Consider the following 57671-nt stretch of genomic DNA (forward strand, 5'->3'; position numbering starts at 1 on the left):
CGCTTGCTAAATCCACCATTTTATTTAATCTTGTATTTTTATTCTGATCAAAAATTTTTTAAATTACATTCTTATTTTGATTATTTTTTTTAAGTGTTTTGTATTAAAGCTAAAAGTACATAATTTCAAATTTCTTATATGTTTAATTAAAGTATTAAAAATACCCAAGAGACTAATGAAAATCATTAAAAGCAAGATTAACAAGTTTTTATTTAACTCTATAATTAATTTAAATTCTTTGAAAAATTTTATTAGGAAATTGGTTGCGAAGGGGAGATTTGAACTCCCGACCTTCGGGTTATGAGCCCGACGAGCTAACCACTGCTCTACTTCGCGGCATCATATGAAGTGGATGGGGTAAAGGGATTCGAACCCCTGAATGACAGGACCAAAACCTGTTGCCTTACCGCTTGGCGATACCCCAATAAATGAAGTAATTTTTAAATTAAAAGTGGTATTATATATTATTTTTTACATAATGTCAAGAAAAATATTATATAATTTCTTAAAAAATAGAAAAAAGGAGATTGATAGTGGGATATGTTAGTGTAGAACAAGCTATAAAAGAACTTCAAGATGGCAAAATGCTAGTTATGGTAGATGCAGAAGATAGAGAAAATGAAGGGGATTTGATTTTCCCTGCGCAATTTAGCTCACAAGAAAAAGTAAATTTTACCATCACTCACGCAAGAGGTGTGGTGTGTGTAGCATTGAGTGAGAATTTGGCTAAAAAATTTGAACTACCTTTAATGGTACCTAAAAATACATCAAATCACGAAACAGCTTTTACCATCACTGTCGATGCAAAAAATGCAACAACAGGAGTAAGTGCTTATGAAAGGGATATGACTATACAAATTTTTGCTGATGATAATGCAAAGGCAAGTGATTTTGCGCGTCCTGGACATATTAATCCTTTGATAGCAAAAAAAGGTGGGGTTTTAGAAAGAACAGGTCACACCGAGGGAACAGTAGATTTATGTCGTTTGGCAGGATTAAAAGAAGCATGCGTGATATGTGAGATTGTTAAAGATAATGGAGATATGGCTAGAAGAAGCGATTTGCTTGAGTTTTGCAAAAAACACGATATTAATATGATTACTATTTCAGATTTAATCGAGTATCGTTTAAAAAATGAAAGTTTGATTTCTTTAATCAAAGAAGAAGACAGTATTTTAGCGGGTTTTAAAGCTAAAAAAATGACTTTTAAAGATCATAATGAAAACGAACATATAGCTTTTAGTTTTGGTGCTTTGAAAGAATGTGAGAATGTTAAATTTTATCTTAGTGGAAGCGACTTTGAACTTCTAACTTCTAATAAATTTAATGAATTATTAAAACAAATTGAGTTTTTAAGCCAAAAAAGTGGTGTAATCATTTTCATGAAAAATGAAAAACAAGAAAACACACAATATAAAAATTACGGTATAGGAGCACAAATTTTAAGGTATTTGAAAATTTCAAAAATCAAACTTCTAAGTCAAAATACCGATAAAGAATTTATAGGCTTAAAAGGTTTTGGGCTTGATATTACAAGCAGTGATTTTAAAGCTTAAATTCTAAAAATTTAAACTTATCACCAAAGTTAAACATCAAATTTTTACTTTGGTTGATAAAGTTTTTATAAATTTGAGGGTTAGTATTTTTAGCGTGTTCGATAATTTCTTCCAAACCAAAGTCAATTAAGGCTTGATTTTGATTTTTATATTCTAACACCTCAAAGCCCTCTTCTTTTAAAACTTGTAAAAAATGATCAAAATTTACATTATATGTAATATCACTTTTAGCAAAAAAATCTTTTAAATTCTCTTCAAAAAGATTATACACTTGGTGATTTTTATACATTCTAATACTAATTTTTTCTTCTTTTTTTGCATAATCAAAACATGCAAAAGTTAATTTTTCACAAGTTTGTTTTAATTTGGATAAAAAAGGTTTATAAGAGATACAAAGCTCACTATTAGTGATAGCATATTTTTCACATTCTTTTAAAAGATCTTCATTTATAGGCTTAAAAACAATGTTTAAATCATCATCAACATATGCCATTGTTCTATCTTTTATAAGTTCACATGCAAAACAATCAAATAATTCATTAGCATAAAAAAAGGCATTTTTAAAACGACATTCTTCTAAAGAATTATAAATTTTCACGTCTAAATCATACTCATCAAAAAGTTTTTTTTGAACACTTCTTAACTTTTCATGCGGCTCTATAACAAAACATTCAATCTGCTCTAAAACATCAGCTCTAAGAGTGTATAAAGCTTGTATGAAATCAAGCATTAAATGCCCTTCATTTACCCCTATTTCCACAACTTCAACCGGTAAAGTTAATTTTTTATCATCTATAAGTTTTAAAAAATGATTAGCTAAGAGCACTCCAAAAAGATTTCCCACACTAACTGCGGTATAAAAATCTCCGTTTTTGCCAACACTCACAGCTTGGGAGTAATATTTATCAATCCAATTTTGAAAAAACTCACTAAAAACTATCATTATAAAGCATTAAATTTAGCTATAAAATCAAGTGGGTCAACTTGCACACCATTAACTAAAATTCCAAAATGCAAATGTGGCCCTGTAACCCTACCGCTAGCTCCACTCAAACCTATAAGCTCGCCTTTTTTTACCTTTTGTCCTACTTTTACATTTAGTTTTGATAGATGATAATACTGAGAATAAATCCCATATCCATGGTCAATCACCACTGAATTTCCCGCATAGTAACGATTTGAAGCAATCCTTACAATACCATCATTACTTGCATAAATTTTTGTCCCACTTGCTGCTCTAAAATCAGTTCCGCTATGATAACTTTTAAGAGTATCATTAAACAATCTTGCTTTTCCAAAAGCACTTGTAATTTTACTTTCTAAAGGGTATGTAAAATTGCCTTCAAATAAAGCCATATTAGTATAAGTATTATAAACCTTAATAGCTTCTTGATATTCTTTGCTAATGCGATCAAGTGTTTCTTTAGGTGGATTGACCTTAGAAGCACTAACTTTTAAAAATTCTTTTTTATAATTTCCTTCGCTAAATTTTATATTAATTTCCTCTTTGGAATTATCTTTAAATTCAGCTATTAATTTTCTATCTTTGGGGTTTTTATAAGGCATAGCTACACTAACAATAACTTTATTTTTATACTCAAAAAAAGGAAGTTTTTTAGAATTTGAACTAACTTGTAAAAAATTACTTTTATCAAATTCTAAAAAAACTACTTGCCCTTTTACAAGCTCAATCTCTCTAGCTTCTAATGCAAACACCAAAAAACAAAGCAAAAAAAGAATTTTTCTCATATACTAAGCTCTTTAATATCAGCTATTTTTAAAAACTCACGATAAATTGCACATACTAAAGCTTGACGATTGTTTTTAATATTTTCATCTTTGTCATTAATCATTACTTTATCAAAAAAAGCATCAATTTGCAGTTTGAGCGCAAAAAGGCTTTCTAAAAGCTCTTGGGTATTATTTTCTTTTGTTTTACACTGCATAAAAGCTTGATATAAATCTTTTTCTTCTTGAGTGTTAAACAAATTTTCATTAACTTGAGCTTCACTCAATACTGCAATATTTGCTAAACGCTTAAAAGTAGCAAAATTTTGACTAAAATCTGCCTTATTTGCGCTTTGAATCAAAGCTTTCATACAAGAATCAATATAAATAACATCATAAGTTTTAGAGCTAAGCACAGCTTTAACAAAAGAAGCATTTACTTCATAAAAAGTATATAAACGCTCTAAGATAAAATCTAATAAAATTTTCAAATCAAAGCCTTTATACTCACTAGCTATTGCTTCTAAAAATATCTTAAGATCAAAATTTTTATTTAAAGCTAAAATAATTTTTAAAACACCATTTGCTGCTCTTCTTAAAGCGTAAGGATCTTTTGTGCCGCTTGGGATTTTCCCCATTGAAAAAAGCCCCATAAGTGTATCAAATTTATAAGCTAAAGCTACAATAGAACTAAATTCATTACTTGGCATAGCTGAATTATCGCCATTTGGAAGGTATTGTTCTTTAATCGCCAAAGCAAGCTCATCGCTCATACCCATAGCCTTAGCATAATAAGATCCCATAATGCCTTGAAGATCAGTAAATTCATACACCATTTGAGTACTTAGATCAGCTTTTGAGTATTCTATGGCTTTTAAAATTTCATCTTTTTGAGTATTAGCAAAAACCTCACAAAGCTTAGTAGCAATTTTTTGTTCTCTAATAATTTTATCTTTTAAGGTTCCAAGTCCTTCAAGATAGATCATTTGGCTTATTTTATCATTATTTAAACCCTGCGCTAAGTCATTTTTCCAAAAAAACATCGCATCACTTAATCTTGCTCTTAAAACTCTTTCATTGCCATTAATGATTTTAGAATAATCCTCACAAACCGCATTAGAAACTACAATAAAATGATTGCTTAAAGTATTGTTTTTAAATACTGCAAAATAGCGTTGGTTTTCTCTCATGGAAGTGATGATTACCTCACTTGGGATTTCTAAATACTCTTTTTCAAAATGCCCTAATAATGCCTTTGGATACTCTGTAATAGCTACAACCTCAGCTAAAAGCTCATCATCTTCTGCAATAGTAATATCATTTTCTTTTTCAAGCATCTTTAACTGTTCAACGATAAGCTTTTTTCTTTGTTCTTGATCTAAAATAATATAATTTTGCTCTAAAGTTTTAAAATACTCATCAATATTCGCAAAAGCTATCAAATCATAACTAACACTTCTATGTACAAAAGTACTTTTTGCACTTTTAACACCATAGCTTTCAAACTCAATCAACTCATCATTTAAAATACAACAAAGCGAGCGAATAGCTCTAATAAATTCAAAACTACCATCGCCCCATCTCATAGTTTTACCAAAGCTCAAGCTTTTTAAGAAAGCTTCAATCATTTGAGCTAAAACTGCTTTACTTTGTAAGCCTTGCACTTGTTTTTGACAATACAAGACTTCTTTGCCTTTAATTTCTTTAAATTCAAGCTCTTCTTCTTTTAAACCACTTTTTTCTAAAAAACTAAGCCCTGCTTGAGTAAGCTTTCCATCTTTATAAGCTATCGCCCTAGGTGCACCTATAAATTCCACAAAAGAATCATCTTGTTTTTCTTTAAAATTTTCATGAATAAAAACCAATCTTCTAGGAGTATAGAAAAATTTAAATTCAGATTCTAAATGATACTCTTGTAAAATCTTTTCCCATTTTTTAGTAATATTTGGAAGCTCTTTTAATAAAGGAATAGCAGGAAGTTCTTCTGTGCCTATTTCTATTAACAATTTCATTTTACACTCTTTTTTAAAAATTTTTAGTGTATTTTACCTATTTTTTTTAAAATCTTTCTTTGTTTTTAGTTTTTCTTCTCTTTGTTTGGCTTTTTCTTGCATTTGGCGGTTAAAGCCAAACACAAGAAAAACCATAAAAACTATAAACAAAGCAATAATAATATAATCTATCATTAGTCCCAACACTCTGCATTTTTAATACCAAGCTTTGAAGCGCTAAACACTGGATCTCTGCCTTGTCTTTTTTGCTCACTAAAGTCTTTTAATACCTTTTTCACTATACCACCAAGCAATAAAATAGAAATGATATTAATCGTAGCCATAAACGCCATAGTGGTATCAGCTAAATCCCATGCAAATTTTAAATCCATATTTGCACCAATAAAGATCATAAGCACAGCACTTGCTTTAAAAAGATTAATAATAATAGGATTTTGAGTAAGGTATTTAATATTCGCTTGAGCATAATAATAATTTCCTATCAAAGAAGTAATAGCAAATAAAACTATACTAACAGTAGTAAAATGTACACCTAAATTTCCATAATATTCTTTCATAGATTCTTGCACCAAAGGTAGTGCTGTTAAAATAGGCTTACCATCTACGCCGATATTATTTGCATAAGCAAGTGAAAATAACACTAAAAATCCTGAACTTGTACAAATAATCACATCAATTAATACAGAAAATGCTTGAATAACTCCTTGTTTTGCAGGGTGAGTTGTAAGAGCTGAAGCTGCTGCATTTGGCGCTGAACCCATGCCTGCTTCATTAGAAAATAATCCTCTTTTTATACCTATAACCAAAGCAGAACCTGCAAATCCACCAAAAATAGCTTCAAAATCAAAAGCACTTTTAAAAATCATAGAAAACACTTCAGGAATTTTATCAAAATTCATAAACATTGCTATGATAGATAAACCAACATAAATCATCGCCATAATAGGAACTATAACTGAGCTTACTTTACCTATTTTAGTATGATCACCAAAAAACATATAAGCAGCAAAAACAGCTAAAATTGCTCCTATTACAATAGGCCACCAACTTTGAGCAAAACTCACTTCGCTAGCATCAACCATGCCTTTATAGTAAAACTCAAATGCTGAAGTCATAGTTTGACTTTGAAGACCATTAAATCCATAAGCATAAGTAATGATTAAAATCACCGCAAAAACAGCTCCAAGCCATTTTAAATTTAAAGCTTTACTAATATAATAAGCAGGGCCACCTTTAAAACTTTTACCATCACGGCTTTTATAAACTTGCGCTAAAGTACTTTCTGCAAAAGCTGAGGCGCCACCAAAAAACGCCATAGCCCACATCCAAAATAAAGCACCTGGTCCACCCAAAACAACTGCTACTGCGATACCTGCGATATTTCCTATACCAACTCTTGAAGCTGTTGAAATCATCAAAGCTTGAAAAGGAGTAATATGGTGTTTTTCATGCTTTTCTTGCTTTTCTGTTAAGATATCAAACACATAAGGAAGCATTCGAAATTGCACAAAACCAGTCAAATAACTATAATAAAACCCCGTGACAATAAGTAAAATTACTAAAATAGAATAATACTGATTATTCACAAAGGCAACAAATTGGGATATTAAATCCATATTTATCTCCTTTTTTTATAAATTTTCAAATACAAATTTATCATAAAAAAATGAATTTGTTATAAAAAAATATAATTTTAGGTTAATTTTATTTTATTTTTTATAGCTATGTGAAATTTTAACTCAAAATATTAACAACAACATCACATAAAACACCTTTAAGTAAAAAGAAAACTTAATTTTTATACACTTAGATTTTTAAAAATTTATCAAGGTGTGCAAGTTGAAACAAAATACGATGAAACTTTTTGTATTTTTTGCCATTATTATTTTTTGGGCTTATTTCTCATTTCCTATTGAAATTTTACAAGTCAAAGATCAAAATGGTTTAGCCACAGGTGAATATGCTTATACCATAGAAGCTAAAGCTTATGTTCATAGTTATTTCACAACACTTGGTTTAACAGTGGGTGGAATTTTAATAGGCATTGCGCTTGGTTTTTTCCTAGCATTTTTAAGATTTTTAGAAATCCAAAGTTTAAATTTTATTATAGATGAATACATAGACATCATACGCGGAACCCCTTTGCTTTTACAACTTTTGATTTTTTCAGTAGTGATTTTTGCTACTTGGAGTGATAATTTTTATGTGGCTATTATCGCACTTGGACTTAATAGCTCTGCTTATGTAGCTGAAATCGTAAGAAGTGGAATTCAAAGCGTAGACAAAGGACAAATGGAAGCAGCAAGAGCAATGGGACTTAATTATTCTGCTTCTATGAGACTAATCATCTTCCCACAGGCAATTAAAAACATTTTACCTTCTTTAATGAATGAATTTATTTCTTTATTTAAAGAAACTTCAATAGTAGGTTATATTAGTGTTATGGATATTACCATGCAAAGTAAAAGCTTACAAGCAATCTATTATAATCCTAAACCTATTATTTTTACAGGACTTGTATATTATATAAGTGTTAAAATTTTAACACTTATCGCAAGAATTATAGAAGTGAGATTAAATAAACATGATTAAAATAGAAAATTTAATTAAAAAATACGGAGATTTAGAAGTCTTAAAAGATATTAGTGTTGAAGTACATAAAGGTGATATTATTGCTATTATAGGGCCTAGTGGAGGTGGAAAAAGTACTTTTTTGCGCTGTTTAAATAAACTTGAAACACCAGATAGTGGTAATATTTATATTAATAATGTTAATATACTTGATAAAAAAGCAGATATCAATAAAATTCGTCAAAAAGTAAGCATGGTATTTCAGCATTTTAATCTTTTTAATAATAAAAATGTTTTAGAAAATTTATGTCTAGCGCCAGTACAAACAAAAATCATGAGTAAAGACGAAGCAGTAAAAAAAGCACGAGAATTACTCAAGAAAGTTGGCTTAAGTGATAAAGAAAGCTATTTTCCTCACAAGCTCTCAGGCGGACAAAAACAGCGTATTGCCATAGCAAGGTCATTAATGATGAATCCTGATGTGATTTTATTTGATGAGCCAACTTCAGCTTTAGATCCTGAAATGATAGGTGAAGTTTTAAACATCATGAAAGAAGTAGCTAAAGAAGGTCTAACCATGCTTGTAGTTACACATGAAATGGGATTTGCAAGAAATGTAGCTAATCGAATTTTCTTTATGGATAAAGGCATTATAGCAGTAGATGAATGTCCTAAAATAGCTTTTGAAAACCCAAAAAATGAAAGATTGAAAGAATTTTTAAATCAAGTTTTAAATCATTAAAATTTTTCAAAAGAGGCAAAATTTTGCCTCAAAGCCTCATAACTCACTATACCTACACTTGTAGCTAAATTTAAACTTCTACCACGATCTTTCATCGGTATAGTAATGGCATTTTCCCATTTTTTTTGCATTAAATCCATAGGTAAGCCAAAACTTTCACTTCCAAAAAACAAAAAATCACCTTTTTGATAATTTACGTCAAAATAAGCTTGAGTAGTTTTAGTTGTCGCAAAGAAAAATCTATCTTGAAATTTTTCATATTCTTTTAAAAAATCTTCTAAATTATTCCATAATAAAGGATTTAATTTTTTCCAATAATCAAGCCCCGCTCTTTTAACTGCCTTTTCATCGATACTAAAAAGTGGATTGATAATATGTAAAGTAAATCCCGCATTAAAACACATTCTGCCTATACTTCCTGTATTTTGTGGTATACGAGGCTCAACCAAGACTATATGAAACATCTTTTTCCTTAAAGTGGTGTCCCCAGCAAGGTTTGAACTTGCGGCCTCAGAATTAGGAATTCTGCGCTCTATCCAGCTGAGCTATGAGGACAAATATTTTTTATTATTTTAAGAAAAAATTTATTTTATAGAGCTTAAATTTTAAGCTCTATAAAAAAACATTTTGGATTTTCATCAAAACCTAAAATTCCATTATGTGCATCAATAATTTGTTTTGACAAAGAAAGTCCTAGACCATTACCTTTTAACTTAGTTGTTTTAAAAGCTTCAAAAACCATTTTTTTATCTTTGATACTTACCCCGTTATCATAAACTTTGATAAAGATTTTATCTTCTTTTTGCTCACATTTAACTTTTATACAACCATCATCATTTTCACTTTCTTCAATAGCATCTATGGCATTATAAAGCAAATTTTGCAAAACCAAAGCAAGCAAAGATTTATCTGCGTTGATTTTTAAATCTAAAAATTCAAATGTAAAATCAATATTAGCTAGATAATTATAAGCTCCAATAGCTTGTTCGCATTCATCTTGCAATTCTTTTAAATTAAATTCATTTAAATTAACATGCACTCCTTTTGTAAAAAGCAAAGTAGAATTTACAATACGCTCCACCCTAGAAATAGCTTTTTGAATTTCTAATACTATATGCTTATTTTTTAACTCACTTCTTTCAAACAAAGCAGAACTTAACAAAGAAATAGAACCGATAGGATTGCGTATTTCATGTGCTAGGTGTGCTGCTACTGTACCCATACTGGCTAATCTTTCATTCCTTTTTTCATCGCTAATATCAGTGGCGCTAACTATAAGTTTATCCGCATGAGAGGTGACTTTTATTAAATAAAATTTATGATCAAACTCAAGCTCATAATGAGTTTTTTCAAGATCAATTTTTTCTAAAAGTTTTGGTTGTTGATTAGCTAAGTTATTTTGAAGTGTTATCTTTTTATTAGTATCTAAAACCCACAAAGCCATTGGTAAAACTTCTATAATATCACTTACCATTTGTCTTAACGCAGTGTAGTTTTCATTAAGTTGCTTATATTCATTTTCTATAACATAGGTTTGCTCTATTAAGGCTTTTAGCCCTTGTTGTAAATTTTCTTTTTCACTAGAATCTAAACTTTTTAAAATATTCTCATCCACACTTAATCCTTAATTAAAAATTGAAAATCTTCTAAAGTATATAAAAGCAAATTACGCTCCTTATTTAGAATAAGCTCTTTACTAAAGCCACTCTTTGAAAAAAGCACATATAAATTAGGTTGAATTTGCAACTGTTTTGCTTTGTTTTTTAAGGTATTTAAAATATTTTTACATATTTTTCTTTCTTTAAATTTAACCTCACCTAAAACACAAAAATTTTCTTTTTTATAATAAAGATCTATCTCGCAATAATAATTCCAAAAACTATACACCTGCTCTACCTTAAGCTTTTTAGCTAAAAATTCTTTACACAAAAGCTCAAAAGTAAAGCTTTGATATTTTTCTAAATTTTCTTGGATTACCTCCATTAGCTCGTTGTATCTTTTCATCGTAATTAAGTTTAAATTAGGATATATAAAATAAAAGAAAAATCTCAATCCTTGATTTTTAAAAACAACCTTATCTTGAATGCTATATGAGCGTAATTCTTTTTTAATCTTTTGTCTTTTATTTTTCACAATAGGCTTTTCTTGACTTTTTTCCAAAGTCAAAATATTTTTTTCTAAAAGTTTATTAACAAGTCCTAGAGCTTGAAAATGCGGAATAGATTTATTGATAGAATAGCGTTTTCTATCATTTTTACTTAAAACGCTCAAAGCCTTCAAAGCATTATCATCTAAATTTAAATAAGATAAAATATCAAAAGCTTTTAAAATAAAAACATTTAAAATATTATCATATAAACTTAATTTCAAATCAAATTCAAACTCATCAAAAATACTATAAAAATCAAAAATATTTTTAAGCTCCAAAGTTTCACAGCGTTTTGAAAAATCACTAAAATTTATAACCACATCCTTATTTTAAATATTTTGTATGATATAATTTTAACAAATTTTTGGGGGATTTTTTTGAATATTGAAACATTAAAACAAGATATTATTTTAAAAAAAGGCATATATTATTTTGATTTTACAGCTAGCGCTTTAGCATTAAAAAGTATAGAAAAAGAAATAAAAAAAATTCTTACAACTTATGCAAATACACATTCAGATAGCTCTTTAAATTCTTTCATCACACAGCAACATTATGAAAATGCAAGAACAAATTTAAAAAAATACCTTGAATTAGATAATAGCTTTGCTCTTATAGCTTGCGGGAGTGGATCTTCAGCTGCTATTAAAAAATTTCAAGAACTTTTAGGTCTATATATACCCCCGCTTATTAAAGAAAAATACTTTAAAAATACAGATAAAAGCACCTTACCTTTAGTTATAGTAGGACCTTATGAACATCACTCTAACGAACTTTCATTCAGAGAAGCTTTGTGTGAATGCGTTCGCATACCCTTAGATAAAAATGGTGAGCTAGATTATGCTTTTTTGGAAAAATTGTTAAAAAAATCCAAAAACAGACAAATCATAGCAAGCTTTAACGCTGCTTCAAATGTCACAGGAATTTTAAGTGATTATAAAAAAATCTACACTCTAATCAAACAATATGATGGCGTAGTCGCCTTTGATATTTCCACCTTAGCTCCTTATGCTAACTTAAATCCTAAATTTTACGATGCAGTGTTTATCAGTTCTCATAAATTACTTGGTGGTGTAGGATCTTGTGGCTTACTTGCTATTAAAAAAAATCTATGTGGTAATACTCCTAGCTTTGCTGCAGGTGGAACCGTAGGCTATGTTTCAAGAACTTCTCAGCAATACTTATGCGAGGTTGAAAATTTAGAAGAAGGTGGCACACCTGGAATTATTCAACTTATTAGAGCAAGTTTAGCTTTTAAAGTACGCAATGAAATAGGTTTAAAAAATATAGAAAAAAAAGAAAAAGAGCTTTGTGGGTATTTTTTAAAACAATGCACAAATTTTCCAAAAATGATCTTATATGCAAAAAATATCACTCATAGATTGCCTATTTTTGCTTTTAACATAGAAGGAATTTCTCCTTTTGATTTAGCTTACAAACTAAGCAAAACTTATAAGATAGAAACAAGAGCAGGCTGTGCTTGCGCAGGACCCTATGGGCATGATTTACTAAAATTAAAAGATAATCAAGAATTAAATTTTAAACCAGGTTGGCTAAGAGTGGGTTTTCATTATACACACACAAAAGAAGATATAGAGTATTTTTTTAAAGCCTTGAAAGCAAGTATCAAGGCTTTAAGTTGATTATTGTAAATCGTATTTTTCTACGATTTTTTGGTAAGTACCATCAGCTTTAACTTTTTCTAAACCTGCATTAATTTTTTGAACAAGCTCAGTTTGTTTTCCTTTATCAAAAGCTATACAAAACCCTGAACTTCCATCATTTTCTTCTAAAAATGCTTCTAACTCTTCATTAGTTTTTAAATAACCTTTACCGATATCTTTATCTGTTAAAACTGCATCAACTTTACCAGCTTTTAAAGCCAAAATTGCAGCTAACATTTCTTCGCTAGCCACCACTTGAGCATTTGGAATAGCCTTAGCAGCGCTTTCTTGGATGGTTCCAAGTTGAACACCTATTTTTTTACCTTCCAAACTTTGTTTATCACTAATACTAGAATCTGTTTTTAGTTTTAAATATAAATTTTTAGTATTAAAATAAGTATCACTAAAATCCATACTAGTAAGTCTTTGCGGTGTTGAACTCATAGCAGAAGCTATCATATCAATCTTTCCAGCTTTTAAAGCAGGGATCAAACCATCAAAACTCATGTTTACCCACTCAAGTTTTAAATTTTCTCTTTTTGCAATCTCTTCTAGTAAATCAACATCAAATCCGGTAATTTTTGCATCTTTAACAAAATCAAAAGGAGGATAATTTGCAGCTATACCTACTTTATAAACTTTTTCACTAGAAGCACTAGCTTGATTTTTATCGCTTGAGCAAGCACCTAAAGCTAATATACCAAATAACGCTAAAACAACATATAATATTTTTTTCATTTTTAATCCTTTAAATTATATTTAACTAAAAATTTTTCTAAAGTGCCATCTTTTTTCATTTCTTCTAAGTGTTGATTAACTTTAGAAATTAAATCCTTAAATTCATTTTTTCTAAATGCTATACCAAAACCTTCACTTCCATCATCTTCTTCATAAAAAGCAGTTACGTTAGAATACTGTTTTAAAAAATTCATAGCACTTGCTTTATCAGTTACCACAGCATCAATTTTTTGAGCATCTAAGTTTAAAAAACAATTTAGCATACTTTCATTAGCTACTACAACTGCATTTGAGATTTGCTTTGCAGCATTTTCTTGGATAGAACCGAGTAAAACACAAATATTTTTTGATTTTAAATCCTCTTTTTTTGAAAAATTGCTAATTTTATGTTTTAAATATACATTTTTATCTTTAAAATAAGAAATACTAAAATCAACATTTTGTGCTCTTTGAGGAGTAATTCCCATAGAAGAAATAATAAGATCGATTTTCTTACCCATTAAGGCTGGAATAAGAGCATCATAACTCATATTAATAAATTCTATTTTAAAATTAGCTCTTTTTGCTAATTCCTGGATAATATCTACATCAAAACCACTGAGTTTTCCATCTTGCATAAATTCATACGGTGGATAACTTGCTTCTATGCCTACCTTTAAAATCTTATCTTGATTTTCGACTTGTTTTGAACAAGCACTTAAAATCAAAACACCAAATAATATTAAAACAACACATAATATTTTTTTCATTTTATCTCCTAAAGATTAAATTAATAAAAGTTACAATGTGTTTAAACGCCTGTATTTTTTCATTAGCACTCCTTTGTTTTAGTAAATTGTCTAAAATTATAGCAAAAAAATATTTTTTTAATATTTTAATTTCCATAGTTTAATTTTTATTTCATTTCTTTAAAAATAAATTATAATTGTTTTTTTAAAAAACAAAGGAGTGCTTTAACCACATAAAGACGATTTACAGCTTCTTCAAAAATAACTTTAGAATGCTTCTCAAAAATTTCTTCACTAACTTCAAAACCTTTGTATGCAGGTAAACAATGAAGCAAAATAGCGTCTTTATTTGCATATTTCATCGCTTTATTATCAATCATAAAACCATCAAAGTCTTTTATTTTATTTTCTTTTTCAACTTCTTCGCCCATTGAAACCCATGTATCAGTCACAACAACATCTTTGTCTTTCAAAGCTTCAAATTTATTATGAAATAATGAAATTTTTGCACCTGAAATTTCTGATTTTTTTGTAACAAAATTCCAAACTTGTGTGTTTATACTATAATTTTTTGGTATGGCTATACTAATTTCATAACCTAAAATCGCAGAAGCTATCAACCAAGAATTACATACATTATTACTATCTCCTATAAAAGCAATTTTTAAATTGTTATCTTTTTCCTTACCTTGTTCTTTAATAGTTAATAAATCTCCTAAAATCTGCGTTGGATGATAAAGGTCACTTAAACCATTAATAACATGAGCTTTAGAATATCTTGCAAATTCTACTAAACTATCATGATTTTTTACTCTCATCATTATAAAATCCACCATAGAACCAATAACCCTAGCTGTATCTTTAATAGATTCACCTCTACCAAGTTGCAAATCATTACTATTTAAACATATGGCTTTCCCACCAAGTTCTGTAATTGCAAGTTCAAAAGCCATTCTTGTACGCGTAGAATTTTTTTCAAAAATCATTGCCAAGGTTTTGTCTTGCAATAATTTTTTTGGATTTTTTTTCAAATCAGCAGCATGATTAATAATATTTAAAATATTTTCTTTAGTAAAATCCATCAATGTTAAAAAGTGTTTCATTTACATATCCTTATTTTTAATTTATCGACAAAAAATAATATAATATAGTTTTATTTATAAAATATTAATAATATTGTATATTATATAAAAACTTTAACAAATAAATACAAATTTATATTTTTACCTTTTTACTAATCATTAAAACATAGCCTATTCCAAGACAAATAGACCACATTGAACTACCTCCATAGCTTAAAAGCGGCACAGCAACACCTTTTAATGGAGTCAAGGAAATAATTCCAAAAGCATTCATAAAAAATGAAAATAATAAAAGCAAAGCTACACCCGAACAAAACAAAAAATGAACTTTATTTTCACAACGCCCTGCTATTCTAAAAATTCGAAGTATTACCATCAAATATATAAAACAAATAATACTTAATCCCAATAGTCCTATCTCTTCAGTAATCCCTGATAAGACAAAGTCCGTGTGCACCTCACTTAAAAATCCTAGTTTAAAAGTTCCAAGCCCTAAACCCTCTCCAAAAAATCCACCATGAGCTATAGCATTTAAACTATGTGAAATTTGATAAGGCTCTGAGTTGTGACTTACTCTTAAAACACTTGCTAGCCAATCAGGAAAGAAAGGTAAAAACGCATCTTGGATATTTCCCCACCAAGCAGAAATACGCTGAATTCTTCTTTGATTACTTAAGATTACCAAAACCCCAATCATTCCAACAATAACCACGCCAAAAGCAAAAAGTCTTTTACTAGCTCCTGCAAAAAAAGCTAAAGCAAAAACCAAGAAAAAAGAAATAACGCTTTGCCCTAAATCATTTTGTGTCATATAAATATAACCAATAACAAAAGCAGCTAAAATAAAATAAGGAATTAAAATTAAAACTTCATGTTTGATTGCTTTTTTGCTATCATCAATTCTTCTTGTATAAGACCAAGCAAGGAAATAAATCAAGCCTATTTTAAAAAATTCAACTGGAGAGATAGATAAAGGACCAAGCCTAATCCACCTTTTAGCACCACCTGCTGCAGTAGCAAGAAAAGTAGGTAGAAAAGGTAAAATAAGTATAAATAAAAAAGAGATGAGTAAAACGCTTATCATCAAATAATGCGCCATTTTACTATCAGGATTTAATCTTGAAACAAAATAAATAATAGCTATACCACTAAGCCCAAAAAAAAGCTGTCTGATAAAAAAGTGAAATTCATTATATTCTAAATAAAGAACAGTAAAAGCACTTAAAGAATATGAAAAAAGTATTCCTATAGTTATAAGAATGCAACTTAAAAAAAATAACTTTCTATCAGCAACCAATGTTATTCCCTAAATTTTTATAAAAAATTAATTTTAATAAATTGCAACTTAAAATGATGTTATTTTAGCATCAAGTATTATTTTTATATAAAGATTTTAAGCTCTCATAAGCAAGCTGAATTTTCTCAAATTCTTCACGGCAATAAGCTTGTTCGATCTTACTTTTACCTTGATGGCGATCAGGATGATAAATTTTAACCAAATTAAGATAATTTTGTCTAATAGTAGCAAAATCATCACTAGAATTACATCCTAGTGTTTGAAAATAATTTTCAAAAAGCTTTGCCAGAGCATTAAATTTCCAATTAGTACTAGCTTTGTTTTTCATTTTATTTCTAAATTCTAAAAGCTGAGTTTCATTAATCGTAAAATCAACACAATATTTCAAATGCTCATTTACACTAGCTAAAATTTCTAAAAGATTTAAAGTATTATCATCTTTGTATTCTACTGAAAAAATACAATTTTTTTCATCATACACGCTTTTATGATCTTTAAAATACTGCTCTAAATACACAGCAAATAATTTTTCATTCGAACTTAGTGTGATTAAAATATTCTTTTGCGCAAAGCCTATTTTAGCAAAGATTACAGGCTTTAAAGTATTTGCTTGAGCAAGATTTAATTTAAAGGTTTTATAATGTGCAAAAGCAAGATTATCAATTTGATTTCCAGTGTTTTTTTTATATTTGTGATTAACAAGTTTTAAAAAATATCTTCTTTGAGGAATTTCATTTTCTACAAAAAAAGACAAGGTTTTATTTTTATTACCTATAACTTTGGAAAAATTTTTACGGATAAGATCTTGAAAATATTTAAACATTAAAAAATCATCAGTATTAACACTAACTGATTCTAAAGTTTGCACTACTTGCATAAAATCCTCTCTATAAACCTAACTCCACAAAAATGCTTGCTCATTTAAAGCACTAGTGTGTTTTAAAATTTCATTTGGACTATAATCGGCTTTATATGCTAAAGATTGACACCCTTTTACAAAATATCCCAAATAAATATATTTTAATTTTTTTAATTGTGCAAGTTTAATTTCTGTTAAAAGCGAATATTTACCAAGACTTAGATGGGAAAAATCTGGATCATAAAAACAATATATACTAGAAATTCCATCTTCTAAAATATCAATCAAATCAACACAAACTAACTTATTGTCTATATAAAAATCAAGCTCATATCCAAAAGTACCAGCATTATCTACATAAAGATTGTAATATTTTCTAAAATTTAAATCATAAATTTTCCAATTTCTTTTATCTTTTTGGTAATGGTGATATTTTTCATAAAGCAATAAATGCTCATCACTTAAAGAAGGTTTTTGTAAGATTATTTTAGTGGCTGTATTTTTTTTCAAAACCCTGCGATAACTTTTGCTAAAATGAAAATTTTCTACTAAAATACGTAAATTTTGACACTCATTGCAATCATTACATATTGGTCTTGAAAAATACGAACCAAAGCGACGCCAACCTCTTGAAACTAGTTCTTGATTTTGTGTTTTTGTGATAAAAGATATATAATTATACTCATTTCTACAGTATCTATTTTCAAGATAAGGACATTCTTCTTCTAAAGTACAAAAACCAATAATATTATTCATTAGATCTTTTTAATATCACTATTTTTTACAAATTCCATAAATTCATTAGCCAAACGCTCTTCTTTTAAAAACATATCTTCAAATTCTTGCTCTTGTTTTTTATTTTCATTTTGTTTAGCTAAATCTTTTTGTATAGCATCTAAGTCAGTATTTTTCATACTAACTCCACTTTTACTCGCTTTAACCTTTTCTTTTTTTACTTGACCTTGTTCTTTTTGAAGTGCTTTTTTTATATCTTTTAATTCATCTAAAAAACTCATGATTGTCTACTTTCTTTTATCTTTTGTAAAGTCGCAGCTATAGCAGCAATTACTTCTTCTTTGTTTTCTTGGTGTCTATCTTCTGTTTTTTCTAAAAGCTCTTCCATATGTGTTTCTATAAAAGAAGTATCAAAATACCCTCTTCTAAATTCTCTTATTTTGGTAATTGCAATCAAAAATGGCACGGTTGTTCTAATATCATCAATCACAAATTCTTTCAAAGCTCTCTCAAGTCTATTAACCGCACTATCATAACTTGAACCTTTAACGATTAATTTTGCAAGCAAAGAATCATAATAAGGTGGCACGGTATAGTCTTTATATAAATGACTATCCACTCTTACAGATGGCCCTAAAGCTGGAAAATATTCTGTGATTTTACCCGGACTTGGAATGAAATTTTTCCATACATTTTCTGCTGTAATTCTAGCTTCTATCGCAAAACCTCTTGGCTTTATATCACTTTGTTCAAGATCTAAAATTTCCCCATTTGCTATACGAATTTGTCTTGTGATAAGATCAATTCCTGTGATTTCTTCTGTGATTGGGTGTTCTACTTGAATTCTTGTATTCATTTCCATAAAATAAAATCTATTATAATCATCAAGTAAAAACTCAACCGTCCCAACATTGGTATAACCCACAGCTTTTGCAGCAGCTACTGCGGTAACTCCTATGGTTTTTCTTAGTTTTTCTGAGATACTTGGACAAGGTGCAATTTCAATAATTTTTTGATGTCTTCTTTGTATTGAACAATCTCTTTCACAAAGATGAATGATATTACCATAATTATCTGCTAAAATTTGAAACTCAATATGCCTTGGATTAATAACATATTTTTCCATAAAAACTTCATCATTTTTAAAAAAGCTTAATGCCTCTCTCTTACAAGCTTCAAAAGATTTTTCTAAATCTTCTTCTTTATGTACTACGCGTATACCTCTACCACCACCGCCACCACTGGCTTTTAAAATCACCGGATAACCTATTTTTAAAGCTTGAAGTTTTATCTCTTCTAATGTACAATGATTTAATTTTTCAGTACCTGGAACCACAGGAATTCCATTTTTTTTCATTAAATATCTTGCTATATTTTTATTTCCCATTTTACGGATAACATCTGATTTTGGCCCTATAAAGACAATCCCTGCTTCTTCGCATTCTTTAGCAAACTCATAATTTTCACTTAAAAAGCCATATCCAGGATGTATAGCATCGGCTCCACAAGCTTTAGCAATTTCAACTATTCTTTTGCCATCTAAATACCCTCTTATGGCATCAGTTCCTATTCTATATGCTTCATCAGCAACTTTTACATGCAAACACTCATGATCAGGTTCAGTATAAACAGCAACGCTTTTTATATGTAAATCTCTACAAGCACGGATTACCCTTACTGCAATCTCACCTCTATTAGCTATTAAAATCTTATGTATCATTACTTTGCCTTAAGCTAAAATATTATTCAAAGAAGATTAGCATAAAAATATAAAAATTCTATAAAATTACTTGTTTTTGCTAATTTTAAGATTTTTTTGATAAAATTACTCTTTTATTTTGCGCCCATAGCTCAGCTGGATAGAGCATTTGATTGCGGTTCAAAAGGTCAGAGGTTCGAATCCTCTTGGGCGTACCACTTTATTTACATTCTTTGTCTATAAAATTCCTTTCTAAAATTTTCAAATTCATCTTTGATAATAGCTTCACGCATTTGCTTTACCAAATTTAGATAATAATGCAAATTGTGAATACTTGCAAGTCTAAAAAAGGTTAATTCTTTAGCTTTAAATAAATGATTTAAATAAGCCCTTGAAAAGTTTTTACATGTATAGCAAGAACATTTGCTGTCTATAGGAGCATGATCAGTAATAAATTCTGCTTTTTTGATATTAAATTTTCCAAAGCTAGTAAATAAAGTTCCATTTCTTGCATTTCTTGTTGGCATCACACAATCAAACATATCAACACCTCTTGCTACATTTTCTACCAAATCTTCAGGTGTGCCAACTCCCATTAAATATCTAGGACGATTATTATCTACATAAGGCATCATAGCTTCAACCGTATTGTACATAGCCTCATTTTCTTCTCCTACGCTCAATCCACCTATAGCAAGTCCATCAAAATCCATCTCACAAAGTGCTTGAGAACAAATTTTTCTAGCTTCAAAATCCGTTCCACCTTGGATAATACCAAAGATATTTTGCCCTATTCCCACACCCTGACTTTGTTTTAATTTATGATAATCAATAGCTTCTTTTGCCCATTTTATAGTACGTTTTAAAGAAAGCTCTATCCTTTCTTTACTTGCAGGCAAAGCCACTAAATCATCTAAAATCATCATAATGTCTGAGTTAAAATCATACTGAGCATCTAAAACGCTTTGCGGGGTAAAATAATGCAAACTTCCATCAATATGACTTTTAAATTGAATTCCTTTTTCATCAGGTTTGGAATTTTTACTTAAAGAAAAAGCTTGAAAGCCTCCACTATCTGTTAAAAAAGATCTATTAAATTTACTAAAACCATGCAAGCCACCCATTTGTTTAATCACCTTAGATCCTGGTCTTAAATACAAATGATAAGTATTTGCTAAAATGATTTTTGCGTTTAAAATCTCACTCATATCAACAGCATCTAAGCTTTTAATCGCAGCCAAAGTTCCAACTGGCATAAAGATGGGAGTTAAAATTTCACTATGTGTAGTTTTTATACGACAAGCTCTAGCATTTGCACTTTTATATTGAACTTCAAATTCCATTGATTTTCCTATATTTTTTGCATAATCATACCAAAGACTTGCTTATAAGTTTTTTGAAAGAAAGCCTGTTTTTAACAGGCTTAAGATTTTAGTAGTTTTTTACAAATTCAACGATTTTTTCACAACCTTCAATGATATCTTTTTCATTAGTTGCATAAGAAAGTCTAAAATACCCTTCCATACCAAAACCTATGCCTGGTACTAAAGCTACTTTTTGCTCTTCTAATAATCTTTTACAAAATCTCATAGAATCACTATCAACTTCCTTACAAGAGATAAATAAATAAAAAGCTCCTTGTGGAATTTGTTCTAATTTTAACTTATCGCTTTTAGCTAAAATTTCACACGCTAATTCTCTACGCTTTAAAAAGGCTTGTCTCATCATTTCAATATCACGATCTGCTTTTCCAAGCAAGGCTGGTAAAGCTGCATGCTGAATGATTGAGCAGATATTTGAAGTGCTTTGTCCTTGTAATTTTTTAACAGCATTATTAAACTCACTCATTTTGCTTGCCATGTATCCAAAACGCCATCCTGGCATAGCACCACATTTACTAAGACCGTTAATACTTACAGTTCTATTTAAAGCATCTTCACTAACTTGCGCAAAAGCACAAAATTCTCCATCATAAACTAATTTTTCATAAATCTCATCACTCAAAACTACGATTTTAGTTCCCTCTAAAACCTTAGCTAAAGCAGTAATTTCTTCTTTAGAATATATAGCACCCGTAGGATTTGATGGGGAATTAAACATCAAAACCTTTGTTTTTGGAGTAATAGCTTGTTTTAATTGCTCAGGAGTAATTTTAAAGCCATTTTTTGCTTCACCTTCTATAAATACAGGAGTTGCGCCTGCAAATTTCACCATTTCAGGGTAACTTACCCAATAAGGACTTGGTATAATAACCTCATCACCTTCTTCAACTAAACACTCAATTGCCATAAACAAAGAATGTTTAGCACCAACATTGGTAATGATTTCACTTGCTTTATATTCTAAATTATTATCATTTTTAAATTTATATTGTATAGCTTCTATAACTTCTTTTATACCCACAACAGGTGTATAAGCTCCACAACCTTTTTCAATAGCTTCAATTGCTGCTTTTTTAATGATTTCTGGAGTATCAAAATCAGGCTCACCTGCTGAAAAACTAATAACTTTTTCACCATTTGCTTTTAAAGTTTTGGCTATATCAGTCATTACTAAAGTTAAGGATTCTCCTAAATTTTGAGATCTTTGACTTAGCATTTTTTATCCTTTATTTTTTTGCTTTGATTTTTATTTGTGTTAATTGTTACAACTTGGAGCTTAAAAAAATCTACGAATAAAATTAAGAGTGTATATTTTTATAAATTTGTGTAGAAACTATACATTTTCTACACATAAAAATTTTATATTGTTTCTTTGAGTAATTATTCTAAAGCTTCTATATCGCTTTCATTATGATGGATAAAACGCTCATCTTTTTCTATAGTTTCAACCAAACGCCCTACTCTTTCCCATCTAACTTTTTTATTTTCATCCCATGAAAAATAAATAAACCAAGGTTGACCAACTATGTATTTATAATCTACACTCCCCCAAAATCTACTATCACTAGAGTGATCACGATTATCACCCATCATAAAATACTCATTTTCAGGTACTTTATAATAATAAGCATTAAAACCATAAATATTATTAGCACCTAATTCATCAAAAGAAACGGGCTTCATAGCAAATTGACCTAAATTTAAATAGCGAAAAAACACACTTTCTATATCCACTCTAGAATCATAATGTATTCCTTTTTCTACAAAAGGTTCTTTTACAAAAAGTCTTCCGCCTATGATTTTTGTTTTATTAGGATAATAATCTTTCATATACTCATCACCCTCAACCATACGCACATATAAGGTTTTATTTGCAAAAACAACCTCATCTCCGCCCTTAGCCACACATCTTTTTACATAATGAATTTTTGGCTCATGTGGATATCTAAATACTACAATATCTCCTCTTTTAGGACCCTCAGCACTTACTAAATGCCCATTTTTATTAAAATCAGGTAAAACAGGTACTTCTATCCAAGGAATATGCGGAGTTGGAATACCATAGGAGAATTTTTTTACAAATAAAAAATCCCCCACTAATAAAGTATTTTTCATAGAACCACTTGGTATGGTAAAAGCTTGTATAAAGAAAAATATAATCAATAAAACAACTATTAAAGTTCCTGTCCAAGATTGTGTGAATTTATAGATTTTTTTGAAAAAATTCATTTTTTAATCCTATTTTTAGCTGATTTTATAGTATTTTCTAAAAGCATTGCTATAGTCATAGGCCCTACCCCGCCTGGTACAGGAGTAATATAACTAGCTTTTTTGCTTACATTTTCAAAATCAACATCACCTACTATTTTTCCATCAACCCTATTAATCCCTACATCAACTACTATCACATCCTCTTTAACCATATCTTCTTTTAAAAGATTTGGACAACCTGCCGCTACAATGATAATATCAGCATTTTTTGTATAAGCTTTTAAATCTTTTGTATAAATATGACAAATACTCACACTAGCATTAGCATTTAATAAAAGCGTAGCCATAGGACGACCTACTATATTAGAAGCTCCTATTACAACCACATCAGCACCTTGTAATTTTATATCATAATGCTCTAAAATTTTCATAACACCCAAAGGCGTACATGGCAAAAAACCACCTTTTAAATTTAAATTTAAATTCCCGACATTAAAAGGATGAAAACCATCTACATCTTTATTAAAATTAATACTTTCTAGGATGATATCTTTATTAATATGTGCTGGTAATGGAAGCTGAACTAAAATTCCATCAACACTATCATCATGATTTAAAGTATTAATCAAAGCCAAAAGTTCATTTTGAGTTGTGTTTACATCAAGCCTATAAACCAAAGACTTAATCCCACATTGCTCACAAGCCTTTGCTTTAGAGCCCACATAAGTAGCACTAGCAGGATCTTCACCTACTAAAATCACGGCCAAACAAGGCTCTATACTTTGGGTTTTAAGTTCTAATACTTCTTGTTTTAGATTATTTTTTATCTCATCACTTAGCTTTTTACCATCTAAAAGTGTCATTTCTTTCCTTAAATTTATAGCTTTCTTTAACTTAAAAAATTGTATCATAATAAAACTTCTTTTTTTGTTAAAGGTGATAAATGAAAATTATTTTATTTTTGTTTTTTATAGTTTATGGTATTTGGGCTGAAGATTTTATCTCACCTAAAGAATACCAAGAATCCCTTTACAAAAATCCAAGAGGCATAAGTTGTGCTAAATGTCATGGTGATGGAGGTCAACAAATACTAGGATATTATACTAAAAATGGAGAAAAAATTCCTTTTATAGTGCCAAGTATTAAAAACACTCCTTATACACGTTTTAGAGAAATTCTAAGTCAACCTCAAGAGGCAAAAAGCATTATGCCAACTTACTCATTAACAGAAGATGAGATGAAATCGCTTTATGATTATATTACTAACAACAAAAGGAGTAAAAAATGAAAAATAATAAAAAGGCCTTTGAAGAAGCTTGTGAATATATAGCAGGTGGGGTTGATTCTCCTGTGCGTGCTTTTGCAAGTGTAGGTAGCAATCCTTTATTTATCAAGCAAGGAAAAGGTGTTTATATTAGCGATATAGAAGATAATACTTATATAGATTATGTACAAAGCTGGGGACCTTTACTTTTTGGACATTGTGATGAGGATATTGAAAAAGCTTGTAAAAAAGCTTTAGAACATGGTTCAAGCTTTGGCGCACCAACCCTAGCTGAAACTAAATTAGCTAAATTTATCCTAAAAGATTGGCCGCATTTAGACAAAATACGCTTTGTAAGTAGTGGCACAGAAGCTACTATGAGTGCTATTCGTCTTGCAAGAGGATTTAGCAAAAAAGATAAAATCATCAAATTTGAAGGGTGTTATCATGGGCATTCTGATTCTTTACTAGTAAGTGCTGGAAGTGGTGCAGCTACTTTTAACACCCCAAGTTCTTTAGGTGTTTTAACCGATGTAGCTAAAAATACTCTAGTAGCTATTTATAATGACATTGATAGTGTTAAAAACTTAATCAATAACGATGATAATATAGCTTGTATCATTATAGAGCCAATTGCAGGAAACATGGGCTTAGTACCTGCTAAAATAGAATTTTTACAAGAGCTAAGAAAACTATGTGACGAGCATCAAATTCTTTTAATTTTTGATGAAGTTATGAGTGGTTTTAGAGCTTCATACCTAGGCTCTTTTGGAATTAATAATATAAAAGCTGATATAGTAACTTTTGGTAAGGTTATAGGCGGAGGTATGCCTGCGGCTGCTTTTGCTGCAAGAGCTGAAATTATGGATTTATTAAGTCCTTTGGGCGGGGTATATCAAGCAGGAACACTAAGTGGCAATCCTCTTGCTATGGCTGCAGGTTATGCGAGCTTAAAAAAAGCAAGAAATTATGAAGGTTTATATGAAAAATTAGAAAAACTAGGCAAAAGACTTACTCAAGGCTTTAAAGAAGCTGCAAATGATTGTAAAATTCCTTTGCAAGTTAATTGCGTTGGTTCTATGTTTGGATTTTTCTTTTGTGAAAACCCTGTTAATAATTATCAAGATGCTTTAAAATCAGATACTAAATTATTTGCTAAATTTCATGCACAAATGCTAAGCAAAGGCGTGTATTTGGCACCATCTCAATTTGAAACAGGTTTTATATGTGAATGTATGGATAAAAAAATCATTGATAAAACTATACAAGCAGCACAAGAAAGTTTTAAAACCCTATGAATAAAAGACAAAAAATCATTCGTAAAGGTATAGAAGCTGCAGATGGATTAAGCCTTGGTATATCCATGGTTGTAGCTGTTTTAATCGGGGTTGGTATAGGCTATTTTTTAAAAAATTTAACCGGTATATCTTGGCTTTTTTGGGTAGGAGTGTTTATAGGAGTAGCTGCGGCGATTTTAAATGTTTACAAAGCTTACAAAGCACAAGTAAAAAGCTATGAGGAATTTAAAGAAGAAAATCGCTATAAAGATTTAAAAAATGATCCTAAAGCCTAAAATTTTACTAAAACTCTTGCTAGGATTAAATTTACTTTTCTTAGCAGGAGTTTTTTTCTATAAAGGAATAAGCTTTGAATTATTCATCAGTTTTGAATTTGGATTTTTAGCTCAAAATTTGATCATTTTATTTTCTTTTTTAAATTACAAAAATTTTATTTATAAGGCTGCTAAAAATTACACTTTTACTCAAAGACCCTTGCAAATTTTTGCTAAAAAACGATATTCTTTGCCAAAAATTATAAAATTTATCCATATAGATGACGATTTAAAACCAAAATTTAAAAGTATTTTTAAAAACGCATTAGCTTTTTTTTCTTTGTTTAAAATTTTTGCTTATGTGTTTTTAATAGCAGGATTTTTATTTTTAGAGTTTCAAGGCTTAATGAGTATTTTTGCCTTGTTTTGTGCAATGTTTGTCACACCCATAGCGGTATTAATATATAATTTTTTAATAAGAAAATGTTGAGCTCAAAAAGAACGATTAGATCATTAACTGCATTGTTTTTTGGTATGATTTTTGTTTTTATAGGAAGTGCTTTAACGGTAAATTCTATAGCAATTATTTTAAAACATAACGATGTTAGTAATTTTTATATAGGGATAATAGGAAGTTGTTATTTTCTTGGTGCTATGGTAAGCACTATTAGTGCTCATAGGATAGTCTCTAAAGTAGGACATATAAGATCTTTTGGAATTTTTGCCATCATTTTTGGTATAGCTACTATGCTTCATAGTTTAAACTCTAATCTTTATTTTTGGATGGTTTTGAGATTTTTGCTTGGTTTTTGTTACTATGCACTTTTAATGGTCATAGAATCATGGCTTAATGAAAAAGCAAAAAATGCTATTCGCTCAAGAGTAATAGCCTTTTATGAAGTAGTATTTTACTCATCATCAGGCTTTGGAATTTTACTTATGTCATTTGACTTCCCAAGCAATACAGTATTTATTTTAAGCGCTAGTTTTATTATGTTTGCCTCTATTCCTTTATTTTTAATCCGTATTAAAGAGCCGGTTTTACCACAAAAAACCAAAATTTCCATCCCTAAAGTTTTTGATATAGTGCCTTTAGCTTTAGTGACAAGCTTTATAGCAGGTATGCTTTTAAATGGATTTTTCTCCATGGCTTCTTTATTTATACTTATACAAGGATTTGGCGCAAAAGAAGCTTCGATTTTTATATTTTGTACCATGTTAGGAGGATTTATATCTCAACTTTTCATCGGAACCCTTTCTGATAAAATTAGTCGTAAATTTGCTATTATTTTATGTGCTTTTACGGCTTTAAGTGCTATGCTTTGTATTTTATTATTAAGCTATAATATTTATTTAAAATACTTTTTTGGCTTTTTACTGGGTATGGGAATGTGTTGTTTATATGCTCTTTCTTTAGCTAGAGCAAATGACATGCTTGAAGATTCTAGCAAAAGAGTTGAACTTGGCAGAGCCGTTCTTTTTACTTATTCTTTTGGTGCTTTATTTGCGCCTGCTGTGCTTGGAACTTTGATGTATTATTTTGAAGGCAATGGTTTTATGTATTTTTACATCGTTTTATTAACTGTTTTAATTGCCTTTGCTATAGATAAACCAAAATTTAAAAATCTGACCAAATTTAAAAGAAAACCAGGTAATATGGTAATGCTAGATGATAACTAATATTTCTAACAATCAAAATCAATTTGCAAAAAATGAAACAAGCAAAGACAACAAAAGCGAGAAATCAGACAAAAAAACCTCACTTAACGATGCTTTAAAAAATCCTTTATTTTCTAAAAATGATCCTGAAGTCAAATTACCTAAAGACTATGTAAGCAAAATCGATCAAAAATTACAAGAATTATTAAATAAACTCTTAGATCAAATCAAAACCAACAAAGATCCTGATTTAGCAGTATTAAAAAATCACAAAGATTTAAATTTTGCACCTAATTTTGCTAATGAAGTTAAAAAACTTCAAGCAGAGCTTTCTAAAAATCCTGAATTTGAAAAACTACTTAAAGTTTTAGAAGATCTAGTTAAACCCGCTAAAGATATCAACAATAAAAATCTTTCATCTTTGGTAAAAAATTCAGGTGTATTTTTAGAAGCAAAACTCAATCATTCTTTAAAAGAGCAAAATTTACCACAAAGCTTTTTTAATCTTTTAAATACCATAAAAGGAGCTACTAGCGAAAATCTAAAACGCGATATAAGTAATTTAGATCTTAAAAATCTTGATACTACAAGCACCTTAAAAGAACTTATTCACATCTTACAAAATCACAAAAAAGATAATAAAATTTCCTTAGAAAATACAAACTACAAGACACTTTTTAAACTATTTGATAAAATAGAAAATTTTAAAAATTATATCAATAAAAATCCAAACTCCATTAGCCAAGAAAAGCTACAAAATATTGCTAATAATTTCATTAAAAATCTTAATAAAAATTTAGCACTTATCAATAAAGAACTAGCCAAACCTGAAAATATAAAAATTCAAAATACGCATATACTAAAAGAACTTAGTCAAAGCATTAAAGATCTTATAACACTTTTAAAAGACATAAAAAATCACAAAAACAAAACTGAAATAACACAAGAAAATTTAAATAAAACTCCACATACTAAAGACATCAAAGAAGAATCAAAAGAGGAAATAAAAACTCCGCAAAAAAACACAGAGGACAAAAAAGAAACTCAACAAAAAAAAGAAAGCACGACAAAAGATAAAGAAATTCAAAACACAAAAGAAGAAAAAACACCACAAAAAAATACTGAAGAACCAAGCAAAAATGACAACAAAAGTCAAAATTTACAAACAAATAACACTAAATTAGAAGATATATTTAAAAGTACTTCAGGTAAAATTTTACTAGAAGATATTTTCAAACAAAATGTGAGTAAAAATCTTAATTTTAGTCAAAATTTACAAGAAGAGCTTTTAAATAACCTAAACAAAGAACTAGGCCTAATAGGAAGAAAACTCAATGAGGTTTTAAAAGCTTTAGATCCTAAAAATTATGAAGCAAAAAATTCTTTAGATGATATAAAAAATATAGAAAAAAAATTAGAACTTTCTATAAAAGATCTTGGAAAAATTACTCCAAAAGATACCGCAGAAATTTCTTCAGAATTGCAAAAAGACATTAAATCTACTCTTTTGCAAGTTTCTAATCTGGCTAAAAATTTAGACAATGAAAGCATACTAAATCAAGCAAATCGTCTTATAGCTCAGCTTGAGTTTAATCAGCTTTTATCTTTGGCTAATAATAGTATTCATACTTTTTTACCTTTCTTTTGGGATGATTTAGAAAAATCTAATGTAGTTTTTAAACGTGGCAAAAAAGATAAATTTTATGCGCAAATTAATCTTGAATTTGAAAAATTAGGAAAAATCAATGTATTTTTATCTCTAAGTAATGATAAATACATTGATATAAATATGATGATAGAAAATGTTAATTTTAGAAAAAAACTTTATGAAAGAGCACATGAGTTAAAAAAAGCCTTGGTTAAAGTAGGACTTCTAAGCTCTAATTTTTTCATCAGCGATATAGTTAAAAGCAAATTTCACAATCAAGAAGAATACAATGACTTTAATATGGGTTTTGATACAAGGGCTTAAAAATGGCTAAAAAAACAAAAAAAGCCGTTGCACTAGGTTATAACAAAGAAGATCAAAATGCACCAAAAATCTTAGCTAATGCCAAAGGTGAAAACGCTGCTAAAATCATCTCTTTAGCCAAAGAAAATGGCATACCCATAAAAGAGGATAAAGACTTAGTAGAAGTTCTTAGCAAGCTTGACTTAGGTGATGAAATCCCACCTAATATGTATAAAGCAGTGGCTGAAATTTTTGCCTTTTTATATAAAGTTGCTAATGAAGATGAGACTAAACAAAGTCCGCAATCTTCTTAGAAAATTCAACTTGCTCATAAGCATTTTTACTAAATTTTAAAAACCCTTTTTGAGCGATTAAAACTATCGTCGAACCTAGCTCAAAATTTCCAAGTCTTTGACCTTTTTTTACAAAAAGCTCATCATAAGTATGAGTAAAATCAAAATTTGCAGCATTAGTTTGTATGCTAGTATCAAAGCTAAAATACATTTTACCAACATTTAGCGCACCCACAAATACCATCCAAAGTATAAATTTTCCCTCCACTAAGCACTTTAAAACTACTCTTTCATTTTTAGTATAAAGGTTTATAATCTTAGCTAACTTTGCCTCACTCACACTAAATAAAGCCCCACTCATATAAGTAGCACTTAAAATTTGCATATTACAAGGTGCGTGATAATGATGATAATCTTTTGGAGATAGATAAATATTTGCATAATCTATGCCATTTTCTAATTCTTCTTTGCTAGCTGAGTTTTTTAAAAGCTCTTCTATGCTATAACTTGAACCTTTAATGCTAAAGGCTAAATTTTCTTTTAAATCATTTTGAAAACTACTTCCAAGTTCTAAAATTTTACCATCACTTGGACTTACAAAGCCATCTTCTAATTCTCTCTCATTTAACAAAATTCTTGTAAATAAAGCATTTAAGCTCTCATATTCTTCTAAAGGTTTAAATTCACTCATATTGATATTAAAAGCATTTACATAAACTTTATTAATGTTTTTTTGTATGATTTTTGGAAATTTATATTTTGCTATGATTCCAAACATTTTTGAAGCACTATTGCTAAATCCCACTCATTCTCCTTTTAATCTAATCAAAGCTATCTCGCTAGGAGCTAAAAATCTCACAGCAGGCCCCCAAAATCCAGCCCCACTGCTTACATAAAGCAAACTATCTTTGCTTAATTTATAAAGCCCATACACAAAGCCTTGCTCTAAATATACTAGCAAAGAAAAAGGGAAAATTTGTCCTGCGTGTGTATGTCCTGATAAAATCAAATCAAACCCACTCACATCATAAGTTTTTACATATTTTGGCTGATGCGTGATTAAAATATTAACTTTTTCTTGATTGATTTGAGTTTTAATTTTTTCTATATTGCTTTCTTTAAAGCCCAAACGTTTAGCAGCCAAATCCAAAGTCCCACTTAAAGTAAAATCTCCAAAATCAATACTTTCATCTTCTAAAACTTTGAAATTTTTAAGCGTTTTAAGCTTTTTGCTTATTGCATTTATATCATTATAATACTCATGATTTCCATAAACAAAATAAGTACCATATTTTGATTTAAAATTTTCTAACAAATTAATATAAGACATACTAGTTATATCTGCATCGATTAAATCCCCAGCTATAATGACTATATCAACATTTAAAGCATTAACCTCATCAATTAAGGTTTTTAAAAAATCTTCACCTAAATTTTTCCCTAAATGCACATCAGAAAGCAAAGCTATGTTTAAACCTTCTTTTAAATTTTTAATTTTAATATCTACCTCATTAACCTTAGGTGTGCTAATAGCATTTACAAAGCCTTTAAACACCATACTAACGCTAAGTATAATAAGCCAAGAATCAAAAATTAATTTTAAAAACTTTCTTCTTTGAAGGCTAAAAATTTGCTCTTTTTTATTTTCGTTAAAGAAAATCCAAGAACCAATTTCAAAAACCACTCCAAAAAGCAAGAAAAAGCAAGTAATAGTAGGAAAAATAGCTAAAATATAATAAAGCTTTTCATGCAAAAAATCCCCACGCATATTTACAAAAAAGATTAATTCGCATGCAAAAACTATTAAAACAAAAGCTAATACAAACTTCTTATAAGGTTTTAAAAATTCAACCCTACTTAAAAATCTTTTATAAATATACCAATTTGCCAAAGCAAAAAATAAAACCAATAAAGTAAAAAAAACAAACACTCTCATAGTGTAATTTTATTTAAGCAAAATTAATACTTTTTAAAGTAAAATCGCAAAAAAACATTTGGGAAAGAAATTTGGCTTTAATAGATTTAATCGATGCAAATAAGAAATTTAATACAAAAATAGTTTTAGAAAATGCAAATTTTAGTGCAAATTTAGGAGAAAAAATCGCCATTATAGGCAAAAACGGCGAAGGAAAATCAAGTTTTTTAAAAGCCCTTATGGGAACTTTAAAACTAGATAGCGGTAGAGTGATTAAACAAAATAACACTAGCATAGGTATGCTAAGCCAACAAGTAAGCTTTGAAAGCACCTTAAGCGTGAGTGAGGCTATCAAAAAAGAACTTGAAGAAATTTACAAGGCCTTAAAAGAATTTGAAAACTATAACGAAAAACTAGCTCTTGATCCCGAAAATAAAGAATATTTAAAAAAAGTAGATGAATTAAGTTTATTTATAGATTCAAAAGATGCATGGAATTTAGACCAAAAAATACAAAGAATACTAGAAGAGTTTAAACTATTAGAGTATAAAGACAGAACACTTTGCTCTTTAAGCGGAGGAGAGATAAGGCGCGTAGGACTTTGCACGCTTTTGCTGAAAAATCCTGATATATTATTGCTTGATGAGCCAACCAACCATCTAGATGTATATATGAGTAGCTTTTTAGAAGAAAGATTGAAAGCTTCTAAAATGTGTGTTATTTTCATCTCCCATGATAGATATTTTATCGATGCAATAGCACAAAAATGCGTAGAAATAGAAGCAGGAAAACTAAGTATTTTTGAGGGTGGATATACGCAATATCTAGAAAAAAAAGCAGCTATTTTAGCTTCTTTAGCTAAAAGTCATGAAACCTTACTTAAGCAACTAAAAAGTGAAGAAGAATGGTTAAGAAGAGGAGTTAAAGCTAGACTTAAACGCAACGAAGGGCGTAAAGAACGCATTTTTAAAATGCGTGAAGAAGCCAAGAAAAACCCAGGAGCTATCAAACGCTTACAACTTGAGATTAAAAGAGCAAGTAAAAATTTCAACCAAACCCAAAGTCAAAACCGCAAAAAAATGCTTTTTGAACTTAAAAATATCTCAAAATCTATCGCTAACAAGACACTTTTTAAGGACTTTAATGCACGAATTTTACAAGGTGAACGCATAGCCATAGTAGGTAAAAATGGCTGTGGTAAATCTACTTTTTTAAAAATTTTACTTGATCAAATTCCACTTGATAGTGGAGAAATTAAAAGAGGTGAAGTTAAAATAGGCTATTTTGATCAAAGCAGAAGCTTACTCAATACCGATAAAAAACTTTTAGAAATTTTTTGCCCAAATGGCGGTGATCATATTCAAGTGCGTGGTAAAAATATGCATGTTTATGGGTATTTAAAACAATTTTTATTTCCAAAAGAATTTTTAGAGCTAAGTGTGAGTGTGTTAAGTGGGGGCGAGAAAAACAGAGTTGCTCTAGCCTTGCTTTTTACTAAAGAATATGATGTATTAATCTTAGATGAACCAACAAATGATTTAGATATAGCTACAATAAATATCTTAGAAGAGTATTTACTTTCTTTTGAAGGTGCGATTTTGCTTGTATCACATGATAGATATTTTGTTGATAAAATAGCAACTAAACTTTATGCTTTTGAAGAAAATGCCAATATTAATATAGAAGTTCTTTCTTATAGTGAATATTTAGAAAATGAAAAAGAATACAAGGACTTTGAAGAATTTTCTAAAAGTTTAGAAACAAACACCACAACAAGTGTAAAAACAAAAGAAAAATCAAGTAAAAAACTAAGCTATAAAGAAAATGAAATTTTAAACTCATATCCTGATAAAATTCATAAATTAGAAGAAGAAATAAAAGAAATAAAAAATGCTCTATCAAATCCTGAGTTTTATCAGAAAATCGGAATCAATAAACTTTATGAAGAATTAAAAGAAAAAGAAGAAATTTTGATTGTTTTAGAAGAAGAGTATTTTAAAATTCTTGAAAAATTTTGATAGATAAGATATTTAAAAAAACTTAATCTTTGTTTGTACTATAAAAAAGTTAATTTAATATTGTTTAGTTTTTTTATAACATATATAAAAAATTTATTCATTATATTATTTATTATTATTTATTATTTTTTAATATATATAAAGATATAATATCATTTCAAAATATTATTTTATTGAGGAGTTAAATGATGAAAAATTCAAGAAAAATTTTTCTATCAGCTTGCGTTGCTACTATGGTAGCTAGTTCAGCTCATGCCGTTATGGGGGGGGGGTATACCGTTTGGTGATGCTAACTTAAAAGACGAAAATAAAAATGGAAATTATTCTTTCATAGTAGATAAAGATACAGGTTCTATCTACGATATCTCTTCCGTCATTGGGTCTAGTTTTGATGGTAAAACAAACAAATTCATTAATCACTTAAATATAGATGCAGCTAAAAGCACATTTAACGTTGGCGCTAATGGTCAAGATGCAGAAATTGGTCATTATTTTGATGGAGAAAAAGATAAATTTTATTCTTTTAATATAAAAGCAAAAGAAATAATTTTTGATGGTAAAAATAATGCTTTAGGTCAAGATACTTCATTAAATGTAGGCAATACTGGGGTTATAGAAGGAAATCTAGCTCTGCTTAACGGTGCTGATCTTTTTATTAGCAATGGTACTTTAGGGAGTCAAAGTGCAAATGGTTCTTTACTAGTAAAAGGTAATTTTTCTGCAACAAATGCAAGTCTTGACTTTTATGGTAACCATAGCTTTCATATAACTGGAAAAGCAAATATAACAAACTCAACATTTAGCGCTACCAATGCTCCAGTAAGTGAAAACGGTATCTTTTTACTAAGTGCTGATGGTGGTTTTAATAAAAACATTACAACTTCAAATACAGCAGGTGTTTATACAGCTATATCAACAGCAGATGCTCTTGGACTAAGTGCAGAAGAAGCTAAAAAATATAACGAAAGTTTTGACTCAATAAAGGTAAATATAAAAAATGTAGACCACGAAATAAAAGTAGTAGGAAATTCTCTATATATCAGTGCTAATGTTGATACAAAAGCTTGGAATAAAAACATTAAAGAAAATGGTCTTGCTAAGTCTTTAAAAGAAGCTCAAAAATTAGCTTTAGAATCTATGATTGCCGAATATACAAGATTGATGAATGAAGCACCTGGTGTTCAACCAAAGGCGGATGCAAAACAAGATTTCACTAAAGCAGACTACCAACAAATAATTAGAGATTTAACAGGCAAAATGAATGCAATCAATGCAAACGATAAATCACCTGCATTTAATAGTCAAATTGATGCTGTATTAGGTTCAATCTTAACATCAAACAGACAACAAGCAGCAGGTAGTGCTTTAACCGATGCTATGGTAGGAAATGCACAACAGGCTAAAAATGTAGTAAATTCAGCTAGAGAAAGTGCAAATAACTCTAATCGCCAAGGCGCTATCCAAGTTATCAACCTAGCTAATGAAATGGCTATTTCAACTAGAATGATGCAAGATAGAAATCAAGGCGAAAACAGTGTTTGGTCTAATGCATTTGGTGGAGCAAATATGATAGGTAGCGAAAGCGACTCTGTATATGGTATTACACTAGGTATAGATAGACAATTTAGTGATTCAGTATTATTTGGAGCATATTTAACTTATGCTGACTCTAAATTAAACTACAATTCTATCAGTCAAGATGCAGACAATTTACAATTTGGTGCGTATTCAAGAATAACAAATGGGCAACATGAATTTGACATCAAAACATATGCACAATTTAGCTATACAGATCAAGAAAGATTTTTAAATGGAACCAGCAATAAATCTGACTATACTCAAACTTTCTTAGGTGCAAGCGGTGCATATGGATATGTATTTAATATGGGTGATAAATTTGATATTAAACCATTGGTTGGATTAAATGTTTACTATGGAAAAACTCCAGATTATACAGAAAATGGTCTTTGGGCTCAGCAAGTTGACTCAATGGACAGCTTTGCAGCGAGTGCTGAAATTGGAGCAGAATTTAGAAAAGGTTTTGATGGCGGTAGCTATTTCTATATCACTCCAAAAATTGAACAATTCTTTGCTACAAGTGGAAATGACTTTAAAGGACATTTCACAGGAAGTAACATGAATTACCATGTAGCTGGTGCTGAAAAAGATAAAACTTTTGGTAAAATCCTTATCGGAAGTAACATTAGCGTAACAGATAGATTCTCTGTTGATTTAAGCATAGGTGCTAAACAAATCCTAGGCAACAAAGATGATGATACTGATGAAACTTATGTAACTGGTAACATTGGTGTTAAATACTCATTCTAATTAGTAAAAAAAGAATTCTTCTTATACAAGCATAGGTAAATTTACCTATGCTTATTTACTTTCTTATTGCATACTTTTAAAAAAATTACATGGAAAAATTATGACTTTAATATCTATTTTATGTATTTACACGGCCTTTTTGATTTTTATATCTTATATGCAAATTTCTTTTTTAAAAAAAGAAAGAGAAAAGCAAGCAATTATTTTAAATGAGCATGATTATAAAAATGCTGCAAATATCGCCATAGAAAATGAAAAATACAAAATCTTTTCTAATCTTTATAATCTGATAATTAATATTTCTTGGATGAGCTTTGGCTTTTTATATTTAAAAGAAATTTTTATAAAAGAAAATTCTACTTTAGAAAATACTTTATTTTTACTTACATTTTTATTGATTATTAGTATTTTAAATTTACCACTTAGTTATTATGAAAGCTTTATAAAAGATAAAAAACACGGCTTTTCAAATATGACTTTAACACTTTTTATTAAAGACAGCATTAAATCTTTAGCCCTAATGCTTATTTTTGGCTTTTTAATTATCTATGCTTTAGTGTTTTGCTTTGAATTTTTTAACACATACTGGTGGATTGTTGCTTTTGCTTTAAGCTTTATAATCATACTTATTATAAATCTCATCTACCCTACTCTTATTGCACCTATGTTTAATAAAATGAAAAAACTTGAAGATGAAAATTTATTAGAAAAAATCACCAATTTAATGCAAAAATGTGGCTTTAGTGCAAATGGTGTTTATGTTATCGATGCAAGTAAAAGGGATAAAAGATTAAATGCTTATTTTGGCGGTTTATTTAAAAGTAAAAGAGTGGTGCTTTTTGATACACTTTTAAATGCTTTAAAAGAAAAAGAACTCATCGCTGTTTTAGGTCATGAGCTAGGACATTTTGTGCATAAAGATTTACTAAAAATGTTATTTTCTAGTGCTTTGATGCTTTTTACTTTATTTTTCATCTTTGCACATTTACCAAGCTTTTTTTATATTGAAAGTCATTTAGATGGAGTAAATGCTGGAGTTTTTGCGCTTTTATTGATTTTTGGAAATATTTTTACTTTTATTATCTCCCCGCTACTTAATAAAATGAGTCAAAAAAATGAATTTAATGCTGACTTACATGGAGCAAAACTAAGTTCTAAAGAAGATATGAAAAATGCCCTCATAGCCTTAGCAAAAGAAAATAAAGCCTTTGTTAAAACAAGTAAAATTTATACCTTCTTTCATCTAAGCCATCCTTGTATTTACGATAGAATCAAAGCTTTGCAATGATTTCAATCAAACAAGCTTTAAAGCAAGCTTACGCAAAAGATCCTACTCACAAAGAATATATACTTTTTATTCTTTGTGAGCTTTTACAAAAAGATAAGGCTTGGATTTTTTTAAATCCTGAATTTCAAATCGATGAAAAAGTTTTTTTAGAATACGTAGATAAATTTTTAAATGGCGAGCCTTTTGAGTATTTATTTCAAAAAACACAGTTTTATGGTTTAGATTTTTTTATTGAAAAAGGGGTTTTAATACCGCGTTTTGATAGTGAAATATTACTTGAAAGATGCTTAGAAATTTTAGATCATAACTCTTTTAAAAATATACTTGAGATCGGCTTTGGGAGTGGAATTTTAAGTATCTCTCTAGCAAAGTTAAAGCAAATTTTCATACAAGCTTGCGATATCAATCCAAAGGCGCTAGAGCTTGCTAAAAAAAATGCAGATTTTCATAATGTTTCAAATTTAATTAATTTTCAACTTTGTGATTTTAAAACTATGCAAGGAAATTTTGACTTTATTTTTTCTAATCCTCCTTATATTAAAAATGACTATCCTTTAGATAAATGGGTGCAAAATGAACCGCATAATGCTTTATTTGGCGGGGATAAAGGTTGGGAAATTTTACATGAAATTATCCTTTTTGCCAAAAATCATAACACAAAAGTCTTAGCGTGTGAGTTTGGCTATGATCAAAAAGCAATTTTAAATGAAATTTTAGAAGAAAATGATTTTAAAGCTACTTTTTATCAAGATTATAATGGATTTGATAGAGCCTTTGTTGCGTGGAATTTAAAAAATTAGACTATAATTATCTTTTTATAGGAGAAAATATGAAATCAATATATTTATTTTTACTAGCAAGTTTAATTGGGATTGAAATTAGCATAGGTGTATTTTTAGCTCCGACTATATTTTATCCTGCTAAATTCATAGGCGAAGGGGTTTTAACTCATTTTCAAAGCGGACTTTTAATGACACACATTTTTGTGCAATTTGGTTATGTTTTGCTAGGTGTGAGTGTTTTATCTACTTTAATGGAAATTTTCTCATTTAAGGATAAAAATTTAACTTTTAAAATAAATTTTTCAAAATTTATGCTTTCTTTGATCATTTTGGCACTAAGTTTGCTTTTTGTATTTTACTTCACTGCTTATGTTTTAGAAGCACAAAGCTTAGGAGAAGAAGCAACTAAGACTCAAGAATTTATAAAAATTCATGGTGCAAGTGAAGTTGTGATGAAAATTATCATGTTATCACAAGTAATTTTGTTTTTTTTAAATTTTAAAACAAAAAAGTGATATAATAAAATAAGTCTTTAAAAGGAGTCAAAGATGAAAATAGGCGATATAGGAACAACTCAACAAAACCATTACTTAAATCAAGCTCAAAAAAGCCAAGAAAAAGCTTTAGAAAATATAGTCGCAATGCGTGCTATAGACGGGAGCGATGGGGCAAATTTAGCCATAGCTGATTCTTTAAGAAGTCAGTATAGCACTATAGATCAAGGTATTTTAAACGCTTATGATTCAGTGGGTGTTTTGCAAATTGCAGACTCAGCGCTAAATAATATCTCAGCTACTGCAGATAGACTTAATGAACTTTCAGTACGCTCAAATAGTGCTGCATTAAATGATAGACAAAAAAGTATGCTAAATACCGAAGCAAATAAACTCATCAGCTCAATCAATGATGCATTTTCAAATGCAACTTTTAATGGAAAAAATGTTTTCCAAAGTATGGATTTTGTTGTTGGATCTGGGGTTGAAAGTATCAATTTAAATCAACCAAGCACAGCAAATTTAAGCCTTGAAAACCAAGATGGAATTCGTGATTTTCAAGATCAAGTAGGTTCTTTACGCGCAGATATTGGTGCTGGGATCAATGCTATCCATTCTAATATCAACTCATCTTTGCAAACTAGTATTAACACTAAAGAAGCTGAAAGTAAATTGCAAAATAATGACTTAGCACAAAATATCAATGATTTTAATGCAAATTACCTAAAAGAAAATGCATTTTTATTTGCAAATGCTCACTCAAATGTAATGCTACAAACTAAACTAGCAAGCCTACTTCAATAATAAAACTCCCAAATAAGGGAGTTTTTTAAGGAAAAATATGCAAGATAATGCTTTATTAAAGCAAGTTTTAAAACATCCTTTATATGAAAAAATTCAAAAACTTGGCACAAAAGTTCAAAACTCAAATTACCTTATAAATGAAAGTTTTGATATTTTTTGTGATAAAAGCTTAGATAATGAGATTAAGGACATTGCCTTGGAATTAAAACCTTGGCGCAAAGGACCTTTTAAAATCAATGATTTGTTCATAGATACAGAGTGGCAAAGTTTTATTAAATTTAACATATTAAAGCCTTATATGCAAGAAATCAAAGACAAAGTGGTTGCGGATATTGGTTGTAATAATGGTTATTATATGTTTAAAATGCTTGAATTTAATCCTTCAAAACTCATAGGTTTTGATCCTTCTATTAAGTATTATTTGCAATTTTTACTTTTAAACTCTATTGCAAAAACTCCTATACAATATGAGCTTTTAGGCGTGGCTGATGTACCAAATTATGGCATAAAATTTGATGTAATTTTTTGTCTTGGCGTAATTTATCATCGCAGTGATCCTATAGCCATGCTAAAACAACTCAAGCAATCTTTAAATAAAGATGGTGTAGTCTTTTTAGATACTATGTACATAGAAGATGAAAGAGAAATTGCACTTATTCCTCAAAAAACTTATTCAAAAATATCAAATATTTTTTTTATTCCGTCGATATTGGGTTTAAGAAATTGGTGTTATAGAGCTGGATTTAGTGATTTTGAAGTTATAGCAACTAAACAAACTGATTTTGAAGAACAAAGAAAAACGCAATGGATTGATTCTTATTCTTTAGATCAATTTTTAGACGAAAATGACTCAAATTTAACTTGTGAAGGCTATGAAGCACCAAAAAGAGTTTATGTTAAATTAAAGGTGTAAAAATGGCAAGAACAGTAAGTGCTGTTACTATAGAAGAGCTAATAGACCCTGAAGAATTAAATCGCATTAAATCAGAACTTATCACTTGTCCAGGGATAAATAATGCTTTAGCAGGAAGCATTTCTCATATAGAAAAAAACTTTGCTAAAGGTATCTTAATCACAACCCATGATATGGCAGTAGATGAGCTAGGATTAGTGCATAGTGGTTTTGTATTTAACGCGGCAAATTATATAGCTCAAGCTGCAATCAATAAAGAATTTAGCGTCTTAATAGGCTCAAGAAGCTTTTTTTATGCGCCTTTAAAAGTTGGAGATGTTTTAAATCTTGAAGCAAGTGCTCTATTTAGCGATGATTCAAGAAAAAGAGAGGTTAAAGTAGTTGGCTTTGTAAATGATATTAAAATTTTCGATGCATCTTTTCAAGTAATCACCACAGATGATCATATATTTAAATTAAAACAAAGTCAAAGCACAAGCTCTAGCAGTCAAAACCAACAAGAAACCTCCAAGCAAGATGCTACTCCAGAGGAATTAAATGCTGTTTTAAAAGGAATCGGGGGTTAAAGGTAAATCCACCCAATTCTTTGGGCATTCTTTATGGTAAGTCCCGCTTGCATCATAATATTCTTTACAATCATCATAAAAGCGGTTTGAAATTCCTCTTTCATTTACAAAACAACCACCAAAAAATAATGCTAAAAATCCAATGAAAAATATTTTTTTAAACATCTCTTTTCCTATTTTAATCTTATTTGTTTACGCCATTTGTAAGGCTCTATAGGATTTTCATCTACCCATAAACCTTTTTTATTTTCTTTGGCATAATTTTGCTCATTTACATATAAATCACTATAATGTTCATAAGCCCAAGCAAAACCATTTTTAACCATAACTTGATTGATATCTTTATCATTTAAATACACAATGGCTAAAATTCTACCATATTTATCCTCATCTTTTACATTCAAAACCACTTCTTTATTCAAGACAATTGCATTTAAAAATTGCGCAGCCATCTTTCCATAAGCTTGATCACTTTCAGGTGCATCTATACCAAAAAGTCTAATTTTAAGTTTTTCATCTTCAAATTTAGCCTCAATAGTATCCCCATCTACTACACGACTTACTTTAGCATTAATGTATGAGCCACTATCATAATTTAAAATATAAGCAAAAGCAAATAAAAAAAGTGCAATTAAAAATTTCTTTGGATCTTTTAGTAAAGTTATTAGTAGTTTAATTTGCTTTTGAGAAATTTTCATTTAAACCTCATCTATATAAAAATATGCCATAATTACAACAAAAAGGAGATTTTATGCAAGAAATTATACAAAATTTTAAACAAATTACTCAAATACCTCATTGTAGTTTCCATACTGAAGAATTAAAAAATTTTCTTATTGATTTTGCCAAAAGTCAAAATTGCCGAGTAAACGTTGATAAAGCAGGTAATATCCATGCATATAAAGGAAAACCTAAAATTTGTTTACAAAGTCATTATGATATGGTTTGCATGGGAGAGGCTCCTAATATACAAATGTATGAAGAAAATGGATATTTAAAGGCCAAAAACTCGAGCTTGGGTGCAGATAATGGCATAGGAGTATCATTAATGATGCAAGCTTTAAAAGACTTTGAAAATATTGAATGTCTTTTTACCAATGATGAGGAAGTTGGCCTTTGTGGAGCAAATAATCTTACACATGCTTTGATTTCAAACAAACTATTAAATTTAGATCATGAGAGTGATGATGAAGTTGTTATAGGTTGCGCTGGCGGTGTGGATATTTTTGCTAGTTTAAACTTAGAAATAGGCGAAAAAGAAGGTGAATGCTATGAAATAGAAGCAATTGATTTTAAAGGTGGGCATTCAGGGATTGATATTGTTAAAAATATTAAATCTTCTATTAAAGAAGCAAGTTATTTTATCACTCAAAACCAAGGTGAGCTTTGTGAATTTAGTGCAGGTGAGAGAATCAACTCTATACCAAAACATGCTAAAATCATAGCATTTTTTAAAAATCCCCCAAAAGAAAATAATCATTTTAAAGTGAATTATATAGGTAAAATCAAAAGGACATATTATAAAAATTCTCAAATCATTTTAAATCTTATCAATGCTTTTGCGCAAGGTGTTAGAACTTTTAATCATCAATTAAATTTAGTCCAAACAAGTATCAATCTTTCATTAGCTTACGAAAAAGAAGGTAAATTTCATTTTGAACTTTTTGCAAGGTCGAATGATTTACAAGAGCTTAAAAATATAGAATTTGAAACCTTAACTTATTTTAAAATGCAAAATTGTGAAGTTGCAAGTGCAAATTTTTATCCGCCTTGGACCAACAAAGATACTAATTTTGGAGAAGAAATTCTAAGTTATTTCAAAAAAGAAAATCCAAACGCCAAGCTTTATACTATACATGCTGGTTTAGAATGTGGTATTATAAGTGAAAAACAACCACTAGAATGTTGCTCCATAGGCCCAAATATCCATAGCCCTCACTCAACAGATGAAAAATGTGAAATAGCTTCTATTGAAAAAATCAGCAAAATTCTTTTTGCTGTCTTAAAAAATTACCAATAAGCAAAAAACCAATATTTTGACAAACAAATTCAAAATATTGGTAAATATTTATTTAAATAAGAAAAAATTTTATTTACTATTAATAAAACTTACACTATACTCTCGCATATTTTAAAAACAAGGAGAGAGTATGGAAATGCTAACTAGCCTTAGCGAAGGCACTCAATTTAGTATCCAACTAGCCGTAGTTCTCATTTGTCTTTTTTATGGGGCAAAAAAAGGCGGTATCGCTCTAGGTTTGTTAGGCGGTATAGGTTTATTAGTTTTAAGTTTTGGTTTTGCTGTAGCACCTGGAAAACCTTCTATTGATGTTATGCTTACTATCTTAGCTGTTGTTGTTGCTAGTGCAACTTTACAAGCTAGTGGTGGTTTAGATGTAATGTTGCAAATTGCAGAAAGAGTTTTAAGAAAAAATCCTAAATTTTTAACCATCTTAGCTCCTTTTGTAACTTGCTTTCTGACCATGCTTTGTGGAACCGGACATGTTGTTTATACTATGATGCCTATTATTTATGACATTGCTATTAAAAATGGCATACGCCCAGAAAGACCAATGGCTGCTTCTAGCATTTCTTCTCAACTTGGAGTTATAGCAAGTCCTGTTTCAGTTGCTGTTGTAAGTTTAACCGCATTACTTTTAAATCCAGAAATTAATAAACATCCTTTAGCAGGATTTGATGGCTATGTAGATTTACTTGCTATTACTATACCTTCTACTTTAGTGGGCGTTTTAGCTATAGGAATTTTTTCTTGGTTTAGAGGAAAAGATCTTGATAAAGATGAAGAATTTCAAGCTAGAATTAAAGATCCAGAACAAAGAGAATACATCTATGGTGATAGCAAAACTCTTCTTGGACAAAAACTTCCAACTATTCAATGGGTAGCTATGTGGATTTTCTTAGGTGCTATTGCAATAGTGGCTATACTTGGAGCCTTCCCAGAACTTAGACCACAATTTACCTCAAAAGGCGTTACTAAACCTATGAATATGGTTGCAGTAATTCAAATGTTTATGCTTTTAGCAGGTGCGGCACTTATCATCTTTACTAAGCTTGATGCAAGTAAAATTGCAAAAAATGAAATTTTTAAATCAGGTATGATAGCTTTAGTAGCTGTTTTTGGAATTTCTTGGATGGCAGATACTATGTTTGCAGTACACACTCCTATGATGAAAGAATCTTTAGGAAATATTGTTATAGAGCACCCTTGGACTTATGCAGTTATGCTTTTATTAATTTCTAAATTTGTTAATTCTCAAGCAGCAGCAATTGCAGCTTTTGTGCCACTTGCATTAGGAATTGGTGTTGAACCAGGTATTATCATTGCTTTTGCAGCAGCTTGCTATGGATATTATATTTTACCAACCTATCCAAGCGATCTTGCAACTATACAATTTGATAGATCAGGTACTACAAAAATAGGTAAATTTGTTATCAATCACAGCTTCATCTTGCCAGGTTTAATTGGTGTAATTGTTTCTTGTATAGTGGGTTATTTCTTAGCTTTAGGTGCAGGATATTTATAAAATCAAAGGGCTTGTTTTAAAGCCCTTTTTTATTTAAATGCTTTTTCTAAATCAATAGGCATAGCCTGATAACCAGTACTTGCTCCACTAAAGCGAATTTGTACTGAAGGTTCTTTAGCTCCCCATTTAAACTCATCTATTTCAGGTTTTGGTTCTCCTATAGCAACACCCTTGCTTAAATCAAAAGCCATACCAGCACTAGCACTATAAACCATAATCGAATTTTTATCTTTATAATACTCAGTTAAAGAAGTAACAGGCGAAAACCATTTATTGCCTCTTTGTTTTCCATATTCCCAAATTTGCTCTACGGTTTTATTTTTTTGATCTATTTTATATACAACCGCTCTTGAATATTTCATCGAAGCAAAAGCAGGTTGTGTTATAGCTCTTGCATCGCCATTATCAAAAGCTGTAATGTAAATATATCTTTTGTTAGATTTTTCATCTATTCTAAAAGCAGTGTGCTGTGTCCATGTAAAATCAAAACCACCTTCCTTATTTTTATAACCAGGACATTTACTATAATCATCTTCACAAATTATATTTTTGCCATTTTTATCAATAGGTTGTAAAAGTGCTTTTTTATACTTTTCTCCCCAGCCCTTATGCGCTCCTAATATCCATTTTACTTTTTTATCACGGCCGATTTTTATAATAGCACTTTGATGACGACTTGAAATGATAATGCTATCATCACTTGGATCATAATCTATGCTATTTACATGAGCCCAGTTACGCCCTACTCCAGTGCCTGCTATATCCCCAAAAATTTCACTTGTATCCATTTTGGCTAATTCTTCATTGCTTAGAGTTTTACCCGCTTTTGAAACATCTACATTTAAACAAACCGCACCTTGATCTAAAACTTTGATAATATTAGCTCTATATGGATCTAAAATTTCAAAAAGCCTCCACTCATCTACCACATTGCCATTATTATCAACCTCTAATATCACATCACGCACCGAGCGCACATTTTTACCATCAGGACGCTTAACATTAGCCAAGGCTACTCTTAAAAGATAATTTCCATTTGACATTTGACTCATAGAATGAGAAAAATCTATATAAGAAGAAGGTAAAAGGCGGTTAAAAATTTCTCTACCCATTAAATCATATTTTACATATCTTTGACCAAACCCAAAGCTTAATGCCCCATCTGAGTTTTGTCTAAAACCCATCATAATACCACGATTATAAATATTATTTTTATCCATTAGCTTATCATTATCTAAATACCAACGAATTTCACCCTTTGTATCGACAATGAAGGCATTAGAAGCCTCATCCCATTCTAAAGCACCACCGCTTGGGTTATTCCATATAGCTTGAGAGCTTTTTGCGCTGTATTTTCCTGGAGTATTATTTATTAGATACAATCTATCTTCAAATTCTTTATCTACTTTAATCACTTCCACTTTTTCAAAAGGCACACCTCTTTGCATAAGACTTCCACTTGGCTCTATATTTACCCCACCTGTTGCTATTTTATATACCTCGTCTATTACTTTTTCACTTTTTCCAAAAGCAGTTTTGGTATAACTTACTTTTACTGTGTTTAAATACGATGGATAAAGTCCAAAAATAGGAATTCCTCCATAAGTTTTAATTTTATTAGAACTTACCTTATAAGATATGGTTTGTCCATTTGGCTTTGGAACTATAGTCACACTCACATCACTTAACTCATATCCTCCACCTACAATCACAGCACTAAGCGGGGATAAACCATAAGGATTGAGCTTTATAGCTCCAATTTTTCCTTGCACTTGATAGTCTATCTTAGCCCCACTTGCTCCGCCTACAGCTAAAGCTAAATTTGGCGCTAAAACCACACTAGCTAGCAAGCTTAAGCTGATGATTTTTTTAATTTTCATGCTTATCCTTTATAAGATCAATAACACCTTTAAAATAAAGGCATTATTTAACTGAAAGTTCTTTAACTATACGGATTAGTTCTTCTAAAGAAGTAATGTATTCGGGATTGATTTGATATTTACCATTTACTACAAAAGCAGGTGTGCCGTAATTTCTTGAAATTTCATTAGCCACATCATAAGCAGCTAAAAGCTCTTTGGCTTCTTTGGTTTGTAAAAATTTTTGCAATTCTTCTTTACTAGCACCGATAACATTTAAACCTATTTTATAAAACAAATCAAGATTATTTAAATTTAACTTTTGCTCAAAATGACTTATAAAATACACATCAGCAAGCTTATAAGTAAGACTTTTTTCACTAGTAACATCTAAACCTAAGGATTTTTCTTTAAAAGAAGCTAAAGCAAACATCTCATTTAAAGCCCCACCATACTCACTCATAGAACTTACTGAAAAAAGATCATATTTTAAACTTGGCAAAACCTCTTTAACCTTTGCTAAAGTGTGAAATTGATGATGAGTGTAACAATGAATACAACGATAAGAAAATACCTCTATTAGAGAATTTTGTGCATTTGGAATAGGTGTTTTTAAAGTAATATACTCTTTACCCTCACTTAACGCATTTGCATTTATAGCAAAACTGAGCGTACAACAAACAATCAAAAAAATATTTTTTAAATTCAATTTTAACTCCTATATCATGATATTGCAATATAATTATATTGCAATATCATAAACATCAGGATTCAACCACACCTCCAGCATCTTTTCTTGATTGCTCACTAGATTGAACCATAATTCCTTTTGTATATTTCAACAGTTCCTCCCATTCTTTCTTTTGTAGCAAGATGCCTTTTTGAATACTCTCTTCGTAATTTTTTTCAATAATATCATGAGAAATACTTACATTCTCATCATTTCTGATTAAAGGATTTTTAGAAATTTCAATATAAAGCGCTCTTTCATCTAAATCACAAGGTATATTTTTCATTAAAATATCTGGAAAATCTTCATTATTTTTTATAAAGTATTCCACATACTGAGATTGCTTTATGTCATACCAATAAGCTTTAACATATAAATTTTTATTTGATAATCTTTTTAACTGAGAATACACAAAACACCTATTATAACATTTTGAAATTTTTATATTTAAAGAATTATATTGATTTAAAAAATCAAGTGCATACGCAATAATAATTTGAATATGACATAATATGCTATGATGATTAAGATCAACACTTAAATACTCATTTGTAATGTTTAATGTTATATCTAAATTGTCACTTTTTAAATAAGGCGCAGCTTTAAGAAAATTTGACAATCCATTTAATCCAGCCATTTGCATGTCAATAACCATAGATGCAATTAAATCAGCTTCTCCAAGATTTAATTTTAATCCATTATAAGCTTTAATACAAGCAGCTTTAAGTTCGTTTTTGGAAACATAAACATTATTATTAGATAAATCACAAACACTATGCTTATTTTTTGGCAATAATGGAAACATCCACTCATTAGCATGAATTTCATCCATTAAAGGTGCATTCTGAAACAATGTCACTTGAACCCATCTATCTGATCTTGGATCATACTTTGTTGCACCAAACATAGACAATTTAGCTCTTAAAAGATGCATAGGCAAAAAGTCTTTTGCTAAAACATTAGCCCTTATATCACCCATTACACAATTTCCCATAGTCCAAACTCTTCTAGCTATAGATGTAAAACAAGGGTTTTCTAATAAAAATTTACTTATATGTAAATAATCATCCTGATTTTTTAAAGTATTGTAAAATTTAACCACTTGCCTAGCAATATCTAAAGGTTGTTCTAGTTCATCTCCATTATCAATACCTCTTACTCCAAGCCTAGGCTCTTCTTTTTCTTCAGATATATACCAAAACCAATAATTATTTTCAGGATTTTCAAAATTAATACCTAAAGCCCAATCATATTTTTTCTCTATTACATTTTTAATTTCAGAAATTTTAACACCAGTAAGTTCTAATGGAGTTTCATCGATTGTCATCATTTTATCGTGTATATCAACTAATTCAGGATACAGTTCTAATAAACACGAAAGTACGATTTCTTGTGCTTCCAAAGAATATTTTTTTGTATATTCTACAAATTCCTCAATAACCATAGAAGCATTTATTTTTGTTTTTATTTCTTTTACTATATAAGAAAGCTCACTTGAAGCTATTTTGTTTAAATTATCTTGCCTTGAATCTATTGTTGTTATTTCTTTAAGATGTAAACTTGCTCTTTTTAAATAATCAATCAATTCTTTAGCCTTACTCATATCAAGCTTTTGTTGCATAACTTTTGACAACGCTAATTCTCTTTGATAAAGCCAATTATCAACAACTTTTGGGTGTTTAATCAAATAAGGAGCCATACCAAGTCCAGTAGCATTTCCCACACCTAAATATCTTTGAATATCTCTATCAAGTTCTACAGCTTTATCTCCACCACGCTGTTTGGCTATATAATTTACCCAATCTAAACTAAATTGCCTTACAATATAAACAGCGCACATTTCAGCAGAAAATGACTGAGAAAAATCTCCATTTTTTTGCAGATTATCAAAATCAGAAATTCCAAATTTTCCACTTCCATATACAGCTGTGGTTCTTAATATATAACCAACTTTAGCTAGTTCATCTAAATCAGGTTGTTTTCCATTAGCTAAAGAATTAACAATATATTCAAAAATTCTTACACTTTTATTAGCCCTTGCTAAAACAAAAGCATTGTTAAAATTTCTACCAGCTTCTTGCAGTGGAACATTTTCTTTTAAAACAGTCAATAATCCACTATCAATTTCTCCATTTACAAAAGTAAAAGTGACATCCCACTTATTTGCTATAACTCTATCATTTCTTTCTTCATCTTTTATATAATTAGCAAATATAACAAGATGATATATTCCATGAGGTGTTCTAACTTGATATATTACATCACCAAATCCTTTATCATCTAAATCCCATAAAATATTTTTTAATACCCATTTTTCTTGAGCAATTTTCCTCATCAAAGTTCTAGTAAAACTAAGTCTAGATGAGTGCATAGAGCCTAGTCTTTCTAAAGACATGACTTCTTGTGGACTTCTTAATTTCATATCATTTTTCATTTTGTCTCCTTTTTTGTATTAACGTAAATTTTGCTCATCTGCCATTTTAATTGCAATCTGTATAGAGTTCCATAAGGTTGGTAATAATATAAATGAAACAGGCACAGCAGTAATTACTATAAATGATTGTAAAGCCGAAATTCCCCCCTGTCCGATAGATATTAAAATAATTGCCAATACCCCCATTAAAATTCCCCAAAAAGCTCTAAGAAGCTTACTAGGTTCAGTGTTCCCACTAACAATAACACTCATAGTATAAGTCATAGAATCACCAGTTGTAATAATAAAAATAGCTGCTAATATCAAAAATAATGCTGAAATAAATGTTGACAATGGCAATGACTGTGTTATTGCTATTAACGCAGCAGGTATATTAAAACCTTTAAAAGCAGAGCTTATGCTGCCTGGATTTTCTATTTCAAAATACAATCCTGTTCCACCAACAATAGTAAACCAAAACATTGTGATAATTGGTGCGCAAATACTTACAGCTATAATAAGCTCTCTTAAAGTCCTACCTCTTGAAATTCTAGCAATAAAGATAGCCAATACTGGACCATATCCTAAAAACCACCCCCAAAAAAACAAAGTCCAAGATGCAAGCCAAACAGTATCTTCTCTATAAGTAGCCATAGGTATAAAATTTTGTATCAAAGTTCCAACACCTTGAACATAAACATCCAAAATAAATTTTGTAGGACCAAAAATAAAAATAAAAAACATCAAACCTACAGCTAAAATAACATTCCATTTACTAAGAATTTGAATGCCTTTTGCTAAACCTCTAAGTGAAGATATAGTATAAACTAAAATAGCCAAAATAATAATACTCATTTGAGTGATTATGTTATCTGGTATTTGAAAAATCATATTTAGTGCATAAGAAATTTGTAAACCTAAAAATCCTATAGGACCTATAGTACCAGCAGCAACAGCCACAATACAAAAAGCATCTATTAAAGAACCAATCCATCCGTGTATAACTTTATCACCAAAAATAGGATAAAGAATAGTTCTAGGTCTTAAAGGAAGGCCTTTTTCATAGTGTAAATACATTAGCACTATTGTGGTAATAGTTCCAGAAACAGCCCAAGATAAAAAACTCCAATGCATGTAAGATTGTGCTAGAGCTTCTGTGATTTTTTGAAAAATATTACTAGTATTTCCAAATACAGGAGATGGAGAAACAAAATGAGCTATAGGCTCTCCAGCAGCCCAAAAAACACCTCCGCCTGCAAGTAAAGTACACATAATAATAGATATCCATTGAAATGTACTCATTTCAGGATTTTTAATATTACCCAAAACTACGCCGCCTGTTCTTCCCCAACTAAGCCCGATCCCAATAATAAAAGTCAAAAGTAGTAAAATTTGCCAATAAGCACCAAAGTATTTTGCTGAGACATTAAAACCAAACTCAACGATCGCACTAAGTAACTTTGAATCAATTAAAGCTATTACAACAAATATCATCAAAAATCCACTACTACAAATTAAAGTCAACTTATCAATACGAGTATTGTTTTTAGGAGCACTGTTTAACATTTTAACTCCTTAGCAAGTTTGAGCTTTTAAGCCATCTTGTAAAAAATGAAGCCAATTAAGACCCATGATTTTTTTTACATCATTCTCAGAAAACCCATAATTAGTCAATCCTTTATAAATATTATATAAGCCACTAGTATCATTAAACCAAGACACATTTTTAGGCCATGTGGAATTAGTAGCACTACCTTCGCCATAATCTTTTATCTTAGACCATCTACCATTGCGCATCCATTCTAATACATCTAATGGTTGATTCAAACATAAATCACTTCCTATACCTATATGATCAACCCCTATCATATCTGCCAAATCAGCACTCATTTTACAAAAATCATCCAATGTGCAATCACTTCCATTTGGCAAATGAAAAGGATATAAAGACAAACCTATCAAACCTTTTCTCTTAGCTAAAGCTTTTATCACCTCATCGCTTTTATTTCGCAATCCATTATGCGCAAATTTAGGATTAGCATGAGATATACATATAGGGCGAGACGATATGTCAATAGCTTCCAATGTTGATCTATCACTACTATGAGACATATCAACAATCATACCAACCCTATTCATTTCTTCAATCGCTTGTTTGCCAAAGCGAGTGATACCACTGTCGTTTTTTTCATAACAACCAGTAGCCAATAAGCTTTGATTATTATAAGTTAGCTGCATAATCAACAAACCAAGCTGTCTCATAACAGATATTAACCCTATTTCATCATCAATCAAAGAGCAATTTTGTGCTCCAAAAAAAATCCCTACCTTATTTTGAGCTTTTGCTTTTAAAATATCTTCGCTTGAAAAAACAGGCAATATATATTCATTAAATTCTTCAAAAAATCTATGCCACTGGGCAAATCTAGTGAGTGTTTCTCTAGCATTTTCATGATATACTAAAGTAACATGCACAGCACTAACACCGCTTGATTTTAAAAATTTAAAATATTCTTTATCCCATTTGCAATATTGCAAACCATCTATAATGATATCTTTCCCAAACATAACCACCTCCTTTTTGTAAACAACATTTAATAAGCTTTTACATAAGTTGTTTTTACAACTGTGTAAAATTCCTTCGCATAAGAACCTTGCTCTCTTGGACCAAAGCTAGATTCTTTTCTGCCTCCAAAAGGTACATGATAATCTGTTCCAGCTGTAGGAAGATTAATCATAACACAACCACTTTTTGCTTCTTTTTTAAATATGTTTGCATTTTTTAAACTCGATGTTACAATCCCTGAAGTCAATCCAAAACGAGTACCATTATTAAGCGCAACAGCTTCTTGTAAATCTTTTGCTTTAATCACACATGCTAATGGAGCAAAAATTTCTTCCTGATTAATATCCCAATCATTTTTAGTATTAATAAATAAAGTAGGAGACATATAGTAACCATTTTTATCAAGTGATAATTTTTCACCACCAAATACCAATTCCGCTCCAAGATCTTTAGCTCTTTGAACCCATTTGAAATTAGATTCAAATTGTTTATTATCGGCTACTGGTCCCATAAAAATTCCATCATCTAAGCAATGGCCAACCTTTAATGTTTTCATTCTAGAAACCATTTTCTCAACAAAAGCATCATGAATACTTTCCATAACAATCAAACGAGAACTTGCTGTGCATTTTTGTCCAGTACCTGAAAAAGCTCCTGCAATAGCACACTCAACAGCAAGATCAAGATCTGCATCATCCATAATAACTAAGGCATTTTTACTGCCCATTTCTAATTGACATTTAACAAAATTTGCAGCCGTAGCACGTGCTATTTTTCTACCAACATCAACAGATCCAGTAAAAGAAAGTGCGTTGATATTTCTAGAATTAATAATAGTCTCACCAACTTCCCCACCACTACCTAAAACTAAATTAAATACACCACTTGGCAATCCATGCTCATGAATAATCTCAGCTAAAGCTACAGCAGAAGCTGGAGTGGTATTAGCTGGTTTCCATACTATACTATTACCAAAACAAAGAGCAGGAGCTATTTTCCAAGAAGCTGTTGCGATAGGGAAATTCCAAGGAGAAATAATACCAACAACACCAACAGCCTCTCTTGTAATCTCAACATCAACACCACTTCTTACAGACGCTGCATTTTCCCCAATTTGTCTTAATACTTCAGCTGCATAATATTGAAAAAATTGACCTGATCTAAACACTTCTCCCTTTCCTTCTATTTTTGTTTTTCCTTCTTCTAAGGATATAATTTTTCCAATCTCATCGCTTCTATTCATTAAAGATTCACCGATTTTATAAAGCAAATTTGCCTTTTCTTCTAAAGGAGTTTTTTCCCAAGAAACTTGAGCCTCTTTAGCAGCATCAATAGCTAGCTCTACTTGTTTTTTATCAGCCTGTGCTACATCCCCTAGATCATTATCAATATCAGATGGATTAATATTTTTTATAGTATTAACACCCTCTACCCATTGACCATTAATATATAAACCCTTAGTACAATCTAACATTTTATCTCCTTTATAATTTTAATTATGAGTTTGCGCATAAACTACAAATTCAACCAGCATTTCTTCTCTAGCCAAACCAGAAACAATAAATGCAGCTCTATTTGGATAAACTGTATTGAAATAGGTTGAATATATCGAATTTACAAATTTTAAATCTTCTCTTTTTGTAACATAAATTAAAATCTGTAACACATCATCTAATTTAGAACCAGCACATTCTAAAGTATGAATAAGATTTGAAAAAACTTGTTTGGTTTGCGCTTCTATACCACCAGTAACAACCTCTCCATTTTTATCAATAGGAATTTGTGCTGTATATAAAATATTATTTGATACAACCGCCCATTCTAATGGAGATTTTGAGGGGAATAATTTTGTTTTAACCGCTATTTTACTTGACATACAACTCCTTTTTGTATTGTTATATTTTCAAGTCTATAGGAAAAAAACTTAATAAATACTTAATGCCGACAATAAATATATTATATATTTTCTTACCTTGAAAAAACATGTAAATATGTGAATATTGGTAAATATATTTAAAAGATATCCCTATGATTAAAACATCAAATAAGTTAGTAAGGTAGTTTTAGTTGTAAAATTGAATATATACTTATTATATGATTATATCAAATCAAATATTGTTTAACAAAATTCTCAAAATAATCAATAATGTCATCAACATATTCCAAAGCTTTTTCTGTGTTTTTTTGATACACAGCTTTTAATATATTCTTGTGTTTTTCTTTTACAATATCATGTTGACTATTTTGAGCATAGCGATACCAAAATCTCCTTGAAATCCCTTGCACGTTTCTCAATTCTTCGTAAATAAAATAATTTTTAGAAGCTTTAGCTAATACATCTTGTCTTTTATCAAGCCATGATAAAAAATTTATTTCATCATAATTTTCAATTTCATTTAAAAGTTCATTTATAGCTTTTTTATCATCCTCAGTAAGTCTTTTTATAGCACATTCTATACAAAGTTTCAAAATAACTCTTCTTACTTCCAAAAGTTGCATTTGTAAAGAAGCATTCATTTGTGGAACCATTATTCCTGCTTTTGATATATTCACCAAATAACGTTTTGAAAGCAACAATAATGCTTCTCTTACAGGCGTACGTCCAACATCAAGCATATTTGCTATGCCCTGTTCTGTCAAAATACTACCAGGCTCTATTTCACAAAAAACTATTCTTCTTTCTAATTCATCATATACTTGTTCGGCTAAAGTTTTATTTTTCACTTTTTTCATGTAATTTCCAAATATAAAATAAAAATTATAGAATAATATCTAATTATTAATGTATTTAAGACAAAATATTAATGATTAAAATTCATATTTGATATTCAATTTACTTTAAATATAATGTATTATAAAAAACAAAAAAGGATTTTAAATGCAAATACGAATTTATTATGAAGATACCGATGCGGGTGGAGTGGTATATCATAGCAATTACTTAAAATTTTGCGAAAGAGCAAGAAGTGAGATATTTTTTCAAAAAAACGCGAAAATTTTTGATAAAAATACAGGACATTTCCTACTTACTAAAGCAAATTGTAACTTTTTAAAACCCGCTAAACTTGGAGATCTTATAGAAGTAAAAACATTTATCGCAAAGCTTAAAAAAGCTTCAGTTTGTATAAAACAAGAGATTTACAAAGATAGCACCAAGCTTTTTGAGGCTGATTTTACCCTAGCTTTTTTAAAAAATGAAAAAGTAGCCCCTATAGATGAGGCTATAGCTAAGGTTTTTACTGATTTTGCAAAGGAGTAAAACCTAAGCCTTGCGAGCGAATGATTTTAACCTTATAGTCAAATTGATTATCATTTAAACTCTCATCGAAAATTCTTTGAGAGTCTTTATCTAAAAACTGCGTATAAAAATAATCAAGCCCCACGCTAGTTGCATACGCTATCCAGTTGTAATTAATATTTTGCGAAAAAAGCTCATTAAGATAGCTTAGAGTTTGATCCTCATTAGAAATGGAATTTGCTAGCAAAAGTTTTTTTCTATCGTTAATTTGCGTTAAACTTAGCAAAATAGGATTATAATTAATCTGAGTTGATAATAACACAAAAGGCTCTATATCATAAGTTCTTATTTGTGAGCTTATAAGCGCTGTTTTAATCAAAGAAGTATTTAAGATAATACTAGAATCTTGAAAACTTCTATTTTGATTTAAAATACTTCTAAAATCAAATTTAGAACTATTAATAGTATAAATTTTTTCACTACCATTACCTGCGTTTAAAACATTCTCATCTAAGCGATTTGCCAAAGGTGTTCCATCTGAAAAAATAATATTTTTACCATTTGAATATTCTAAAAGTTTTTGAATTTGTTTTTGATAGTCTATACTTCCAAAATACACATTTTCATTTTGCGTATCAAAATTTCTTTTATGTGCAGTAGGAATAAAAACTTTTACATTTAAATCAAGATTTTCTTTTAATAAATTTTTCACACCTTTATCTGTAAAACCTGCGATGATATAATTAAATTTTTCTTCTTGAGCTTGCTTAAAAGCTTTAGCTATCTTACTCTCATCTTCTGTGCCTATTAAAAACACCTTTACTTTTATTTGCGCTCTTTGTCTTAATAAATACGCTATGCTTGAGTTTATAATAGTATTAGAATAACTTTTAATCGTTTGCTCAGGTATAATAATAGCTAATTTTACACTAGCATTTTTTTGAATTCTTTTTTCAAAATCTATGATGGAATTTAAAAGTTTAGTATAGATATTAACCAAGAGTTCATTTGCATTATCATTGTTAAATCTTGATAAGAAATTAAAATAAAGTCCTGTTTCTAACAAAGTAAATAAACAATCATTATCACAATTTTGAAATTCTAAATTAGGATAAAAAGACTCACTAGGTTCTATGGGCGATGGTTTTTGCTCTTTTGCAAAAGCACTTAAAGTTAAAACAAAAATCATCATCAAACAAACTAAACTTTTTCTCATAAATAACCTTTTATTTTTTTAATATCTTCTATAAATTCAGCATAAAAGCTAGGATTTTTACTCAAAAAATTCAAATCATAACTTGGCAAAAGCAAAGCATTATTAAAACGCATACATTGCCCTTTGTATTTTTGAAAGTTCTCAAAACCCAAACTTACAAAAGCTTCTTGACCAAGACATAAAATAATCTTTGCTTTTACAAAATCAAGCTCATTATAAAAATACGGCAAGCATAATTTTAGTGCTTGATCATCTATTTTAAAATTACTAAAACATTTAAACATATAAGAAAAATATATCTCATCTTCTTTTAAATTTAAAAGCTCTTTGCATAATCTTAAAAACTCTTGTTTGTTTTTAGAAGCAAAAAACTTTCCACTTTCGTTTTCTTCTTTATCAATAAAAGCTTGATAAATCAGAATTTTAGCATTTTTGGCTTCTTTTTCTATTAAACTATACTTTCTTAATTTAGAAAAATGACAAAGATTGCAAGTTTTTACTCTTTCGTTTAATTCTTTAAAACTTAAGTTAAAATGTCTAATTTGCTTTTGTTCATCAAAGTATTCATAACCAAAAGCTTTTAGATAATACAAACTGCGTTTATTCATCACATCAATGCTTCTAAATTTTCACCCTCTAAACGATAAGTTCTCCACTCGCTCATATGTCTTGCATTTAACTTGGTATAAAATTCAATCCCCAAATCATTATCATTTAAACAAACCCACTCTAAGCGTTTAAGATTTTTTTCTTTACAAATTTGTGCTAAATATTTAAAAACAGCTCTAGCATAACCTTTTTTTCTATATTTTGGCTGTATGTAAATATCTTCTAGGTATAATCCACCCAAACCCCAAAAAGATGAAAAAGTAAAATAATACATCACATAGCCTATTATCTCACCATCAACCTTTAGGCTCAAAGCCTTAGCATATTCATGTTTAAAAAATGATTCTTCAAGTTCTTTGCTTGTGCATTTTACATCTTCAAGCATATTTTCATGAATAGCAAGTTCTTTGAGTAATTCTAAAATTTTTTCCAAATCTTCCTTTTTACTCTCACAAATTTCAAAAGCCATTATTTTTCCTTAGTTTACAAAATAAAATCAAAATTTAGCAAAAAGT

At 29.5% G+C, this 57671-nt stretch carries 57 protein-coding genes and 4 tRNA genes; 23 read left to right on the plus strand and 38 right to left on the minus strand.

The annotated features are described in order from the left end of the window. Positions 1–260: 260 nt before the first annotated feature. Together L8X24_RS05485 and L8X24_RS05490 are read right to left on the minus strand one after the other, a co-directional pair. Positions 261–336, minus strand: a tRNA-Met gene (locus tag L8X24_RS05485). A gap of 13 nt (positions 337–349) precedes the next feature. Further along, positions 350–424, minus strand: a tRNA-Gln gene (locus L8X24_RS05490). A 109-nt stretch (positions 425–533) separates the two neighbouring features. Here L8X24_RS05490 and L8X24_RS05495 point away from each other — a divergent pair. Then, positions 534–1556 carry a bifunctional 3,4-dihydroxy-2-butanone 4-phosphate synthase/GTP cyclohydrolase II gene (locus L8X24_RS05495; protein ID WP_263663945.1) on the plus strand — a complete coding sequence of 341 codons (1023 nt, stop codon included), beginning with the start codon at positions 534–536 and terminating at the stop codon, positions 1554–1556. On the opposite strand, the gene L8X24_RS05500 is transcribed toward L8X24_RS05495, so the two are convergent. Genes L8X24_RS05500 through L8X24_RS05520 form a run of 5 tightly spaced genes read right to left on the minus strand, consistent with a single transcriptional unit; the run spans position 1546 to position 6912 of the window. Next, complete coding sequence (locus L8X24_RS05500) at positions 1546–2496, minus strand: SAM-dependent methyltransferase (protein WP_318529562.1); 951 nt, start codon at positions 2494–2496, stop codon at positions 1546–1548. The genes L8X24_RS05495 and L8X24_RS05500 overlap by 11 nt on opposite strands. A gap of 2 nt (positions 2497–2498) precedes the next feature. Beyond that, positions 2499–3305 (minus strand): M23 family metallopeptidase, encoded by an 807-nt coding sequence (locus tag L8X24_RS05505; RefSeq protein WP_263663947.1) that lies wholly within the window; start codon positions 3303–3305, stop codon positions 2499–2501. Then, complete coding sequence (glyS, locus tag L8X24_RS05510; protein WP_263663948.1) at positions 3302–5296, minus strand: glycine--tRNA ligase subunit beta; 1995 nt, start codon at positions 5294–5296, stop codon at positions 3302–3304. The genes L8X24_RS05505 and glyS overlap by 4 nt, the downstream gene beginning before the upstream one ends. Positions 5297–5329: 33 nt before the next feature. Then, entirely contained in the window at positions 5330–5470 is a 141-nt protein-coding gene (locus tag L8X24_RS05515) for a hypothetical protein (RefSeq protein WP_263663949.1), read from the minus strand. Further along, the gene (locus L8X24_RS05520) at positions 5470–6912 is read right to left on the minus strand and encodes an alanine/glycine:cation symporter family protein (protein WP_214100050.1); all 1443 of its coding nucleotides are present in this window, start codon (positions 6910–6912) and stop codon (positions 5470–5472) included. Before L8X24_RS05520 ends, L8X24_RS05515 begins: the two co-directional genes overlap by 1 nt. A gap of 223 nt (positions 6913–7135) precedes the next feature. On the opposite strand from L8X24_RS05520, the gene L8X24_RS05525 reads away from it, so the two are divergent. Further along, on the plus strand, positions 7136–7888 hold the full coding sequence (locus L8X24_RS05525) for an amino acid ABC transporter permease (protein WP_263663950.1): 753 nt from the start codon (positions 7136–7138) through the stop codon (positions 7886–7888). Beyond that, entirely contained in the window at positions 7881–8609 is a 729-nt protein-coding gene (locus L8X24_RS05530; RefSeq protein ID WP_047208169.1) for an amino acid ABC transporter ATP-binding protein, read from the plus strand. Before L8X24_RS05525 ends, L8X24_RS05530 begins: the two co-directional genes overlap by 8 nt. Here L8X24_RS05530 and L8X24_RS05535 read toward each other — a convergent pair. The 4 genes from L8X24_RS05535 to L8X24_RS05550 form a co-directional block, all read right to left on the minus strand. Next, on the minus strand, positions 8606–9073 hold the full coding sequence (locus tag L8X24_RS05535) for a tRNA (cytidine(34)-2'-O)-methyltransferase (protein ID WP_263663951.1): 468 nt from the start codon (positions 9071–9073) through the stop codon (positions 8606–8608). The two genes, L8X24_RS05530 and L8X24_RS05535, sit on opposite strands and share 4 nt — an antisense overlap. Before the next feature lie 14 nt (positions 9074–9087). Continuing rightward, positions 9088–9164, minus strand: a tRNA-Arg gene (locus L8X24_RS05540). A gap of 43 nt (positions 9165–9207) precedes the next feature. Next, entirely contained in the window at positions 9208–10224 is a 1017-nt protein-coding gene (locus tag L8X24_RS05545) for a sensor histidine kinase (protein WP_263663952.1), read from the minus strand. 2 nt (positions 10225–10226) lie between these two features. Further along, positions 10227–11078: a DUF234 domain-containing protein gene (locus L8X24_RS05550; protein ID WP_263663953.1), complete on the minus strand. Its 852-nt coding sequence runs from the start codon at positions 11076–11078 to the stop codon at positions 10227–10229. 57 nt (positions 11079–11135) lie between these two features. On the opposite strand from L8X24_RS05550, the gene L8X24_RS05555 reads away from it, so the two are divergent. After that, positions 11136–12401 carry an aminotransferase class V-fold PLP-dependent enzyme gene (locus L8X24_RS05555; RefSeq protein ID WP_263663954.1) on the plus strand — a complete coding sequence of 422 codons (1266 nt, stop codon included), beginning with the start codon at positions 11136–11138 and terminating at the stop codon, positions 12399–12401. Here the strand turns inward: L8X24_RS05555 and L8X24_RS05560 are convergent, their stop codons facing one another. The 8 genes from L8X24_RS05560 to L8X24_RS05595 all read right to left on the minus strand — a co-directional run bounded on the left by L8X24_RS05560 (position 12402) and on the right by L8X24_RS05595 (position 19581). After that, positions 12402–13160, minus strand: a complete 759-nt coding sequence (locus L8X24_RS05560) for a basic amino acid ABC transporter substrate-binding protein (RefSeq protein ID WP_263663955.1) — start codon at positions 13158–13160, stop codon at positions 12402–12404. It lies immediately after the preceding gene. Between the two features lie 2 nt (positions 13161–13162). Then, positions 13163–13909, minus strand: coding sequence for a transporter substrate-binding domain-containing protein (locus tag L8X24_RS05565; protein ID WP_263663956.1), 747 nt, complete (start codon positions 13907–13909; stop codon positions 13163–13165). Positions 13910–14079: 170 nt separating this feature from the next. Next, the gene (argF, locus tag L8X24_RS05570) at positions 14080–14991 is read right to left on the minus strand and encodes an ornithine carbamoyltransferase (protein WP_263663957.1); all 912 of its coding nucleotides are present in this window, start codon (positions 14989–14991) and stop codon (positions 14080–14082) included. A gap of 112 nt (positions 14992–15103) precedes the next feature. Further along, entirely contained in the window at positions 15104–16267 is a 1164-nt protein-coding gene (gene ftsW / locus L8X24_RS05575) for a putative lipid II flippase FtsW (RefSeq protein ID WP_257397039.1), read from the minus strand. Positions 16268–16337: 70 nt separating this feature from the next. After that, complete coding sequence (locus tag L8X24_RS05580; RefSeq protein WP_039617961.1) at positions 16338–17144, minus strand: adenylosuccinate lyase; 807 nt, start codon at positions 17142–17144, stop codon at positions 16338–16340. Between the two features lie 18 nt (positions 17145–17162). Then, entirely contained in the window at positions 17163–17882 is a 720-nt protein-coding gene (locus L8X24_RS05585; protein WP_263663958.1) for an arginyltransferase, read from the minus strand. Next, entirely contained in the window at positions 17882–18142 is a 261-nt protein-coding gene (locus L8X24_RS05590) for a hypothetical protein (protein ID WP_263663959.1), read from the minus strand. Before L8X24_RS05590 ends, L8X24_RS05585 begins: the two co-directional genes overlap by 1 nt. After that, complete coding sequence (locus L8X24_RS05595; RefSeq protein WP_263663960.1) at positions 18139–19581, minus strand: acetyl-CoA carboxylase subunit A; 1443 nt, start codon at positions 19579–19581, stop codon at positions 18139–18141. Before L8X24_RS05595 ends, L8X24_RS05590 begins: the two co-directional genes overlap by 4 nt. A 120-nt stretch (positions 19582–19701) precedes the next feature. On the opposite strand from L8X24_RS05595, the gene L8X24_RS05600 reads away from it, so the two are divergent. Then, a tRNA-Arg gene (locus L8X24_RS05600) sits at positions 19702–19778 on the plus strand. A gap of 6 nt (positions 19779–19784) precedes the next feature. Here L8X24_RS05600 and tgt read toward each other — a convergent pair. The 4 genes from tgt to folD all read right to left on the minus strand — a co-directional run bounded on the left by tgt (position 19785) and on the right by folD (position 24016). Next, positions 19785–20903: a tRNA guanosine(34) transglycosylase Tgt gene (gene tgt, locus L8X24_RS05605; RefSeq protein ID WP_263663962.1), complete on the minus strand. Its 1119-nt coding sequence runs from the start codon at positions 20901–20903 to the stop codon at positions 19785–19787. An 88-nt stretch (positions 20904–20991) separates the two neighbouring features. Further along, entirely contained in the window at positions 20992–22158 is a 1167-nt protein-coding gene (locus L8X24_RS05610) for a pyridoxal phosphate-dependent aminotransferase (protein WP_263663964.1), read from the minus strand. 164 nt (positions 22159–22322) lie between these two features. Next, positions 22323–23171, minus strand: coding sequence for a signal peptidase I (gene lepB, locus L8X24_RS05615; protein ID WP_263663966.1), 849 nt, complete (start codon positions 23169–23171; stop codon positions 22323–22325). Beyond that, a complete protein-coding gene (gene folD / locus L8X24_RS05620; RefSeq protein WP_263663968.1) occupies positions 23168–24016 on the minus strand; it encodes a bifunctional methylenetetrahydrofolate dehydrogenase/methenyltetrahydrofolate cyclohydrolase FolD in 849 nt (282 codons plus the stop codon). Before folD ends, lepB begins: the two co-directional genes overlap by 4 nt. Before the next feature lie 80 nt (positions 24017–24096). On the opposite strand from folD, the gene L8X24_RS05625 reads away from it, so the two are divergent. The 7 genes from L8X24_RS05625 to L8X24_RS05655 are packed head-to-tail and all read left to right on the plus strand — an operon-like array spanning position 24097 to position 29893. Continuing rightward, positions 24097–24441: a c-type cytochrome gene (locus L8X24_RS05625; protein ID WP_263663969.1), complete on the plus strand. Its 345-nt coding sequence runs from the start codon at positions 24097–24099 to the stop codon at positions 24439–24441. Further along, entirely contained in the window at positions 24438–25715 is a 1278-nt protein-coding gene (hemL, locus tag L8X24_RS05630; protein ID WP_263663970.1) for a glutamate-1-semialdehyde 2,1-aminomutase, read from the plus strand. Before L8X24_RS05625 ends, hemL begins: the two co-directional genes overlap by 4 nt. Further along, the gene (locus L8X24_RS05635; protein WP_257906551.1) at positions 25712–25990 is read left to right on the plus strand and encodes an AtpZ/AtpI family protein; all 279 of its coding nucleotides are present in this window, start codon (positions 25712–25714) and stop codon (positions 25988–25990) included. The genes hemL and L8X24_RS05635 overlap by 4 nt, the downstream gene beginning before the upstream one ends. Continuing rightward, a complete protein-coding gene (locus L8X24_RS05640; RefSeq protein ID WP_263663971.1) occupies positions 25974–26459 on the plus strand; it encodes a hypothetical protein in 486 nt (161 codons plus the stop codon). The genes L8X24_RS05635 and L8X24_RS05640 overlap by 17 nt, the downstream gene beginning before the upstream one ends. Further along, entirely contained in the window at positions 26456–27649 is a 1194-nt protein-coding gene (locus L8X24_RS05645; protein ID WP_250325593.1) for an MFS transporter, read from the plus strand. Before L8X24_RS05640 ends, L8X24_RS05645 begins: the two co-directional genes overlap by 4 nt. Continuing rightward, positions 27639–29600 (plus strand): flagellar hook-length control protein FliK, encoded by a 1962-nt coding sequence (locus L8X24_RS05650; protein WP_263663972.1) that lies wholly within the window; start codon positions 27639–27641, stop codon positions 29598–29600. The genes L8X24_RS05645 and L8X24_RS05650 overlap by 11 nt, the downstream gene beginning before the upstream one ends. 2 nt (positions 29601–29602) lie before the next feature. Beyond that, a complete protein-coding gene (locus L8X24_RS05655; RefSeq protein ID WP_012661291.1) occupies positions 29603–29893 on the plus strand; it encodes a FlhB-like flagellar biosynthesis protein in 291 nt (96 codons plus the stop codon). Here L8X24_RS05655 and L8X24_RS05660 read toward each other — a convergent pair. Beyond that, on the minus strand, positions 29868–30677 hold the full coding sequence (locus tag L8X24_RS05660; protein ID WP_263663973.1) for a phosphatidylserine decarboxylase: 810 nt from the start codon (positions 30675–30677) through the stop codon (positions 29868–29870). The genes L8X24_RS05655 and L8X24_RS05660 overlap by 26 nt on opposite strands. Then, entirely contained in the window at positions 30678–31808 is a 1131-nt protein-coding gene (locus L8X24_RS05665) for a metallophosphoesterase (protein WP_263663974.1), read from the minus strand. Between the two features lie 71 nt (positions 31809–31879). Between L8X24_RS05665 and abc-f the strand changes: the two genes are divergently transcribed. The 8 genes from abc-f (at position 31880) to L8X24_RS05705 (ending at position 40980) form a co-directional block, all read left to right on the plus strand. Continuing rightward, positions 31880–33805 (plus strand): ribosomal protection-like ABC-F family protein, encoded by a 1926-nt coding sequence (gene abc-f, locus L8X24_RS05670; RefSeq protein ID WP_263663975.1) that lies wholly within the window; start codon positions 31880–31882, stop codon positions 33803–33805. A 252-nt stretch (positions 33806–34057) separates the two neighbouring features. Beyond that, positions 34058–36133, plus strand: a complete 2076-nt coding sequence (locus L8X24_RS05675) for an autotransporter outer membrane beta-barrel domain-containing protein (protein WP_263663976.1) — start codon at positions 34058–34060, stop codon at positions 36131–36133. 100 nt (positions 36134–36233) lie between these two features. After that, complete coding sequence (locus L8X24_RS05680) at positions 36234–37421, plus strand: M48 family metallopeptidase (protein ID WP_263663977.1); 1188 nt, start codon at positions 36234–36236, stop codon at positions 37419–37421. After that, complete coding sequence (locus L8X24_RS05685; protein ID WP_263664025.1) at positions 37421–38221, plus strand: HemK/PrmC family methyltransferase; 801 nt, start codon at positions 37421–37423, stop codon at positions 38219–38221. The genes L8X24_RS05680 and L8X24_RS05685 overlap by 1 nt, the downstream gene beginning before the upstream one ends. Positions 38222–38250: 29 nt before the next feature. Next, the gene (locus L8X24_RS05690; protein ID WP_263663978.1) at positions 38251–38718 is read left to right on the plus strand and encodes a DUF4149 domain-containing protein; all 468 of its coding nucleotides are present in this window, start codon (positions 38251–38253) and stop codon (positions 38716–38718) included. Between the two features lie 33 nt (positions 38719–38751). Then, the gene (locus L8X24_RS05695) at positions 38752–39501 is read left to right on the plus strand and encodes a flagellin (RefSeq protein ID WP_263663979.1); all 750 of its coding nucleotides are present in this window, start codon (positions 38752–38754) and stop codon (positions 39499–39501) included. 37 nt (positions 39502–39538) lie between these two features. Continuing rightward, entirely contained in the window at positions 39539–40414 is an 876-nt protein-coding gene (gene cmoB / locus L8X24_RS05700) for a tRNA 5-methoxyuridine(34)/uridine 5-oxyacetic acid(34) synthase CmoB (RefSeq protein ID WP_263663980.1), read from the plus strand. Positions 40415–40416: 2 nt separating this feature from the next. Further along, positions 40417–40980, plus strand: coding sequence for a hypothetical protein (locus L8X24_RS05705; protein ID WP_263663982.1), 564 nt, complete (start codon positions 40417–40419; stop codon positions 40978–40980). On the opposite strand, the gene L8X24_RS05710 is transcribed toward L8X24_RS05705, so the two are convergent. Beyond that, positions 40960–41145, minus strand: a complete 186-nt coding sequence (locus L8X24_RS05710) for a hypothetical protein (protein WP_039668212.1) — start codon at positions 41143–41145, stop codon at positions 40960–40962. The two genes, L8X24_RS05705 and L8X24_RS05710, sit on opposite strands and share 21 nt — an antisense overlap. A gap of 8 nt (positions 41146–41153) precedes the next feature. Then, positions 41154–41678: a thermonuclease family protein gene (locus L8X24_RS05715; protein WP_263663983.1), complete on the minus strand. Its 525-nt coding sequence runs from the start codon at positions 41676–41678 to the stop codon at positions 41154–41156. Between the two features lie 53 nt (positions 41679–41731). Here L8X24_RS05715 and L8X24_RS05720 point away from each other — a divergent pair, with 53 nt between their 5' ends. Next, the gene (locus tag L8X24_RS05720) at positions 41732–43000 is read left to right on the plus strand and encodes a M20/M25/M40 family metallo-hydrolase (RefSeq protein WP_263663984.1); all 1269 of its coding nucleotides are present in this window, start codon (positions 41732–41734) and stop codon (positions 42998–43000) included. Positions 43001–43130: 130 nt separating this feature from the next. Next, positions 43131–44525 (plus strand): anaerobic C4-dicarboxylate transporter, encoded by a 1395-nt coding sequence (locus tag L8X24_RS05725; protein WP_263663985.1) that lies wholly within the window; start codon positions 43131–43133, stop codon positions 44523–44525. A gap of 29 nt (positions 44526–44554) precedes the next feature. Here L8X24_RS05725 and L8X24_RS05730 read toward each other — a convergent pair whose 3' ends face one another. The 8 genes from L8X24_RS05730 to L8X24_RS05765 all read right to left on the minus strand — a co-directional run bounded on the left by L8X24_RS05730 (position 44555) and on the right by L8X24_RS05765 (position 54826). Further along, positions 44555–46405 carry an aryl-sulfate sulfotransferase gene (locus L8X24_RS05730; RefSeq protein WP_263663986.1) on the minus strand — a complete coding sequence of 617 codons (1851 nt, stop codon included), beginning with the start codon at positions 46403–46405 and terminating at the stop codon, positions 44555–44557. A 43-nt stretch (positions 46406–46448) separates the two neighbouring features. Further along, positions 46449–47093 carry a thiol:disulfide interchange protein DsbA/DsbL gene (locus L8X24_RS05735; RefSeq protein WP_263663987.1) on the minus strand — a complete coding sequence of 215 codons (645 nt, stop codon included), beginning with the start codon at positions 47091–47093 and terminating at the stop codon, positions 46449–46451. A gap of 55 nt (positions 47094–47148) precedes the next feature. Beyond that, positions 47149–49548 (minus strand): DUF3726 domain-containing protein, encoded by a 2400-nt coding sequence (locus tag L8X24_RS05740; protein WP_263663988.1) that lies wholly within the window; start codon positions 49546–49548, stop codon positions 47149–47151. A gap of 18 nt (positions 49549–49566) precedes the next feature. Then, positions 49567–51093, minus strand: coding sequence for a BCCT family transporter (locus L8X24_RS05745; protein ID WP_214126123.1), 1527 nt, complete (start codon positions 51091–51093; stop codon positions 49567–49569). A 9-nt stretch (positions 51094–51102) separates the two neighbouring features. Further along, positions 51103–52095: a dipeptidase gene (locus L8X24_RS05750; protein WP_263663989.1), complete on the minus strand. Its 993-nt coding sequence runs from the start codon at positions 52093–52095 to the stop codon at positions 51103–51105. Positions 52096–52121: 26 nt separating this feature from the next. Beyond that, positions 52122–53567 carry an aldehyde dehydrogenase family protein gene (locus L8X24_RS05755; protein WP_263663990.1) on the minus strand — a complete coding sequence of 482 codons (1446 nt, stop codon included), beginning with the start codon at positions 53565–53567 and terminating at the stop codon, positions 52122–52124. A gap of 18 nt (positions 53568–53585) precedes the next feature. Continuing rightward, entirely contained in the window at positions 53586–53969 is a 384-nt protein-coding gene (locus L8X24_RS05760; protein ID WP_263663992.1) for a RidA family protein, read from the minus strand. 227 nt (positions 53970–54196) lie between these two features. Then, entirely contained in the window at positions 54197–54826 is a 630-nt protein-coding gene (locus L8X24_RS05765; protein WP_263663994.1) for a GntR family transcriptional regulator, read from the minus strand. A gap of 145 nt (positions 54827–54971) precedes the next feature. Between L8X24_RS05765 and L8X24_RS05770 the strand changes: the two genes are divergently transcribed. Beyond that, the gene (locus L8X24_RS05770) at positions 54972–55352 is read left to right on the plus strand and encodes a YbgC/FadM family acyl-CoA thioesterase (protein WP_263663996.1); all 381 of its coding nucleotides are present in this window, start codon (positions 54972–54974) and stop codon (positions 55350–55352) included. Here L8X24_RS05770 and L8X24_RS05775 read toward each other — a convergent pair. Genes L8X24_RS05775 through L8X24_RS05785 form a run of 3 tightly spaced genes read right to left on the minus strand, consistent with a single transcriptional unit; the run spans position 55330 to position 57628 of the window. Next, positions 55330–56547 (minus strand): hypothetical protein, encoded by a 1218-nt coding sequence (locus tag L8X24_RS05775; RefSeq protein WP_263663997.1) that lies wholly within the window; start codon positions 56545–56547, stop codon positions 55330–55332. The genes L8X24_RS05770 and L8X24_RS05775 overlap by 23 nt on opposite strands. Further along, positions 56544–57155 (minus strand): uracil-DNA glycosylase family protein, encoded by a 612-nt coding sequence (locus L8X24_RS05780; RefSeq protein WP_263663998.1) that lies wholly within the window; start codon positions 57153–57155, stop codon positions 56544–56546. The genes L8X24_RS05775 and L8X24_RS05780 overlap by 4 nt, the downstream gene beginning before the upstream one ends. Further along, a complete protein-coding gene (locus tag L8X24_RS05785) occupies positions 57155–57628 on the minus strand; it encodes a GNAT family N-acetyltransferase (RefSeq protein ID WP_235362456.1) in 474 nt (157 codons plus the stop codon). The genes L8X24_RS05780 and L8X24_RS05785 overlap by 1 nt, the downstream gene beginning before the upstream one ends. Positions 57629–57671: the final 43 nt, after the last annotated feature.

It is taken from the genome of Campylobacter sp. CNRCH_2015_0814 (genome assembly GCF_025772765.1).
In the GTDB taxonomy this organism is placed as follows: domain Bacteria; phylum Campylobacterota; class Campylobacteria; order Campylobacterales; family Campylobacteraceae; genus Campylobacter_D.

Coding starts and splice junctions, on each gene's coding strand:
- L8X24_RS05505 (WP_263663947.1), bottom strand. CDS start 3,305: ATGAGAAAAATTCTTTTTTTGCTTTGTTTTTTGGTGTTTGCATTAGAA.
- glyS (WP_263663948.1), bottom strand. CDS start 5,296: ATGAAATTGTTAATAGAAATAGGCACAGAAGAACTTCCTGCTATTCCT.
- L8X24_RS05515 (WP_263663949.1), bottom strand. CDS start 5,470: ATGATAGATTATATTATTATTGCTTTGTTTATAGTTTTTATGGTTTTT.
- L8X24_RS05520 (WP_214100050.1), bottom strand. CDS start 6,912: ATGGATTTAATATCCCAATTTGTTGCCTTTGTGAATAATCAGTATTAT.
- L8X24_RS05530 (WP_047208169.1), top strand. CDS start 7,881: ATGATTAAAATAGAAAATTTAATTAAAAAATACGGAGATTTAGAAGTC.
- L8X24_RS05535 (WP_263663951.1), bottom strand. CDS start 9,073: ATGTTTCATATAGTCTTGGTTGAGCCTCGTATACCACAAAATACAGGA.
- L8X24_RS05560 (WP_263663955.1), bottom strand. CDS start 13,160: ATGAAAAAAATATTATATGTTGTTTTAGCGTTATTTGGTATATTAGCT.
- L8X24_RS05565 (WP_263663956.1), bottom strand. CDS start 13,909: ATGAAAAAAATATTATGTGTTGTTTTAATATTATTTGGTGTTTTGATT.
- argF (WP_263663957.1), bottom strand. CDS start 14,991: ATGAAACACTTTTTAACATTGATGGATTTTACTAAAGAAAATATTTTA.
- L8X24_RS05580 (WP_039617961.1), bottom strand. CDS start 17,144: ATGCAAGTAGTGCAAACTTTAGAATCAGTTAGTGTTAATACTGATGAT.
- L8X24_RS05585 (WP_263663958.1), bottom strand. CDS start 17,882: ATGAATAATATTATTGGTTTTTGTACTTTAGAAGAAGAATGTCCTTAT.
- L8X24_RS05590 (WP_263663959.1), bottom strand. CDS start 18,142: ATGAGTTTTTTAGATGAATTAAAAGATATAAAAAAAGCACTTCAAAAA.
- L8X24_RS05595 (WP_263663960.1), bottom strand. CDS start 19,581: ATGATACATAAGATTTTAATAGCTAATAGAGGTGAGATTGCAGTAAGG.
- tgt (WP_263663962.1), bottom strand. CDS start 20,903: ATGGAATTTGAAGTTCAATATAAAAGTGCAAATGCTAGAGCTTGTCGT.
- L8X24_RS05610 (WP_263663964.1), bottom strand. CDS start 22,158: ATGCTAAGTCAAAGATCTCAAAATTTAGGAGAATCCTTAACTTTAGTA.
- lepB (WP_263663966.1), bottom strand. CDS start 23,171: ATGAATTTTTTCAAAAAAATCTATAAATTCACACAATCTTGGACAGGA.
- folD (WP_263663968.1), bottom strand. CDS start 24,016: ATGACACTTTTAGATGGTAAAAAGCTAAGTGATGAGATAAAAAATAAT.
- L8X24_RS05625 (WP_263663969.1), top strand. CDS start 24,097: ATGAAAATTATTTTATTTTTGTTTTTTATAGTTTATGGTATTTGGGCT.
- hemL (WP_263663970.1), top strand. CDS start 24,438: ATGAAAAATAATAAAAAGGCCTTTGAAGAAGCTTGTGAATATATAGCA.
- L8X24_RS05635 (WP_257906551.1), top strand. CDS start 25,712: ATGAATAAAAGACAAAAAATCATTCGTAAAGGTATAGAAGCTGCAGAT.
- L8X24_RS05640 (WP_263663971.1), top strand. CDS start 25,974: ATGATCCTAAAGCCTAAAATTTTACTAAAACTCTTGCTAGGATTAAAT.
- L8X24_RS05650 (WP_263663972.1), top strand. CDS start 27,639: ATGATAACTAATATTTCTAACAATCAAAATCAATTTGCAAAAAATGAA.
- L8X24_RS05655 (WP_012661291.1), top strand. CDS start 29,603: ATGGCTAAAAAAACAAAAAAAGCCGTTGCACTAGGTTATAACAAAGAA.
- L8X24_RS05665 (WP_263663974.1), bottom strand. CDS start 31,808: ATGAGAGTGTTTGTTTTTTTTACTTTATTGGTTTTATTTTTTGCTTTG.
- L8X24_RS05675 (WP_263663976.1), top strand. CDS start 34,058: ATGCCGTTATGGGGGGGGGGTATACCGTTTGGTGATGCTAACTTAAAA.
- L8X24_RS05680 (WP_263663977.1), top strand. CDS start 36,234: ATGACTTTAATATCTATTTTATGTATTTACACGGCCTTTTTGATTTTT.
- L8X24_RS05690 (WP_263663978.1), top strand. CDS start 38,251: ATGAAATCAATATATTTATTTTTACTAGCAAGTTTAATTGGGATTGAA.
- L8X24_RS05695 (WP_263663979.1), top strand. CDS start 38,752: ATGAAAATAGGCGATATAGGAACAACTCAACAAAACCATTACTTAAAT.
- cmoB (WP_263663980.1), top strand. CDS start 39,539: ATGCAAGATAATGCTTTATTAAAGCAAGTTTTAAAACATCCTTTATAT.
- L8X24_RS05705 (WP_263663982.1), top strand. CDS start 40,417: ATGGCAAGAACAGTAAGTGCTGTTACTATAGAAGAGCTAATAGACCCT.
- L8X24_RS05710 (WP_039668212.1), bottom strand. CDS start 41,145: ATGTTTAAAAAAATATTTTTCATTGGATTTTTAGCATTATTTTTTGGT.
- L8X24_RS05715 (WP_263663983.1), bottom strand. CDS start 41,678: ATGAAAATTTCTCAAAAGCAAATTAAACTACTAATAACTTTACTAAAA.
- L8X24_RS05720 (WP_263663984.1), top strand. CDS start 41,732: ATGCAAGAAATTATACAAAATTTTAAACAAATTACTCAAATACCTCAT.
- L8X24_RS05725 (WP_263663985.1), top strand. CDS start 43,131: ATGGAAATGCTAACTAGCCTTAGCGAAGGCACTCAATTTAGTATCCAA.
- L8X24_RS05730 (WP_263663986.1), bottom strand. CDS start 46,405: ATGAAAATTAAAAAAATCATCAGCTTAAGCTTGCTAGCTAGTGTGGTT.
- L8X24_RS05740 (WP_263663988.1), bottom strand. CDS start 49,548: ATGAAAAATGATATGAAATTAAGAAGTCCACAAGAAGTCATGTCTTTA.
- L8X24_RS05745 (WP_214126123.1), bottom strand. CDS start 51,093: ATGTTAAACAGTGCTCCTAAAAACAATACTCGTATTGATAAGTTGACT.
- L8X24_RS05750 (WP_263663989.1), bottom strand. CDS start 52,095: ATGTTTGGGAAAGATATCATTATAGATGGTTTGCAATATTGCAAATGG.
- L8X24_RS05755 (WP_263663990.1), bottom strand. CDS start 53,567: ATGTTAGATTGTACTAAGGGTTTATATATTAATGGTCAATGGGTAGAG.
- L8X24_RS05760 (WP_263663992.1), bottom strand. CDS start 53,969: ATGTCAAGTAAAATAGCGGTTAAAACAAAATTATTCCCCTCAAAATCT.
- L8X24_RS05765 (WP_263663994.1), bottom strand. CDS start 54,826: ATGAAAAAAGTGAAAAATAAAACTTTAGCCGAACAAGTATATGATGAA.
- L8X24_RS05770 (WP_263663996.1), top strand. CDS start 54,972: ATGCAAATACGAATTTATTATGAAGATACCGATGCGGGTGGAGTGGTA.
- L8X24_RS05775 (WP_263663997.1), bottom strand. CDS start 56,547: ATGAGAAAAAGTTTAGTTTGTTTGATGATGATTTTTGTTTTAACTTTA.
- L8X24_RS05780 (WP_263663998.1), bottom strand. CDS start 57,155: ATGAATAAACGCAGTTTGTATTATCTAAAAGCTTTTGGTTATGAATAC.